This is a genomic window from Nocardiopsis sp. NPDC101807 (assembly GCF_044766605.1).
Lineage (GTDB): Bacteria > Actinomycetota > Actinomycetes > Streptosporangiales > Streptosporangiaceae > Nocardiopsis > Nocardiopsis tropica.
Window position 1 is genome coordinate 1 of sequence record NZ_JBIWMK010000011.1, and the last position, 57671, is coordinate 57671.

Here is a 57671-nt window from a genome sequence, read left to right on the forward strand (position 1 = left end):
CGTCCGCCCCTCCCGGGCCCCGGGGCCCGCGCCGTCCGCCGCTGACTGGATGCTAGTGCGTCACGTCACCCCCGGGGCGCGGGTTCGGCGGTTCCGCCCCCCCGGCGCGGCCCCCCCCCCCCCCCCCCCCCCCCCCCCCCCCCCCCCCCCCCCCCCCGCCGGCGGGGGGGGCCCCCCCCGCCCCCCCCCCGGCCCCCCGCCCCCCCCCCCCCCCCCCCCCCCCCCCCGACCGCCCCGGGTCAGGGTCGCGAACGCTGGCGGCGTATGTCGGCGACGTCCAGCGGGGGCAGCCCCGCCGCGGAGGCGAGCAGCGCCGCCCACGCGTCGGCGTGCACGGACAGGTCGTCGGACCCGGGGGTCCACGAGGCGCGCATCTCGACCTCGGTGGTGGAGCCCTGGTCCGACTTCGTGCCGAAACCCTCGGTGGTCGCCCGGGTCACGGTGCCGCTCAGGGTGTGGTGCGTGGCCGCACTCTCCTCCAGGGCGTCGGTGAGCCAGCTCCACGCGACCGGTCCGAGGAGCGGATCGGTCGCGATGTCCGACTCCAGTTCGGAGTTGACCTGACAGACCACCCGGAAGGGGCCGGGCCAGTCACGGGTGTTCTCGGGGTCGTACAGCACGATGAGACGGCCCCAGGCGACCTCCTCGCCGTCGACCGTCACCTCGGCGGACACGGCGGCGGAGTGGGGGGCCAACCGCTGGGGGGCGGGTATCTCCCGGACGGTGATCTCGGGGCGGTGGAGGGGTGAGTGCAGGGCCTCGACCGCTCGCCGGAACGTCTCATGCGCGTCCTCGGCGCTACCGACATCGGGCATGGTGGAAACGTCAGCCTTCGTTCTCTGGTGATCACGCACCGGCGGGTGTCGTCTGAACGTGCTCCGCCGTCCCGCCGCGGGCGGGGGGAGGGGCACGCACCCGACCGTGGCACGAGTCACCGGCCGGGGGACGGAGTTGGGGCGGCGTGTCGGTGTTTTGTGATGATCTTGGGACCGGGTCGCCTTCTACCGCGCCGGTTCGGGACCTCCGACCGCCCCGGGGAGCCCGCCCCCGCCACCCCGCTCGGGCGATCCGAGTGGGAGTACCGGGGAGGGCATGGCACGATCGAGGGGTGACCCTGCAAGAATCTCCTTTCCTCCGCGCCTGCCGGCGCCTTCCCGTGAGCCACACGCCGGTGTGGTTCATGCGCCAGGCCGGGCGCTCCCTGCCCGAGTACCGACGTGTGCGCGCCGACGTCCCGATGCTCGAGGCGTGCGCGCGCCCCGACATGATCACCGAGATCACGATGCAACCGGTACGCCGGTACGACGTCGACGCCGCGATCTTCTTCAGCGACATCGTCGTGCCGCTCAAGGCCATCGGCATCGACCTCGACATCAAGCCCGGGGTCGGCCCCGTGGTCGCCGACCCGATCCGGGAGGCGACCGGGGTCAAGCGGCTCCGCGAGATCGAGCCCGACGACCTGACCTACGTGACCGAGGCGGTCGGCCTGCTGGTCGACGAGCTGGGCGACAAGCCGCTCATCGGGTTCGCGGGAGCCCCGTTCACCCTGGCCTCGTACCTCATCGAGGGCGGCCCGTCCAAGAACCACGAGCACACCAAGGCGCTCATGTACGGCGAGCCCGAGCTGTGGGACGAGCTGATGCGCCGCCTGGCCACCATCACGCTGGGCTTCCTGCGCACCCAGATCGAGGCGGGGGCCAGTGCGGTCCAGCTCTTCGACTCGTGGGTCGGGGCGCTCAGCGCCGAGGACTACCGCGCCTCCGTGCTCCCGTACACGTCGTGGATCTTCGGCCAGCTCAGCGAGTACGAGGTGCCGCGCATCCACTTCGGCGTGGGCACCGGCGAACTCCTCGGCCTGCTCAGCGAGGCGGGGGCCGACGTCGTGGGCGTGGACTGGCGGGTGCCGCTGGACAAGGCCGCCCAGCGCGTCCAGCCGGGCACCGCGCTCCAGGGCAACCTGGACCCCGCGACGCTGTTCGCGCCCTGGGAGGTCGTCGCCGAGCGGACCCGCGACATCCTCTCCCGCGGCCGCGCCGCGGACGGGCACATCTTCAACCTCGGCCACGGGGTGCTGCCGAGCACCGACCCGGACGTGCTCCAGCGCCTCACGGCGTTCGTGCACGAGGAGACCGCCGGCTAGACGACGCGTGCGCTCCCGGGCCGGACACGGCGGGAGCCCCCGGCAGCCGGGGACCGCGGCACACATCGGCGGCGCCCGCCCCCAGGGGCCGGGCGCCGCCGCGCGCGGTCAGCCGCCGCTGCCGTCCTGCGCGCCGGTCCCCTCGCCGTCGGCGCTCCGGCCGCCGGCCGTGCGCGGTGCGGCTGCGCCGGTCCCCTCCCCGGCGGCTTCGCCGTCGGCGGTCCCGGACCGGGCGGGGGACGCGGCCGACGCGGCGCTCCCGCCTCCGGCCGTCCGCTCCGGCGCACCGCCGCCGGCCGTGCGCCGTGCCGTGGCGCCGGTCCTGCGGGGCCTGCCCGGGGCCCTGCGCCCGGAGGCCGTGCCGCGCCGGCGCGAGCGGTACCACCACAGCGGGCCCGCGCCGAGCACCGCGGCCGCGACCAGGAACGGCAGCAGCCAGCCCGCGACCACGGCGACGCCCCCTCCGAGGGCCACCAGCGCGCGCCAACCGCGCTCCAGGCCGCCGAGGAAGCCGATGCCCTCCTCCGACGGCTCCTCCAGGTAGGTCTCCGGCGGGGTCAGCCGCAGGTGCACCGTCGAGTACGCGGTCTGGTTCGTCAGGGTCTCCAGGCGCGCCTGGAACGCCTCCAGCTCCGACTGCCGCGTCTGGATCTCGCTCTCCACCCGCAGGAGGTCGTCGACGTCACGGGCCTCCTCCAGGTAGCCGCGCAGCGTCTCCAGCGAGGCCTCGGAGGACGCGATGCGGCTCTCGACGTCCGCCACCTCCTCGGTGACGTCCTCCACGGACCGCTCCAGGTGGGAGCGGTCGCCCAGCTCGCCCAGGGCCTCCAGGGCCCCCTCGTAGCCGTCGTTGGGCACGCGCAGGGTCAGGTTGCCCTCGGGGGTGCCGCCGGCGGGCGTGGAGAGGCTCTCCGAGGCGATGTAGCCGCCCGCCCCGATGGTGAGCTCCTTGGCGAGCTCGGAGGCCTCCGCCACGTCGTCCACCCGGACGGTCAGGTCCGCGGTGTGGACCAGGTCGCGCTCGCCGACCTCGACGTCGGCCCCGACCGAGGAGGAGGGGGCGTCCTCCTGCCGGGCGCCCCCGTCGTCGGCGCCCGCGGCGCGGTCCCCGGCCGCGGCGGGGCCCTCCTCGGAGCCCCCGCCCGCGAAGCTGCCGGAGCTGGAGAGCCCACCGGCCCCGCAGGCCGTGAGGAGCAGGGCCGCGAGGCCCACGGAGAACGCTGCCCCGGCGACACGCCGCGCCGGGGGGACCGCTGAAGTAGCCATGAACGTTCGACGCACCCGGCTCCGCGGCCGGTTGCGGGCCTTCGGTAACGACCCCGCAACAGGGCTGCCGGACAGGCGCGGCCGGAACCGCCGGGGCGGGCGGAGGGACGGTCGGGAACGGGGGAGGCCCGGCGAACCCCGGCCGGAACCCGTGGGAGGAGGGCGGACCGGAGCGCCCCGCTCCCCACGCCGCACAGGCCGGCCCCCCGGGGCCGCTTCCCGGCGCCGGGGGGACCGAGGTCACCGGGTGCCAGGAGGTATGGCGGATCGCTGTGACCCGTGACATCTGGGAAGCTGGTGACATGCCTGAAGCACCGCACGTCGTCGTGGTCGGCGGAGGGGTCTCCGGACTCACCGCCGCGCACCGCCTCCGTGGTCTCGGCGCCACCGTCACGGTGGTCGAGTCCGCCGACCGCCCCGGGGGGAAGCTGCACGCGTCCCCGCTGGCGGGGGTGCCCATGGACGCGGGCGCCGAAGCGGTCCTCGCCCGCCGCCCCGAGGCCGTCGACCTGTTCTCGGAGCTGGGACTGGAGGACCGGGTGGTGCACCCCGGCCCGGGCGCCGCCGCCGTCTACAGCCGGGGCCGGGTCCGCTCCCTCCCCCGGGGCCAGCTCATGGGGGTGCCGGGGGACCTGCGCGCCCTCGCCCGCAGCGGGGTGCTGTCGTGGCCGGGCACCGTGCGTGCCGGACTCGACCTGGTCAGGCCGCGCACGCCCGTCCGCGGCGACGTGTCCGTCGCCGCCTACGTCGGCGCCCGCATGGGCCCCGAGGTCGTCGACCGCCTCGTCGAACCGCTCCTGGGCGGTGTGTACGCGGGCCGCGCCGACCTCCTCTCGCTGGACTCGACCCTGCCCCAGATCGCGCCGATGGCGCGCAGCGACCGCTCCCTGATGAGGGCGGTGGGCGCCAGCCTCCGCGGCCGGGGCGCCGCGCCCACCAGGCCGGGACCGGTGTTCGCCTCCCTGCGCGGGGGGGTCGCGGAGCTCGTCGCCGCGCTCGCCGAGCGCCACGCCGCGGACCTGAGGACCGGGACCCGCGCAGCCTCCCTCGAACGCCTCCCCACGGGCTGGAGGGTGCACCTGGAGGGCGGAGAGCCGGTCGCCTGCGACGCCGTCCTCCTGGCGTGCCCCGCCCCGGAGGCCTCCCGCCTGCTCACCGGGCACGCGCCCGGGGCCGCCCGCGACCTGGGCGCGGTGCGGTACGCCAGCATGGCGCTCGTGACGCTCGTCCTGCCCGCCGCCGCCTTCCCGCGGCCCCTGGCCGGGACCGGGTTCCTGGTCCCGGCGGGGGAGGGGCTCACCGTCAAGGCCGCCACGTTCTCCAGCAACAAGTGGCCCTGGCTCGCCGAGGCGCTGGCCGAGGCCAACCCCGGCGAGGACCTGGTGGCCGTGCGCTGCTCGATCGGCCGGTTCGGCGACGACGCCGTGCTGGAGCGCTCCGACGGGGAACTGGAGGCGGCGGCCCTCGCGGACCTCGCACGGGTCACCGGCATGGCCGGCAGCCCCGTGGAGAGCCGGGTCACCCGCTGGAACGACGGGCTGCCCCAGTACTCCGTCGGCCACGCCGACCTCGTCGAGCGCCTCCGGGCCGACGTGCACCGCATCCCGGGGCTGGGGGTGTGCGGCGCGGTCTACGGAGGCGTCGGCATCCCCGCCTGCATCGCCGACGCCGACCAGCAGGCCGGACGCCTGGTCGGCTCACTCTCGACCCACGGCCGCAGCGGCGGCGGACACGCCGCCGGAACGAACCAGCAAGGAGTCAACCCGTGACGGGCCAGCAGAACGAAGCCGTCGGCCAGGACGGCGCCGACCTCAACGAGCTCATCCGCTACACCATGTGGTCGGTCTTCAAGGTCGACCGCCTCGACGGCGTCGACCGGGGCGCCGCCGCCGACGAGCTGCGCACGCTCCTGGACAAGGCGGCCGAGAGCGGCGTGACCACGCGGGGCGCCTACGACGTGCAGGGCTTCCGGGCCGACGCCGACATCATGTTCTGGTGGGTGGCGGACACCCCCGAACAGCTCCAGGAGGTCTACACGGCGTTCCGCCGCACGGAGGTCGGCCGCGCCGCGAGCCCGGTGTGGTCGGTCATGGGGCTCCACCGTCCGGCCGAGTTCAACCGGGGCCACGTCCCGGCCTTCCTCGCCGGGGAGGAGCCGCGCGACAACATCTGCGTCTACCCGTTCGTGCGCTCCTACGAGTGGTACCTGCTGCCGGACGACGAGCGCCGCGCGATGCTCGCCGAGCACGGCCGTATGGCCGCCCCCTACCCGGACGTGCGCGCCAACACGGTGTCCTCGTTCGGCCTCAACGACTACGAGTGGCTGCTCGCCTTCGAGGCCGACGAGCTGTACCGCATCGTGGACCTGATGCGCCACCTGCGCGGAGCCAAGGCGCGCCTGCACACCCGCGAGGAGCTGCCGTTCTACACCGGCCGCCGCAAGGGCGTCGCGGAACTGGTCGACGCCCTGCCCTAGGCCCGCCGGCCGCCGGGGGCGGCGACGGCCCCTCCGCCCGACACGGGCGGAGGGGCCCGGGGCGGACGCGGCGTCCCACCGGCGGCCGACCGGCCCTCTCCGCCCCACCGCCCGCGCCGACGCGCCCCCGCTCCCGGCGGGGCCGTCCGCGCGGGCCCGCCGGCCGTCGGGGGTCCGGGAACGCGGAGCGCCCCGGGCGGAGGTCCTCCGCCCGGGGCGCTCCCCGTGTCTCCCCGCCTCAGCCCCGGTCGGAGGCGGACCTCCGCGTGGCCAGCACGTAGAAGGGGATCGTCACGATGAAGCCCAGCACGAGGGCGCTCATCAGGTAGATGAGCGACTGCCCGGCGGGGAGCCCCATGCCCCAGGCGGCCATGAGGGCCACGCCGAAGCCGAGCACGCCCAGGACCGCGTAGGCCTTGCGGCCGCGGGGCTTGGGGTACTCCATGCGGCTCACCATCAGCCAGGAGATGAGCAGCACCGCCGCGACCCCCGCGAGCAGGGGCGGGTCGAGCAGCACCACCGTCACCACCGCCATCGCCCCGAAGGGGCAGGGCAGCCCGGTGAAGTAGTCCGCGCCCGGGGCCTGGCAGGAGAACCGGGCCAGCCGCACGATCACGGCGAGCAGCACCGCGCCGCCCGCGGCCACCGGCAGCAGGCCGGCGTCACCGGCCTGCATGGCCCACACGACGAAGAAGAACGCCGGGGCGAACCCGAAGCTGATCACGTCGGCGAGGTTGTCCAGCTCGGCGCCCATGCCGCTGCCGCCCAGCTTGCGGGCGACCCGGCCGTCGAGCACGTCGAGGGCGGCCGCGACCATCATCAGGCCCACGACCGTGGCCATCGCGGTGCGCGGCAGCGGGCCGGCCGCCCCGGCGGCGGCGTGGGCGGTCTGCGCCACGACCAGCGCCCACACGGCGAGGAAGCCGCACAGGGCGTTTCCCAGGGTCAGGTAGTCGGCCACGCCGAGGCGCAGCAGGGGGGCCGCCTCGACGGCGCCCGCGGACCGTTCGGCCGCGGCCACGCCCTCCGCGCTCTCAGTCGGCGTCAAGACGGGTTTCTCCGGAGCGGACCTTCTGGCCGATCTCCACCGCCGGGGCGATCCCGGCCGGAAGGTAGACGTCGACCCGGGACCCGAACCGAATGAGACCGATCCTCTCGCCTTGTTCGACCTTCTGCCCCGCAGCGAGATACGGGACGATACGCCTGACCATCGCGCCGGCGATTTGAACGACCGTGATCTCACCGATCTCGGTTTCAAGGGTCCAGATGACGCGCTCATTACGCTCGCTGTCCTTGTCGAATGCGGGGCGGAAACCCCCGGGGCGGTGCTCGACGCCGGTCACCACACCGGCGAGGGGCGCACGGTTGACGTGCACGTTGAGGGGGTTCATGAACACCGCGACCCGGATCCGCCCGTCGGGCTGGAGGTCGAGGCTCTGTACGACGCCGTCGGCCGCGGACAGCACCCGCCCGGTCGCGGGCCCCCGTTCGGGGTCACGGAAGAACCAGGTCATCCCAGCCGCGAGGGCGACCACCGGGACGGCGAGCGCCGTACGGGCACGGGAGCCCCGTGCCGCCAGCACGGCGGCCCCGGCGGCTCCGAGGGCGGGGACCAGCCAGGGGCCCGACCCCTGGGCCATGCCGAACCGGGGACGTGCCGGGGGGCGGTGGGTGACTGATGAGGAAGGTGAGTCGTCGGTCATCGAGCGCTTTCGTCGCGGGTCGGTCGGGTCGCCCGCACATCGGTTGCCGCTGTGAGGGGTCGGCCCGGTGGCTGGGGGCCGGCTGGTGCGCGGAGGACCCGGCGTGGTCCGGGCCTTCGCGCCGCGCCTCGCGGGCAGCCGAGGGGGCCGACCGTTGACGCGCTGGATGCGATTATCCCCGATCCCGTCGCGGGCGGGTCGCGGGCGCACGGTGATACGCGCGCCGACCGCCCCGGACCACGCGTCCGGGACCGGGCGGGGAGGTCTAGTCGGCCGGTTCGAGGGTGAGCGCGACGGAGTTGATGCAGTACCGGGCGTCGGTGGGGGTGGCGTAGCCCTCGCCGTGGAAGACGTGGCCGAGGTGGGAGTCACAGGTGGCGCACCGCACCTCGGTCCGCACCGTCCCCAGGGACCTGTCCTCGTGCAGGGTGACGGCGTCGGAGTCGGCCGGGTCGAAGAAGCTGGGCCAGCCGCAGTGGGAGTCGAACTTCTCGTCGGAGCGGAAGAGCTCCGCCCCGCAGCCCCGGCAGCGGTAGACGCCGCTGGTCCTCGTGTCGACGTAGGCGCCGCTCCAGGGGCGCTCGGTGGCGGCCTGCCGGAGGACGGCGTACTCCTGGGCGTTGAGCCGGTCGCGCCATTCCTGGTCGCTCTGGGGAAGACGTTCGGTCCCGTCGCCGGTGTGCGGGGCCTGGTCCGATGAGTCAGCCATGTGACGACGCTACCCCGAATCGTGTCCTGTTGCTGCCACGGCGCCCTCTACCGGACGCAACGGTACATAGAGCCTCTGGTGACGGTAAATCATCCTTCATGGCTATATACGCCTAACTTCACCTCTGGCGACGTTCAGTGGTCGAGTCGACGGGTACGGCAACCACCGAGGTCAGTGGTCGTACGGTGCATGTGAGGCGGGTGACATGGCGGTTGCAGCGCAACAGGCACTCGGAGTGAGCAGGCGGCCGCTGCGTGTGGGCAGGATTCGATACGGGCTGTGGTGGCTGGACCGGACCACCGCGGGGCTGCGGGGGCGGGCCCGGGCGCTCGCCGGGGGCACGGCTGCCGCCGGCCGCGAGCTGGCGTGGGCCGCGGAGCTGAGCCTTCGCACCATGACGAGGACGGCCGAGCTGTCCAGGCCCGAGCCCTGGAGCGACCGCAAGCTCCTGGTCTCCGCCACGGTGCTCGCGGTGTGCGCGCTCGCCGTGGCGACCGTCCTGGGGGCCGGCATGGCCCGGTGGGCGATGACCGAGTCGAACTCCCTGCTCTTCGCAGCCGCCGGGGCGCCGGCGGTGGGACTCGTGTTCCTGTCGCTGGCGTACCTGGTGTTCGCCTCCAGGAGGGGCTGTCGCTGAGCCGGGTTCGCGGGAGGGGCGCCGGGACCGGCGCCCCTCCCGCCGTGTCAGGGCCGGTGCGCGGGCGGGGCGGCGGTCAGGCGTCGAAGTCGTACTGGAGCACGTACGCCGAGCCGTCCATGGTGATCTCGTTGAACTCCACGGGGCGGTGCTCGGAGGTGAGGGCGGTGCGTGCCACCTCCAGCACCGGTGTCCCGGGCGCCAGCCTCAGCTCCTGGCTCTCCTCCGGGGTGGGCATGCGCACCCGGATCTCCTCGGTGAAGTGGGCCGGGGCCTGCCCGAGCTCGGCCAGCCGGGCGTAGATCCCGCCGGGGCCGCTGTCGTGCTCACGGACGCGCCTGGCCGCGGCGGAGTCCACCAGGACCGTCAGGGGCAGGTACGAGACCGCGCGCTGGACCGGCCTCCCCTCCACGAGGTAGCGGCGCGAGCGCCGGAGCACCCCGCCCCCCTCGGCCAGCCCCAGGGCGCGGGCCACGGTCTCGTCCGCGACGGTCTCGTCCACGCACACCCCGTCGACCTCGTAGCCCCTCTCCTCGCCGTCGGTCTGCCAGATCGCCCTGCCCTGGCCCCACAGCTCCTTGGACAGGCGGCGCGCGCCGTGTCTTCGCACCGGCCGGAACAGGCGGACGTAGATGCCCGAGCCGCGTACGGCCACGGCCAGGCCCTCGTTGATCAGCACGGAGAGCGCCTGCCGGGCCGTAGCCCGGGCGACCCCGTGACGCTCCATGAGGGTGTTCTCCCCGGGAAGGCGGTCGCCGTCGGCGTACCGCCCGGAGCGGATCTGTCCGCGTAGTTCCTCGGCTATCTCCCGGTAGACCGGAGGGGACCCGTTTTCGGACGTCGGCACTACGTTCATCCTCTCGGCCGGGGGCCAAGCCGGTAAGCCCCGTCGATGCGGTGTGTCCCGTGGCGGTGATTCCGGTGGAGGACACACATCGGGTATGTCCGATTGCGGGATGGTTCATGCGTCGTTGTGGGGCGGCCGAAACCGACCGGTTACAGCCGCGTCCCCGCGAGACGCCCTAGCCCCTGACGTAACGCGCGAACAGGTTCCCCTCCGCCTCCAGCAGGTGCGCGATGCGCACGGGTGTGCTCTGTCGTGACCACGCCTCCGGCGCCCCGGGGGCTCCGGGGCCTCCCGCCACGATGCGGGGCGGTCCCGAACCCAGCAGGTGCGGGCTCAGGGTCAGGCAGAGCTCGTCCAGGAGCCCGGCGGCCACGAACTCGCCCAGCAGGTGCGGACCCCCCTCCGTCAGGATCCGGTGCATCCCGCGCGAGGCCAGCTCCCCGACCACGTGCGCCGGCGTCACCGACGCCCCGTCGACCACCACGACGTCGGCGTACCGGGCCGCCTGCCGCCGCCTCTCCTCCGGGGCGCCCCGGGTCGTGAGGACCAGTGTGCGGGCGTCCTCGGGGGCCTCCGTCAACAGCTCCTCCGGGAGGTCGAGCGAGCGGGAGACGACCGCCACGGCGGGGGTCCGGGCGCGCCCGGCGCGCAGCCCCTCCCACGCCTTCCTCGCCCGGACCGGGCCGTACCCCTCCGTGCGCGCCGTCCCCGCTCCGACCAGCACCACGTCGCACAGGCCGCGCAGCACCCCCATCAGCCTGCGGTCGGGAGCCGAGGACAGGTCGCGGCTGCGGCCCGAGGGCCCCACCGCGCCGCCGTCCGCGCTCGCCACCATGTTGGCGCGCACCCAGGGGCGGTCCAGGCGGGACGGATAGGCGTACGCGAGGGCCGGGTCGACGTCCGCGACGCCCGGTGAGGGCAGCAGCTCGCGGAACGTGACGGGAGCGGGAGCGGGGGCGCCGGCGCCGCCGGCGGGTTCGGTCGACATGGTCACCCAGCGTAGGGGGTGCGGGGACGGGCCGCCCGGGGAGGGCCGGCGCCCCGCCCTCCCCGGGCCCCCGGGTCAGGAGTTCCTGTGCGACACGCGGCGCATCAGGAGCAGCGCCCGGTCGATCACCCGGACCGGTCCGGAGGCGGCCACGAACGGCCTCCCGGACACATCCGGCTCGGCCGTGTCCAGGACGGTCTCCCACGCCGTCCCGTACTCGGTCCCCGGGACGGTGAAGTCCACCGCGTCCGCGCCGCTGTTGAGCAGGAGCAGGAAGGAGCTGTCCCGGATGCGCCGTCCGCGCGGATCGGGCTCGGTGATGGCGTCCCCGTTGAGGAACACCCCCAGCGCCTGGCCGGCCGAGTCCCAGTCGTCACCGGACATCGGCTTGCCGTCCGGCCGCAGCCACGCGATGTCGGTCAGGCCGCCCTCCCCGGCGGCGGCCTCCTCCACCGGGCCGCCGCGGAAGAAGCGGCGCCGTCGGAAGACCGGGTGGTCGCGCCGCAGGCGCGCCAGCCCGCGCACGTAGTCCAGCAGGTCGTTGTCGGGCTCCTCGTCCTCCTCCAGCCCGGCGCCCTTCCAGTCGATCCAGGCGATCTCGTTGTCCTGGCAGTAGGCGTTGTTGTTGCCGCCCTGGGTGCGGCCCACCTCGTCGCCGTGGGAGAGCATCACCACCCCCTGCGACATGTACAGGGTGGTGAGGAAGTTGCGCACCTGGCGGCGGCGCAGCGTGATGACCGCCGGGTCCTCGGTGTCCCCCTCCACCCCGTGGTTCCAGGAGCGGTTGTCGTCGGTGCCGTCGCGGTTGCCCTCGCCGTTGGCCTCGTTGTGCTTGTGGTCGTACGAGACCAGGTCGGCCAGCGTGAAGCCGTCGTGGCAGGTGATGAAGTTGATCGAGGCCACCGGGCGGCGGCCGTCGTCCTGGTAGAGGTCGCTCGACCCGGCCAGGCGCGAGGCGAGCTCGCCCATCACGGGCTCGCCCCTCCAGTAGTCGCGGACGGTGTCGCGGTACTTGCCGTTCCACTCGGTCCACAGCGGCGGGAAGTTGCCCACCTGGTATCCGCCCGGACCCACGTCCCAGGGCTCGGCGATCAGTTTGACCTGCGAGATCACCGGGTCCTGCTGGACGATGTCGAAGAACGTGCTGAGCCGGTCGACGTCGTGGAACTCCCGGGCCAGGGCCGAGGCGAGGTCGAACCGGAACCCGTCCACGTGCATCTCCAGGACCCAGTAGCGCAGCGAGTCCATGATGAGCTGCAGCGAGTGCGGGTGGCGGACGTTCAAACTGTTGCCGCACCCGGTGTAGTCGAGGTAGTAGCGCTGGTCCTCGTCGCTCACCCGGTAGTAGCTGAGGTTGTCGATGCCGCGCAGGGACAGCGTGGGGCCCATGTGGTCGCCCTCGGCGGTGTGGTTGTACACCACGTCGAGCAGGACCTCGATGCCCGCCTCGTGCAGGGACTTCACCATCGCCTTGAACTCCTGGACCTGCTGGCCGCGGGAGCCGCGGGCGGCGTACCCGCTGTGCGGGGCCAGGAAGGACAGGGTGTTGTACCCCCAGTAGTTGGTCAGCCCGCGCGCCACCATGGCGTGCTCGGGCACGAAGTGGTGGACGGGCATGAGCTCGACCGCCGTCACCCCCAGCGAGGTGAGGTAGTCGATCACCACCGGGTGCGCCAGTCCCGAGTAGGTGCCCCTCTGGTGCTCGGGTATGCCCGGGTGGCGCATCGTCAGGCCGCGCACGTGCGCCTCGTAGATCACCGTCCGGTGGTACGGGGTGCGGGGCCGGGACTCGTTGCCCCAGTCGAAGAACGGGCTCACCACCACGCACTTGGGCACGTAGGGGGCGCTGTCGTCGGTGTTCTTGCGGTCGGGGTCGGCGAAGCGGTAGCTGAACAGCGACTCGTGCCAGGTGAGATCGCCGTTCAGGGCTTTCGCATAGGGATCGGTGAGTAGTTTGTCGGGATTGCACCGCAAACCGTGCTCCGGGGCGTAGGGGCCGTGTACCCGGTACCCGTACTGTTGCCCCGGTCCGATTCCGGGCAGGTACCCGTGCCAGACGAATCCGTCGTATTCGGTCAGCGGTACGCGCGTCTCCTCGCCTTCGTCGTCGAACAGACACAGGTCCACCCGTTCGGCGGCTTCGGAGAAGAGGGAGAAATTGGTGCCGGACCCGTCGTAGGTCGCACCGAGCGGATAGGAACTACCTGGCCAGACTTCCACCATAGGATCTGTCGGTCTCTTGGTGTCGGGGCCTTCGGGCCTGGACGGGACGGCGCGAATCCGTTCCGTTCGGAAGGGTGGTCGTCCGCCACGCCGTGCCCGAAAGCGGGCGGACGTGTTTCGTGACGACTTCTTCCTTCCGCCGCTGCGGGCGAAGTATGCCGACCCCGGACGATGAGCATCGAGGGGCCGTCCCTCTTCGTGTCCTTTGCGGGAATTGTCATCCCCGGTTCGGCGGGCAGCCCCGGAATTCCCCGTGCGGCGGCCGCCGCACGGGGGGCGGGGCCGCCGGCCCCGGCGCGCGCCGGGGCCGGCGGGCCGGACGCGGTTCAGCTGCGCGGCCGGGCCCGGTCCAGGATCAGCCCGGTGTCCGTCCCCCGGGGCAGGGTGCCGAACACGTGCCCCCACTCGCCGCCCAGACGCGACACGGTGAACGCCTCCGCGACCGGGGTCGGCGCGTACCGCAGCAGGAGCGACGCCTGGAGGGTCAGGGCCATCAGCTCCACCACGGACCGGGCCCGGTACGGGAGCTCCTCCCGGTCGCCCAGGGACTGCTCCAGGCGCTTGACGGCCGCGTCGTAGTGGTCGTCCACGCCGGCGGCGGTGGCCAGCTCGGCGAAGAAGGCCTCCACCGACTCCGGGCTGCGGCCCATCGCCCGCAGCACGTCCAGCGCCGCCACGTTGCCCGAACCCTCCCAGACGGAGTTGAGGGGTGAGTCGCGGAACAGGCGGGGCATCCCCGACTCCTCCACGTACCCGTTGCCGCCCAGGCACTCCAGGGCCTCCGCGGCGTGCGCGGGCTGGCGCTTGGTCACCCAGAACTTGCCCACCGCCACCCCCAGGCGCCGGAACGCCGACTCCGACCCGTCACCGCGCACCGAGCGGTCCACCGCCCCGGCCAGGCGCGTCATCAGGGCCGTCGCCGCCTCGGACTCCAGCGCCAGGTCGGCGAGCACGTTGCGCATCAGGGGCTGGTCGACCAGGGCCGTGCCGAACGTGCGGCGGTGCTCGGCGTGGTGCAGCGCCTGCACGACCGCGGCGCGCATGCCCGAGGCCGAGCCGATCACGCAGTCCAGCCGCGTGCTGTTGACCATCTCGATGATGGTGGGCACGCCCCGGCCGGGCTCGCCGACCAGGTGGGCGACGGCCCCGTCGTACTCCAGCTCGGCCGAGGCGTTGGACCTGTTGCCCAGCTTGTCCTTGAGCCGCTGGATGTACAGCCCGTTGCGGCTGCCGTCCTCCAGCACCCGGGGCACGAGGAAGCAGGTGAGCCCCTCCGGGGCCTGTGCGAGGGTGAGGAAGAAGTCGCTCATCGGCGCCGACGTGAACCACTTGTGCCCGGTGAGCAGGTGGTGCCCGCCGGAGGAGGGCACCGCGCGCGTGGTGTTGGCGCGCACGTCCGATCCGCCCTGCTTCTCCGTCATCGACATGCCCGCGAGCAGCCCGTGCTTGGTGTGCGGTGCCCGCAGCCCGAAGTCGTACGTGCGGGCCGTGAGCAGCGGCTCGTACCGCCGCGCCAGTTCCGGGGCGTGGCGCAGCGCGGGCACCACGGCGTAGGTCATCGAGACGGGGCAGCCGTGGCCGCTCTCCGCCTGGGACCACAGGAAGAACTTGGCCGCGCGGGCCACGTGCGCGCCCGCCCGGTCCTCCGCCCAGGGGGCGGCGTGCATGCCGTGCTCGACCGCCTGGTCCATCAGCACGTGGTAGGCGGGCTGGTAGTCGACCTCGTCCACGCGGTGCCCGTAGCGGTCGTGCGTGCGCAGCACCGGGGGATAGGCGTTGGCGGACTCGCCCCAGGCGCGCACCCGCTCCGATCCGGCGGCGTCGCCGACCGCGCGCACGTCGGCCTCGGCCCACTCGGCGCCCTCGCGCCGCAGTCCTTCGAGGAGGGCGGGGTCCTCCCCGGCGCTGTAGTCGCCGAGCGGGGCCGCCTGGTTGAACACCTCGTGTGTCGGGGGCATCGGCCTACCGTCCTTCTGGCTCGGTGTTCGGAGGGTGCCGGAATCCTATCCGTGCCCGGGACGCCGAACGGAACAGGATTCGGTAACGCTGTGGAAACACGTTTCCCCGTTCCCTGCCTGATCAGACCGGGCGCCGCGGGCCGCGGGGCATGGGAGCCCTCCCACGCGTCAGGGCCAGAGCAGACCGCGTTCCCAGGACCCGTCCGGCCCCGTACGGGAGTAGAGCAGGCGCGTGTGGCGCCGGTCCGGGTCGGCCTGCCAGAACTCGACCTCGGCGGGGGAGACCACGTACAGGCCCCAGTCCCCGGGGACCAGCCCCGGCTCGCGCCCCAGGAGCTCCCGGCTCCGGTCCGCGGCCCTGTCCACCTCGGAGGGGTCGGCCAGCGGCCGGCTCTGTCCGCCGTGCAGTCCGGCCACCCGCGATTCCAGGGGACGTGCGAGGAAGTCGGCCGCGCACTGCTCCGGGGAGGCGAGCTCCACCGAGCCGCGCACCCGTACCTGGCGTCCCTGCGGCACCCAGTGGAAGAGCAGGGCCGCGGCGGGGTTCGCGGCCAGCTCCCGCCCCTTGCGGGAGGTCGTCGTGGTGGCGAACCACCATCCCCGCGGCGTGAAGTCCTTCATGATCACCACCCGCGCCGACGGGGCGCCCGCCTGGTCCGCGCTGGCCAACGTCATCGCGTGCGGTTCGGGCACCCCGTCCCGCAGCGCCGCGGTGAACCACTCCAGGAACAGCTCCGCCGGGTCGTCGGGCGCCGCGGCGGGGTCGAACCCCGGCAGCGGGCCCGCGAACACCGGGAGCCCCCTCAGCAGGTCCCTGACGCCGTCCTCCGCCGGCGCCCCCTGCGGCTCCGGCGCCCCCTCGTCCCCGGGCACGGCCACCTCCACGACTCGTACGGCCGGCGGCGTCCGGACGGAGCACCGCCGGTCCTGATTCTTCTCTCCCGCGCCGTCCGGCACAAGGGACGCCGCCGCCTGTGGACGACCGCGCCCGAGGGCGTCGCCCCCGGTCAGGGGCCGGGACGGCCGGGAGCGGTGACGGGTCGGCGGAGGGCGGGGCCGGGCGGGACGGCGCCGGCGGGGGCGGGCCCGGCACAGGGCCCGCCCCAGCCGCCTCTCAGACGCGGACCACCGCGCGCCGGGCCGCGACCGCGGAGTCGTACCGGTCCAGGACCACCCGGGCCAGCTCCGGCACGTCACCCAGGGCCTCGGAGACCACGGAGGCCCCCGCGGACAGCGACTGCGAGCGGATGCGGTCGGCGAAGAAGCCCGGGGCCAGCAGGTAGGTGGCGACCGCGACCCGCCGCGCACCCCGGCCGAGCAGGGCGGCGACCGCCTCGCCCGGTGAGGGGCGGGACGCCGAGGCGAAGGCCGCCACCACCTCGCGCCACGGCCCGCGCTCCGCCAGCCGTTCCGCCAGCGCCCCCACGGTCGCGTTGGCCCCCGGGTCGGAGGACCCCGCCGAGGCCAGCACCAGCGCCGTCCCCGGGCCGGCGTCCGCCCCCGCCTCGGTCAGGCGCCGCTCCACGGCGTCCAGCAGCAGGGGGTGCGGCCCCAGCGTGTCGGCGTAGTGCACCCGCAGCCACGGGCTGCGCCCGCGCGCGGCGGCGAGCGCCCTCGGCAGGTCCACCTTGCTGTGGTAGGCCGCGGTCAGCAGCACCGGCAGGACCACGGCCTCGCCGGCGCCCCCCGAGGCCAGCTCGCCGAGGGCCTCGTCCGCCCCCGGCGCCACGTGGTCCAGGTAGGCCGCCCGCACGTCCAGCCCCGGGCGCAGCGCGCGCACCCGGTCCAGGACCGCGGCGACCGTCTCGGCCGACCGCGGGTCCCGGCTGCCGTGCGCCACCGCCAGCAGGGGCGCCGGCGGGCGCCACCCCGGCGTCCCGGCGCTCATACGTGGATCCCGCACTCGGTCTTGCCCGTCCCGGCCCAGCGGCCGCTGCGCGGGTCCTCGCCCGGCTCGACGCGGCGCGTGCACGGCTCGCAGCCGATCGAGGGGTAGCCGTCGTACTGGAGGGGGTTCACCATCACCCCGTTCTCGGCCATGTAGGAGTCGACCTCCTCCTGGGTCCAGCGGGCGATCGGGTTCACCTTGGTCATCCGGCGCCGCTTGTCCCACTGCACGACGGGGGTGTCGCGGCGGGTCACCGAGTCCTCGCGGCGCAGGCCGGTCAGCCACGCGGCGTAGGGGGCCAGCGCCCGCTGGAGGGGCTCCACCTTGCGCAGGTGGCAGCAGATGCCGGGGTCCCGGCCGTGCAGGCGCGGCCCCAGGGCCAGGTCCTGCTCGGCCACCGTGCGGACGGGTTCGACGTTGATCAGGTTGATGTCGTACACGGAGGAGACGGCGTCGCGGGTGCCCAGGGTCTCGGGGAAGTGGTACCCGGTGTCCAGGAAGATCACGTCGATGCCGGGCGCGGCCTTCGAGGCCAGGTCGACCATGAGCGCGTCCGCCATGGACGAGGTCATGCAGAGCTGGTCCCCGAAGGTCTCCGCGGCCCAGGCGATGATCTCCTGGGCGGAGGCCTCCTCCAGCTCGCGCGCGGCGCGCACGGCGAGCTCGGGGCCGCCCGCGGCGGTGATGGTGGAGTTCATGAGTTCCCTTCCGTCGGTCTGGAGGGGGCGTCCGCGCCGGAGAACGACGCGGAGCGCAACCCGACGTACTTGACGCGGAACACGCGGGCGCAGGACAGGCAGGCCCAGGGGTAGCCCTCGCCCTTGACGGCGGCTCCCTCCTCCGGCACCAGGTCCTCGTCACCGCAATAGGGGCAGTAGTGGGGCGCGGCCCTCTCGGACATGGCGCACCTCTTCCTTCGTCGTGTTCCACGGGTCCTGCTCGGGCACGGCCGGGGCGGCCCGCGGGGCGGGGGCCCGCCCCGGCCGGGCCGCTCCGGTCGCTACTTCAGGTCGGCGTCGTCCGCCCGGCCGACCCAGGACGCGAAGGACTCGCCGTCCTTCTTCTGGTCCTGGAACCGGCGCAGCACCCGCTCGACGTAGTCGGGCAGGTCGTCGGCGGTGGTCTTCAGGCCGCGGATCTTCTTGCCGAAGGAACGGGTCATGCCCATGCCGCCGCCCAGGTGGATCTGGTAGCCCTCCACCTGCTCGCCGTCGGCGTTCATCACCAGCTGGCCCTTGAGGCCGATGTCGGCCACCTGGATGCGGGCGCACGAGTTGGGGCAGCCGTTGAGGTTGATGGTCAGGGGCTCGCCGAAGTCCGGCAGCCGCTTCTCGAGCTCGTCGATCAGGGTCGAGGCGCGGGCCTTGGTCTCCACGATCGCGAGCTTGCAGAACTCGATCCCGGTGCACGCCATCGTCTGGCGACGGAACACGCTCGGCTCGACCTGGAGGTCCTCCGCGCCCAGGGCGGCGCGGATCGAGTCGATCCGCTCCTCCTCGACGTCCAGGATCACCAGCTTCTGGTCGGCGGTCGTGCGGATGCGGTCCGAACCGTGCTCCTCGGCGATCTCGGCGATGCGCAGCAGGGAGGTGCCGGAGACCCGTCCCACCCTGGGCGCGAAACCGACGTAGAACCGCCCGTCGTTCTGGCGGTGCACGCCCACGTGGTCGCGTTCCAGCCCGGGGTCCAGCTCCGGTGCGGGGCCGTCCTGGAGCGCGTACCCCAGGTACTCCTCCTCCAGCACCTGGCGGAACTTCTCCGCGCCCCAGTCCTTGATGAGGAACTTGATCCGGGCGCGGGTGCGCAGGCGCCGGTAGCCGTAGTCGCGGAAGATCGAGCAGACGCCCGCCCACACCTCGCTGACCTGGTCGGGTCGGACGAACGCCCCGAGGCGCTGGGCGAACATCGGGTTGGTGGACAGGCCGCCGCCGACGAAGAGGTCGTAGCCGGCCTCGCCCGCCGCGTCGCGCACCCCCACGAACGCGACGTCGTTGATCTCGTGGTTGACGCAGTGGGAGCTGCACCCCGACAGCGAGGTCTTGAACTTGCGGGGCAGGTTGGAGTACAGCGGGCTGCCGATGTGCTCGTCGTAGATCTGGCGGATCTGCGGCGTGGGGTCGATGACCTCGTGCTCGGCGACGCCCGCCAGCGGACAGCCCATGATCACCCGGGGGGTGTCGCCGCAGGCCTCCGTGGTGGAGAGGCCGACCGACTCCAGCTTCTCCCAGATCGCGGGCACGTCCTCGACCCGGATCCAGTGGAACTGGACGTTCTGGCGGTCGGTGATGTCGGCGGTGTCCCTGCCGTGGTCGCGGGAGATCTCTCCGATGGCGCGCAGCTGCGCCGCGGAGAGCTGGCCGCCGTCGATCCGCACGCGCAGCATGAAGTAGCTGTCGTCCAGCTCCTCCGGCTCCAGGACGGCGGTCTTGCCGCCGTCGATGCCCGGCGCCCGCTGCGTGTACAGCCCGAACCAGCGGAAACGCCCGCGCAGGTCGGCCGGGTCGATCGAGTCGAACCCGCGCTTGGAGTAGATGTTGATGATCCGATCGCGGACGTTGAGCCCGTCGTCGTTCTTCTTGTTCTCCTCGTTCTTGTTCAGCGGCTCGCGGTAGCCGAGGGCCCACTGGCCCTCGCCACGGCGGCGTCGCGGCGTGGCCGCGGTCGCTGTCCTGCCGGGCTGCGCGGAAGAGGGAGGCATCGCGGGTGTCTCCGATGGGGTCGCGGGGTGCTCACAGTCCCGGCGCCCGCACCACCGGCCCGTGGGCGCCGCACGTCGTCGTGTCGGGCGTCACGGGTGGAATCCGCGTGTGGGGAAGCGAAGAAGAGGGAGAGCGCCGGGGCCGCGCGCACCCCTGGGATGCGTCAAAAGGCGGCGAGATTAACCGACGCTGCAACAGATGGCACTGCGGACCCGAAGAAAGTCCACGTGGCGGCGCACGCAGAGCATGGGGTCCAGGGCAGCGATCATGCAATGAGAATGTCACGGGCTTCCGGACTTTGTCCAGACGCTCCGAAAGGCCCCCGACGTGAGTCACGTCACTCGCCGCGTCGCCCGGCGGGGCCAGCGCCCGCTAACGTTCTCCCCGTGGTGGGTTTCTGGGAGGCGCTGTGGCACGCCGTCGACGCGTGGCTGAGACGGCACCCCCGCGCGCACGGCGGAATGCTGCTCGTCCTGCGCACCGTGCGGGCGTTCGCCAGGGACCGGGTGGTCGGCCTCGCGGCCGAGTCGGCGTTCTTCACCCTCATCTCGCTGCCCGCGCTGCTGCTGTGCCTGCTGGGGGCGCTGGGGCCGCTGGCCGCGGTGCTGGGCGACGACATGGTGGAGGAGATCCGGGTCTGGATCCTGGACCTGGCCGCGCGCGTGCTCACCCCGGGCACGGTGGACAGCGTCGTCAGGCCGCTCGTCGACGACTTCCTCGGCGGCGCCCAGGGAGGGCTGCTCTCGGTGACCTTCGCGGTGTCGCTGTGGTCGGGGTCGCGGGCGATGAACGTCTTCATCCGCTCCATCACCATCTCCTACGGGCTGGACGAGCTCCGGGGCTGGATACGCCAGAGGGTCCTCGCGTTCGTCGCCTACCTCGGGGGGCTGCTGTTCGCGGTCCTGGTCCTGCCGGTCCTGGTGGCCGGGCCCGACCTCGTGCACGCGCTCCTGCCCGTCACCGTGGGGCGCCTCAACCTCCTCTACTGGCCGACCGTGGTGCTCCTCGCCATCGCGGCGGTCACGCTGCTGTACGCGCTGAGCGTGCCGGTGCGCACCCCGCTGTGGCGCCACCTGCCCGGCGCGCTGCTGGCCGCGCTGGTGCTGATCGGCGGGTCGGCCGCCCTGCGCGCCTACCTGGACGCCTCCCTGGGCCAGGTGACCATCTACGGTTCGCTGGCGGCGCCGATCGCCATTCTGGCCTGGCTGTACGTGATGGCCGTCGCCGTCCTGGTCGGGTCCTCGTTCAACTCCGAGATCGACGCCATGTGGCCGACCGTCCGTACCGCCGCGGCCAGGGCCGAGCTCGCGAACCGCCGGTTCGAGCGGGCGGACCGCCTCGTCCAGCGGCGTGAGCAGGCGGTCATCGACACGATCGCGGAGGGCAACGGCCGTTGAGGCCCGCCGGCACGTCCCCGAAGGTCGCTCCGTCCCGGTACCGTCGCAGGAACCGTCCGGGGTAGGGCCGCGAACCCGCGGCCCCGGCCCGGACGCCGCACCACGAGAGGTCACCCCCATGGCCGTCCCCCCGGCCCCCGCCGGTCCCCGACCCCGTACCGTCGCACCGGAGCGGGGGTGCGGCGGATGAGGGCGTCGTCCCTGCTCGCCGTCTGCGCGGTCGCGGGCCCTGCGGCCTGCCTCATGATCCTCCCGGTGACGTGGTTCACGGGAAACCCCGTGCCGGTGGCGGCCGGGGTCTTCCTCGCGCTCTTCCTCCTGTGGGCGGTCGCCTGCTGCACGGAGGTCGCCCACCTGGAGACGACGCCCTCGGAGAGGATCCGCTGGGCGGAGGGAGCGCACTTCTTCTCCGTGACGACCCGGTTCAACCTCGTCTCCTCCGTCCTCCTCACCCTGCTCGCCCTGGCGTTCGCCCTCTTCCACTCGGCCTGGGCGCTGATGCCCCTGCTGGCGGTCTCCTGCGGGGCCGCCGCCCTCGCCCGGGCCCACCTGAGGAGGGAAGGGGCGGCGCGGCGCGAGGCCGCGGCGGAACCGGTGCTCACCGGGCCGAAGGTGATCGGCCTGCGCGGCCCGGAACAGGTGCCGCAGGGGTGGGTCCCGGTGGTGGTCCACCGGCCGCGGGCGGGCATGCGGGACATGCTCGTCGACTACCGGGTCCACGTGGACGGCGACAGGGTGGGGACGGTGGCTCCCGGGGAGAGCCTCGTCGTGGGACTTCCCCCGGGGCCGCACAGCGCCCGGTGCGCGTACGCCGGGTTCTCCAGTGCCCCGGTGTCCTTCGTGGCCGCCCCGGGCGTCCCGGTCCACCTCGTGGGCGAGCCGGGCGGAACGGCCGCCGCCGCGGCCGCCGACCAGCGGAAGCGGCCCCAGGAGTACATCAGGCTCTCCAGGGTCCCCGGTTGACCGGCGCACCGTCCCGGCGGGGCCGGCGCGCGGTCCCGGGACCGCGGCGGCGGTGCCGGTCGGGGGCCGTGCGAGCCCCGCGGCGGACCGAACCACGGGGCCCTGGCCGGATCCGGCCATTTTCGGTGTGAACCTCACGACGGGTCGGAGGGTCCACAACAGGGGCGGGACAGCGCGGGAAGTCCGGTCCGCATCCCGTGTCGGGGTGATCGTGCAGGTCGGGGGAGGGGCAACGGAAACACTGTCGGAAGTTCCGCGGCGGATACCGGGTCCACCTGCCCATGGCCGGAATAGGTCCGGAGGGCGACCATCAGTATCATCTCCAGCAGCATCGACTACGCGTGTGCCGGCACCACCGCTTGGTGACCACCCAGGCCGCGACCGACCGTCACCGCTGACCGAGGTCTCCCGTAACCCGTACACGAACAGGTCCACGTTTCCCATGCCTTCGGAGGCACCATGAGCCGGGCGTCCCGACCGGGGCAGTCCCGGCCCACCGCCGTCATCGTCATCGCGCCCGACGAACACAGCGCCGAGATCGTCATCGAGGGGCAGCGCCAGGTCGTCACCGGCCGCGCCCCGAAGGAGACCCGGCGCGCGGCCCTGGACGTCGCCACCGGCTACGCCGCCAGAATCGGGCAGCCGGTCCTGGTCGACGCCCGTGACGCCAACGGTGTCTGGCGCCTGGTCGCCACGCCCGACGGGGTGGTCCAGGCCGCCGAGCCTCCCGCGCCCGTCGCCTCCCCGGTCCCGCCCACGCCCCCCGCGCCTTCCGCGAACCCGGCCCGGCCCGCCGGCTCCGGGCGCAGGCGCGGCCTGGTCATCGCCGGTGCCGCGGCCCTGGCCCTCGTCCTGCTCGTGGGCGCGGGCGTGGTCGTGACGCGCTTCCTCCCGGGCGGTGGCGCCGACCCCGCGGAGCAGGCGACCGACGACGTCACCCTCAACCACCCCGCGCCGCCCCACTTCTCCGAGACCGTCGACTTCAGCGAGGCGCTCGCCACGGGGAGCCAGCCCGGGGTCAGCCGCGACGGCGGGCTCCTCGCCTACGTCGACCCCGAGGACCGGCTCAACCTGTTCGACGCCGACGGCTCACGCCTCTGGGCGGTCGATCTGCCGATGGGCTCCGGGGAACTCCTGGGCTCGCCCAGGTTCGTGGAGTACGGGGGCGGTCCCGCGATCGTGGCGGAGACGGCGGGAACCCTCTGGTTCTGGCCCGCGGACGGCGGGGACCCCGTCGACATCCCGATCCCGGAGAACGCCTCCGCCCAGTACGTGGGCAGTTCGGTGCTCGTGCGCAGCGAGGAGGAGGCCTACGTCCCGGTCGCGGACGCGCTGGAGCCCGTGGAGGTCCCCGGGAGCGCCGCCCCGATGCTGGCCGAGGGGGAGAACGTCCTCGCCGCCGTCCTCAGCGGGCCCTGGACGTGGGTCTCCCCGGACGGCGACCCGGTCGAGGTCGACGCCGAGCGCCCGGACGAGGCCGGTGAGATGGAGTCGGTGGTCACCGCCCTGCGCGACTACGTCATCGTGCGCTGGGAGCCCCGGGAGGGCGACGAGACGATCCTGGCCTTCCACGACAGCGAGGACGGCAGCGTGATCGGTACCGCGGCCGTCGATCCCGCCCTCCTGGAGGACGTCCGCCACCGCTCCGGCCCCGTCGGGACCGACGTGGTCGCCTACGGGCCCATGGTCCTCGACCCGGCGACCGGCGAGTCCGCGGTGGTCCCCGGTTTCACACCCGAGATAGCGGTCGGCGCACGGGTCTTCGGCCGGCTCGACGGCGCCCTCGTCGCCGTCGACGCCTCCGGAGAGCCGTCCGCGGCCCCCGAAGGCTCGGTCCAGCCCAACGGCCTGCTCGGCGAGCGGGCCGTGGTGGTCCACGACGACCACCTCTATGCCATCCCCCCTGAGTAGATCTCTCCCCCTGAGCAGATCACTCGCAGAGAAGAGAAAGGAGTGGGATGTCCCCCAAGAAGCGCGTGCTGACCGTGACCGCGGCCGGTCTGTTCATGGCCGGTTTCTCTGTCAGTCCGGCGTTCGCCGTGACCGGTGACGAGACCACCCCCGACGTCGCCCCTGTGGTGACCGGGGCAACGGCCGAGTCCCCTGTCCTCCCCGTCCTCGACGAGGTCGTCCTGGAGGACGCGCCGATCACCGTGCCGGACCTGTTCCCGGCCGACTTCCCCCCTTCCCCGGAGAACCCGGGCGATGGTGAGAACCCGGGCAACCCCGACCCGCCGGTCGACCCGGACCCCGGTGACCCGGGTGACGGCGAGGACCCCGGAGACGGTGAGACGCCCGGACCCGACCCGGACCCGGACCCGGATCCTGACCCCGATCCGGACCCGGACCCGGACCCGGACCCGGACCCGGATCCCGACCCCGATCCGGATCCCGATCCGGATCCCGACCCGGACCCGGACCCGGACCCCGACCCGGACCCGGGCGAGGGCACCGACCCCGGTGACGACGACGGCGACGAGAGCCAGGCCCCCGGCGGCACCACCCCCGGTGGTACCACCACGCCCGAGGCCCCGGCCCCCGTCAACAGCGGCGCCGACGAGACCCTCGCCCAGACCGGCGTCGACATGCAGGGCTTTGTGCTCGGTGGCGCCGTCGTGACGGGCATCGGCGTTCTGGCCCTCTGGGCCGGCGCGCGGCGCCCGGCCCCGGTCGCCTAGCGGTACCCGCGTCCCACGGCCCCGGCCGTGGACGCACCAGGGCCCCCGGTCGTGTCCCACGACCGGGGGCCCTGCCCGTGTTCCGGCCCGGGGGCTCCCCCGCCCCGGCGCACGGGTCTCTCACCCGCGCGGACGCAGTGCCGCCGCCAGCAGGAATGCGGTGACGCCCGCGCCGGAGATCACCCACAGGGCCGTCCCCAGGCTGAACGAGTCGGCCAGGAGCCCGATCAGGGGCGGGAACCCGAGGAACCCCGCGCGTCCCAGCCAGCCGACGACGGTCACGCCGTCGCCGGTGCGCACCCCCGGCACGTTCCCGGCCGCGGCCAGGGTGAGCGGGAACAGCGTGGCCACGCCCAGGCCCATCACGCCGAAACCGATCACGGTGGTCACGGGGTGGGGGAGGAGCAGGGCGAACGCGATCCCCCCGCCCGCCAGCAGTCCGCTGGCGCGTCCCACCGCCACCGCGCCGAACCGGTCGGTCACCCGGTCGCCGGCGAGCCTTCCCAGCGTCATCATCGCCTGGCAGGCCACGAACGGCAGGGCGGCGAAGAACAGCGACGCGTCCAGCTCCGAGGTCATGTACACCGCGCCCCAGGACGCGGCCGAGTCCTCGATGCCTCCGGCGAACATCAGCAGCACGCCGAGCCCGACCAGGAGGACCACCGCGCGGCCGGGGACGCGCAGTCGGCTCCCGTCCTCGCCGCTGGTCCCGTCCTCGCGCTCACTGCTGTCCGGTCCGGGCAGCAGCATCTGGCTCACCACGAGGTTCACCACCAGCAGCACGGCGGACACGGTGCCGAGGTGCCACAGGAGGGGTACCCCGAGCCCGGCCATCGCCGCGCCCAGCAGCCCTCCCGCGACCGCCGCCAGGCTCCACACCGCGTGGAAGGTGTTGATGATGCTGCGGCGGTAGCGCCGCTGGACGCGCAGCCCGTGCGAGTTCTGCGCGGAGTCGGTCCAGGCGTCCGCGCTGCCCAGGACGAAGAGCGCGGCCGCGAGCATCCACCAGTTCTGCGCCAGGGCGATGAATGGAAGCGCTCCCAGTGAGACCAGGCTGGTCCCGACGGCCGCCCGTCCGCTGCCGAACCAGTGGATCAGCGGCCCCGCCAGCATGCCGGTGAGGATGGCCCCGGTGGGCATGGCCGCGATCGCCAGGCCCAGCTCGGCGTTGCTCAGCTCCAGCCGGTCCTTGATCACCGGCAGCCACGGCACCGCGTTGGTATAGGTGAATCCGTTGACGAAGAAGAGGGTGGAGACCGCGACCCGGGCCCGGCGGGCCTCCGGGGGCGGTGCTGCGGTCTTCTCGGCGGACGTGCTCAAGGCGGCTCCCACGTGGACGGTTCCGTGCGCGCAGATGCTATCCAGTCCGCTCATGGGACGACAGACGTTTTCGGCCACCGCGTCGGGCGGGCTTGCCATAGGACGCGGACCCGATTTACATAGGGGGTCCGCTCCGCATCCGAGAGGTTTCCGACCCGGACCGCTCGGCCCACCGAGACCCGGGGCCCCTGACCCGGCCCGCCCCGAGGCCCGCTCCCGCGCAGGGCCCCCAGCCTGCTGTCCGCCGTCTCCCCCACGCCGGGAACCGCCACACGCGGGCCCGGACGGAACCGGAAGATCTCATGATCAACACGAGCGCGCTGCGAGAAAAACCCACTCTCACCGGGGAACGCGTCCATCTGGTACCCCTGGGACCGGAGCACACCGACGCCTATTTCACCGCAGGCCTCGACGCGGAGGTCCGCAGACTCACCGGCACCCACCGCCACCTCACCTACGCGGAGGCCAGGGAGTGGTGCGCGACCCGCGCGGGCAGCACCGACCGGCTGGACCTGGCCATCCTCGCGCCCGGGGACGGGCGCTACCTGGGAGAGCTGTCCGTCTACGCCGTGGCCGCGGAGAACGAGAGCGCCGGCTACCGCATCGCCCTGTCCGCCATCGAGTTCACCGGCCAGGGCCTGGGCCGGGAGGCCACCCAGCTCGTCCTGGAGTACGCCTTCGAGCGCATCGGCCTGCACCGGGTGTGGCTCCACGTCTACGCCTTCAACATGCGCGCCATCGCCGTCTACCGCTCCTGCGGCTTCTCCGTCGAGGGGCGGATGCGCGACTCGCTGCTCTGGGAGGGGCGCCGCCACGACGAGCTGCTGATGGGGGTGCTCAGGAGCGGGTTCCGGCGGACCTGAGCCATGCGGTTTTTGCCCGGTGCCGGGGTTGGGACCGCGGGGTCGGGGGGTATGCCGGTAGCACTTTCCAGCGGCTCATCCACACAGCCGAGAGGAGCGGTGCCGGGGCCCCGGTCCCGGCGCCGGTGAGGACATGAACCCGGTACCCGTTTCACTGCCCTTCGCCGACCGGTCCGAGGCGGGGCGCCGCCTCGCAGAGCGGGTGCGCCCCCTCGTGGTCGACGATCCCCTCGTCCTGGCCCTGCCGCGCGGCGGGGTCCCGGTGGGGGCGGAGCTCGCCCGGCGGCTCGACGCCGACTTCGACGTCCTCATGGTCCGCAAGATCGGGCTGCCCGGCCGGCCGGAGACGGGGGTGGGGGCCGTCGCCGAGAACGGGCAGGTGTTCTTCGACGACCGCGCCCTGGCGCGGATGCGGGTGCCCCGCCAGGCCCTCTCCGAGACCGTCGCGGCCGAGCGAGACGAGCTCGACCGCCGGCGCAGGGTCTACCGGGGCGAGCGCGCGGCACCGCGCATCGCCGGACGCGACTGCGTGGTCGTGGACGACGGCGTCGCGACGGGCGGCACCGCCCGCGCCGCGCTGCGGACGGTGCGCCGGGCCGGACCGTCCCGGCTGATCCTGGCCGTGCCGGTCGCGGCGCCCGAGGCGGTCGAGGCGCTGCGGGAGGACGTCGACGAGATGGTCGTGCTCGGCGCGCCCGACAACTTCCACTCGGTGGGCGAGTGGTACCGCGACTTCGGCCAGCTCTCCGACGGGAACGTCACCGCGATCCTCGACGAGCACGGCCGCGTCCGTCCGCCGGGCGAGGAGGCCCGCGGCGTGCGGGTGCCCGCCGGCCGGGTCCACCTCGACGGCGATCTCACCGTGCCCGCCGCCCTGCGCGGCGCGGTGGTCCTGGCCGCGGGGGAGGGGAGGGCCGACCCGCGCCGGAGGGTGGTCTCGTCGGCCCTGCAGCGGGCCGGGTACGCGACCCTGGTCCTTGACCTGCTGACCGCGGAGGAACAGGCGTCGGGTCGGGCCGACGCCGACGTCGGCGCGCTGGGCGATCGGCTGGGCGCGGCCGTCGGCTGGCTCCGCCGCGCGACCGACGCGGCGGACCGGCCCCTGGGCGTGCTGGGGTCGGGGAGCGCTGCGCCGGCGGCGCTGGTCACCGCGGCGGAGCGCCCCCGGGAGGTGGCCGCCGTGGTGGTCCACGGCGGACGGATCGACCTGGCCGAGCCGCGCCTGTCCGACGTCCGGGCCCCGGTCCTGGTCCTGCTGGAGAGCGGGGACTCCTTCGTCCGCGAACTGGGGGAGTGGGCCCGGGGGCGGATGGGTGGGACGACCGACCTGAGGGTCGTGCCGGGCGTCGAACAGCTGCTCCCCGGCGCGCAGGAGTGGCGACAGGTCGCGGTGGAGGCCCTGGACTGGTTCGACCGCCACGTCGGGGGCGGGGCGGGGTGAGCCGGGGCCGGCGCCGTGGGCCGCGTCCCCGCCGGGCACGAGAAAACCCGCGGCGCCCTCGACGTTGCTCGTCGGGGCGCCGCGGGTTGATCGGGGGCCGGGGCCACCGGGGGAGATCCGCTGTGCCGTGGTCCGTGGACCTCGGTCAGGCAGCGTTGGCGCGGCGCATACGGCGACGGCGCTCGGAGGCGCGCTCGTCCTCGTTCAGACCGCCCCAGGTACCGTACTTCTCCGGACGCGAGATCGCGTAGTCCAGGCAGTCGGTTCGCACAGGGCAGGCCGCACAGATCTCCTTGGCCTTGCGCTCCCTGATCTCCCGCTCCGGCTGGCGTTCGCCGTCCGGGCCGAAGAAGAGCACAAGGTCCTCGCCCCGGCACGCGGCGGCATCCTGCCACCCCCAGCTCGGGCGGGGGCGCAGCGCGGCCTGCCGACGTACCTGAGACATGCTTGAACCACCTCTACTGAAATCACTAGTAAGCTGTCGGAAAAAGCTTCAGTCACCAAAAGATTGGTCATGCGGCGTGAGCCACCCCGCACGACGCAAACGCCGGACGGTGCAGACGATGTTCCCCGGTGTGGCTGAGACCACGAGAAGCACGGACCACGCGGCAGGACGTGCTGCTGACGGAGTGCTCTCACGCGAACGGCTGCGGAGGCGGTGACGGCCTCCGTCCGAGCCGGTACGTAATCATGCCATCCCCGCTCCCGATCCTGCACGGGGGGTGGGGAAATTACTCGCCCAACCGTTACCGAAACCTGATGTCTACTGACCGGTCTTCGGTCGTTTGTCCGAGTTTGTCGTAAATCACAAGATCTACGGTCTTGAGCAGGACACAGCACATCGTATGGTGCGATGTCCCTCCTGCCTAGGGGGTTCTCCTGATGCGCCGATCACATTGTGGTCTGCTCGGAGCTCCGAGATATGGCGTGGCCGTATGTCATCACGCTGTGTCGCGCCAGCCGGGGACGCCACGCCCGCCGGCGCGCCCCAGGTGAACCGGGTCGACGCCTTCCCCTGCCCTCCCCGCCCCCGCGCGAAGCGCCCCGCCGCACCCGTCGCGGGGGTCCGGCGGCCCGTTCCCGCGCCCCCTAGGGGAAGGACCAGGGGAGCCGCCCGGAACGGCTCGTGGTGCGGCGGCGTCCCAGACGGTAGAAAGCAACGGGTGCGGGGACTCTTCCTCCAGGAGGTCGCGCACCCGCGACCGGGACCCCATCGAAGGAGACGAAACACCGTGGCCCTCTTGCGGCTCATCCTGAACGTCATCTGGCTCTTCGTCGCCGGCTTCTGGCTGGCCGTCGGCTACGTGATCGCCGGAGTCATCTGCTGCATCCTGATCGTCACCATCCCGTTCGGGATCGCCTCCTTCCGCATGGCCAGCTACGCGATCTGGCCCTTCGGCCGCGAACTGGTGCGCAGGCCGGGGTCGGGCGGGGGCAGCACCTTCCTCAACGTCATCTGGCTGATCGTCGCGGGCTGGTGGCTGACCATCGGCCACATCGCCACCGCGATCGGCCTCGCCGTCACTATCATCGGGATTCCGATGGCGTGGGCCTCGCTGAAGATGATCCCCGTGGCGCTCGCGCCGTTCGGCAACGAGATCGTGCACAGTGGCCGCCCTAGGGAACCCTGGCAGTTCTGACGCCGTTGAGTTCCCGACGGACACGGGAGAACCAGGACCCTCGTCCGCGCATCCCCCCGGTACCACCCCCGCGTGTCCGTCGCCTCCCGTGCGGGCACCACGCAGCACCCCGAGAATGGAGTCCATGTGCAAGCCCAACGGCCGGGAGTGTGGGCGCTCCTGAACAAATGGCTCACCGCCCGCAGGGCGCGAGCCGAGCGCCTCGCCCAGTTGGAGGCTCAGAAGGAGCACTCCGAGCCCGAACCCCAGTCCCCGGACCAGGGACCGGCCGAACAGGACGACGTGGGCGCGGGGGACATCCTGAAGTCGGTCAGCGACGTCGCCTGGCGCTTCCTCCTCATCGGCGTCGTGGCCGGACTGCTCCTCTACGGGCTCGTCTACCTGTCGGTCGTCACCCTGCCGATGATCCTCGCGGTGTTCATCACCGCGCTGCTCATGCCGCTCGCCAACCTGCTGCGCCGCAAGGGCCTGGGCCGGGGCTCGTCGACGACGATCTCGATCCTCGTCGGGCTCATCGTCTTCGGCGGTGTCATCTCGATGATCGTCACGCCCGCCGTGCAGGGGTTCGGCCCCCTGGTCGACAGCGTCACCAGCGCGGTCAGCGAGCTCCAGGACATCCAGGTGCCCTTCGGGCTCGACCCGGCGCTGTTCACCGACATGATCGACGACGCCTGGGTGCAGATCCAGGCCATGATCAGCGAGAACCAGGACCAGCTGCTCAGCGGCGCCTGGACCGCGGGCGCGGCCGTGATCTCGGTTCTCGTCGGCATCGTCCTGATCATCGCCCTGACCGTGTACTTCGTGCACTCGGGCGACCAGCTCATGGACTGGTTCCTCACCCTGTTCCCGCCGCGGTCCCGTCCGGGCCTGCGCCACGCGGGGGACGTCGCCTACGGCGTCATGGGACGGTACGTGCGCGGTGTGGCCGCGGTCGGCTTCTTCGACGCCGTCGGCATCGGCATCGCCCTGGTCTTCCTGATCGACATCAACCTGGCCATCCCGCTGATCGTGCTGACCTTCGTCGGCGCCTTCCTGCCGATCATCGGCGCCTTCCTGACCGGCCTGCTCGCCGCACTGGTCGCGTTCGTCACCGAGGGCTGGATCGTCGCGCTCTTCGTCGTCGGCGCCGTGGTCCTCGTGCAGCAGCTGGAGAGCAACGTCTTCGCGCCGCGCATCTACGGGGCCTCGCTCGACCTGCCCTCGCCCGTCGTGCTGATCGCGATCTCCGTCGGCGCCGTGGTCGGGGGCATTCCCGGCATGTTCCTGGCCACGCCGGTGGCCGCCGTCCTGGCGGCCCTGCTGCGCAACCGCCCGCCGGGCAAGCCCGGGGACCCCGACGAGGAGTCCTCGGAGGGCCCCGACGGGGAGCCGCCCGTCGCGGCGGCGGTCGTCGTGGCCAAGGTCCCCAAGGACAAGGAGCCGGAGGGCGCGCACCCCGCCCCCGAGGGGGAGCAGGGCACCGGAGGAGCGGCGGGGCGCGCGCAGGGGTGACCGGCGCCGCCGGGCCGCGGGGAATGCGGCGCGCCCCCGCACCCGTTGACCGGGTGGCGGGGGCGCGGCCGTGTCCGGGGGCTTCCCGGAAAACGGATCGCCGCACCCCCCGCCCGTGCCGTTAGGCTGGGTCGGTCGGCCCGAAGGCCACCACCCCCCACCCACGCGGAGGAGCCGCCGCTCCCGTGCACCGCGGGTGCGCGTCCGGCCGTACCGAACCGTCCCACCACCTCGTAGGAAGCCCCACCATGCTGATCGCCACCGACCTCGAACTGCGTGTCGGTCCTCGACTCCTGTTGGAGCCGACCACCTTCCGCGTCGCCGCCGGGGACCGGATCGGACTGGTCGGCCGCAACGGTGCGGGCAAGACGACCATGACCAAGGTGCTGGCGGGCGAGGGCCTGCCCACCGGCGGCACGGTCACCTCCTCCGGCACCATCGGCTACCTGCCGCAGGACCCCCGCACCGACGACCCCGACGTCATCGCCCGCGACCGCGTGCTGTCCGCGCGCGGGATCGACGAGGCCCTGCGCGGTATGCGCGAGGCCGAGAAGAAGATGGCGAGCACCGACACCAAGACCCGGAACAAGGGCGTGCGCGCCTACTCCCGGTGGGAGGAGCGCCTCCACGTGCTGGGCGGGTACGCCGCCGAGTCCGAGGCCGCCGCCATCGCCTCCAGCCTGGGCCTGCCCGACAAGGTGCTCTCCCAGCCGCTGCACACCCTCTCCGGCGGTCAGCGCCGCCGTATCGAGCTGGCGCGCATCCTGTTCAGCGGCGCCGACACGCTGCTGCTGGACGAGCCCACCAACCACCTGGACGCCGACTCCATCGTCTGGCTGCGCGACTTCCTCAAGTCGCACCAGGGCGGGCTCATCGTGATCAGCCACGACGTGGACCTGGTCGAGCACGTGGTGAACAAGGTGTTCTACCTCGACGCCAACCGCAGCGTCATCGACATCTACAACATGGGCTGGAAGCTGTACCTGGAGCAGCGCGAGGCCGACGAGCGGCGGCGCAGGCGCGAGCTGGCCAACGCGGAGAAGCAGGCCGACACCCTGCGCAAGCAGGCGGACAGGTTCCGGGCCAAGGCGTCCAAGGCGCGCGCCGCGCAGCAGATGCTCAACCGGGCCGACCGGCTCCTCGACGGCGTGCAGGGCGTCCGCAAGTCCGACAAGGTCGCCAAGCTGCGCTTCCCCGACCCGGCTCCCAGCGGCCGCACGCCGCTGATGGCGGAGGGGCTGTCCAAGTCCTACGGCTCGCTGGAGATCTTCACCGGCGTGGACCTGGCGATCGACCGGGGCAGCCGCGTGGTGATCCTGGGGCTCAACGGCGCCGGCAAGACCACGCTGCTGCGGCTGCTCGGCGGCGTCGAGGAGCCCGACCGGGGGTCCGTGGTCCCGGGGCACGGGCTCAAGCTCGGCTACTACGCCCAGGAGCACGAGACCCTGGACGTGGGCCGCAGCGTGCTGGAGAACATGATGAGCGCGGCCCCGGAGCTCCCGGAGGTGGAGGCGCGCCGCACGCTGGGCTCGTTCCTGTTCACCGGTGACGACGTCGACAAGCCGGCGGGCGTGCTCTCCGGAGGTGAGAAGACCAGGCTGGCCCTGGCCACCCTGGTCGTCTCCAGCGCCAACGTGCTGCTGCTCGACGAGCCCACCAACAACCTGGACCCGGCCAGCCGCGAGGAGATCCTGGCGGCCCTGCGCAACTACAAGGGCGCGATCGTGCTGGTGACACACGACGAGGGCGCGGTCGACGCCCTCCAGCCCGAGCGCGTCATCCTGCTGCCCGACGGCGTCGAGGACGTGTGGAACGCCGATTTCGAGGACCTGATCTCGCTGGCGTGAGCCGGGGGCCGTGCGGGCCCCGGTGACGGAGGTGGACGCCCAGCGTGCTGGGAGGTTCACCTCCGTCCTTTTCGGACGACGTTTGCGGCGCTCCGAAACCCGGCCATGGGAGGGGGCGCCCGGCGCGGCGCACGGTGAATGTGGCGGGGCGTGAGCGCGATGCCGGATCATGGCAGGGATTCCAGAAGCGTTGACCGGACGACCCGGAGGAGTGGACTGTGGACGATGCGCTGAGGAAGGGCACCCGCGTGGCGGGAACGGACCGCTCCGAGCTCGCGGCCCAGCTCAGGCGGCGCTACGACTCGGGGGAGAGCATCCGCATGCTGGCGGCCGCCACCGGGCGTTCCTACGGTTTCGTCCACCGGCTGCTCAGCGAGGCCGGAGCCGAGCTGCGCGGCCGTGGCGGGGCGACCCGCAAGGCCTGAGGCCCCGCCCGCGCGACCGGTGGTTACCGATGGGTAATATCGAGGGTGACACCGAGCACGACGGAGGAACCCATGGCACAGGCGTCGAACGGGCCCGGGCGGCCGCCCGCGGAAGCGGAGCTGACCCGGGCCGGGCTCGGACTGGCCGTGGAGGGGCCGGTCGCCCGCATCACCATCAGCCGCCCCGAGCGGCGCAACGCGATGACCGGACGCACCTGGACCACGTTGGCCCACATCGGCCAGACCCTCCCGGCCGATGTCCGAATCGTGGTGATCGCCGGCGAGGGCGACATCTTCTCGGCCGGGATCGACCTCGGCATGTTCACCCCCGAGGGCGTGGACGGCGAGCGCTCCATGGTCGGCGGTATCCTCGACGGCTCCTCCACCGAGGCCGACGTCGAGGAGTACATCGCCGGCCTCCAGGAGGGCTTCCTCTGGCTGCGCCGCCCCGACCTGGTCACCGTCGCCGCGGTCCGGGGCCACGCCATCGGCGCGGGCTTCCAGCTGGCGCTCTCCTGCGACCTGCGCATCCTCGCCGACGACGCCAAGTTCTGCATGAAGGAGCCCGCGCTCGGCCTCGTCCCCGACCTCACCGGGACCAAGCCGCTCGTGGACATCGTCGGCGTCCACCGCGCCGTCGAGATCTGCCTGACCGCCCGCCGCGTCGGCGCACAGGAGGCCCGCGAGCTCGGACTGGCCGAGCTGGTCGTGCCCGCCGACGAACTCCCCGGCGCCGTGGACGACGTCGTCGCCGCGCTGCTCGCCACGAACGCCGAGGCGGCCGCCGCCACCAAGGCCCTCCTCCAGCAGGCCGCGGGCAACACGCTCGAGGAACAGGCCGAGGCCGAACGCCGCGCGCAGGTCGCCCGCCTGACCGCCCTCGCCGGGTCGATGGCGGCCGACAACCGCTGACCCGCCGGGCACGGCGCCGCCCCGCGCCGGCGCCGTGCCGCCCCCGGAGGGATGGGGGAGACCCGTATCACCGGTGAAAAACCCCCATCCCGTCCCCGTTTCCGGACGATGTCTAGTACGCTTCTGCAAGCGGTCGTCCAGTAATGCCGCGCGCATCCGAGCGCGCCGAGGCCGCACAAGACGCGGAGAGCGTGTCGACCCCGTCGGCGCCACTCTTGCCAGAAGAGTTGTTCGTGCCCACTCAGTGGGATGCACCGAGCACAGGAGCCCCGAGAATCGAAGGGGTCCGCTTCCGCGTGTGATCAGGCGCGTTTGTGTGATTTCTTCGCTGGGTCCGCTGTGACCGTGTGGAGCCTTCCTCGAAACGCCGCCAAACGATGAGGAAGGTACACGTCACTTGACGACGGACACTGCCGTAATGCCCGCTTTCGACTCCCTGGGTCTGCCCCAGGACATCGTCGACGAGCTGGCCAAGAACGGTGTGACCAACCCGTTCCCGATCCAGGCCGCCACCATTCCCGACGCCATCGAGGGCCGCGACGTCCTCGGCTGCGGTCGTACCGGATCGGGCAAGACCCTGGCCTTCGGCCTGCCGGTCCTGATGCGCGCCGCGGAGCGCCGCGCCGCCGCCAACCGTCCCCGGGCCCTGATCCTGGTGCCCACCCGCGAACTCGCCCACCAGGTGCGCGACGCCCTTCGCGGTTACTCCCGCGTCGTGGGCGTGCGCGTCGGCGACGTCGTCGGCGGCAGCTCCTACACCCGCCAGATCAACGAACTGCGCCGCGGCGTCGAGGTCCTCGTCGCCACCCCGGGCCGCCTCACCGACCTCATCGACCAGGGCGCCTGCGACCTGGGCGACGTCGAGGTCTCGGTGCTGGACGAGGCCGACCAGATGTGCGACATGGGCTTCATGCCGCAGGTCAGCGAGCTCCTCGACCAGGTGCGCCCCGACGGCCAGACGCTGCTGTTCTCGGCCACGCTCGACGGCGACGTCGACAAGCTGGTCCGCAAGTACATGAACGACCCGCAGACCCACTCCGTGGACCCGCCGGTCTCCCAGGTCACCGCCATGGAGCACCACCTGCTCAAGGTGCTGCCCCGTGACAAGAACAAGATCATCACCCAGATCGCCGCGCGCGACGGCCGCACGATCCTGTTCGTGCGCAGCAAGTACCGCGCCGACGCCATCAGCGAGCAGCTGGCGGCGGCGGGCGTGCCCTGCGCGTCCCTGCACGGCGGCAAGACGCAGAGCGTGCGCACCCGCACCCTCGCCAAGTTCCGCGAGGGCAAGATCCAGGCGCTGGTCGCCACCGACGTCGCCGCCCGCGGCATCCACGTCGACGGCATCGACATGGTCGTCAACATCGACCTGCCCACCGGGCACAAGGACTACCTGCACCGCGGAGGCCGCACGGCCCGCGCCGGAGCCTCCGGCCTGGTCGTCTCCCTGGTCGCGCCCAACCAGCGCCGCATGGCCCGCCGCCTGCTCAGCGACGCCGGCGTCGACGCCAAGCAGCACCTGGTCAACCCGGGCGACGAGCTGCTCACCGAGGTGACCGGGGCCAAGGAGCCCTCCTGGGAGCCGTGGATCGAGCCGCCGGAGCCCGTGCGCGAGCGTCGTGGCCGCGGCGGCCCCCGCCGTGGAGGCTACGGCGGTGGCGGCGGCTACCGGGGCGGCTACCGCGGTGACCGCAGCGGCGGTGGCGGCGGCTACCGCGGCGGCAGCGGCGGTGGCGGCGGCTACCGGGGCGACCGTCCCCGCACCGACCGCGGCGAGGGCGGCGGTTTCCGTGAGGGCGAGCGCCCCCGCGGCGAGGGCGGCGGCTACCGCGGCGGCGAGCGCCGCGAGTACGCCCCGCGCTCCGAGGGCGGCTACCGCGGTGACAACCGCGGCGGTGGCGGCTACCGCGGCGGCGACAACCGCGGCGGCTACCGCGGTGACCGCAGCGGCGGTGGCGGCGGCTACCGCGGCGGTGGCGGCGGCTACCGGGGCGACCGTCCCCGCACCGACCGCTACGACTCCGCCCCGCAGCACTAGGGTGTGAACGGACCCGGGCCCGGCAGGATCTCCTGCCGGGCCCGGGCCTTTTCCGGGGTTGCCCACCTCTCTCGGACAGCGGCGCCCCGCGCGGGCCCGGGCCCCGGGGCGCCGCGGCCGGGGGAGGGCCGCCGCGCCCGGACGGACACGGGGCGGGCCCGGCGGCGGGTCCGCCGGGGGACGGTGACCCATTACGGTCCTTTACCGCCCCTTCGCGTGTCCGAATCGCCCGGTACCGCGGGGGGCGTGGACAGTTGCGGGACAGCCCCGATGTCGCACTCGGGACCACCACGCCGCCTGAAGGGGAATGCGTGAACGTCCTCAACGTCCTTCTCGTCACCGTCAACGACTTCTTCTGGAGCTACCTCCTCATCCCGCTCCTGGTCGTTCTCGCCGTCTACTTCACGGTGCGGTCGGGTTTCGTGCAGCTGCGCCTGCTCCCCGAGATGTTCCGGGTGCTGCGGAGCAGCCCGGGGACCGCGCCCGACGGCGGCAGGGAGATCTCCTCCTTCCAGGCCTTCGCGATCTCCGCCGCCTCCCGGGTGGGGACCGGGAACATCGTCGGCGTGGCCACCGCGATCATGCTCGGCGGACCGGGGGCGGTCTTCTGGATGTGGGCCATGGCCTGCGTGCTGGGGGCCGCGGCGTTCGTGGAGTCGACGCTGGCCCAGCTGTACAAGGTGCGCACCAGCACGGGGTTCCGGGGCGGACCCGCGTACTACATGCTGCACGGGCTGGGCCAGAGGTGGATGGGCGTCCTCTTCGCGGTCCTCATCACCGTCACCTTCAGCCTCGTCTTCAACTCCGTGCAGGCCAACAGCATCACGGGCGCCATCTCCACCTCCATGCAGGAGCTGGGCGCGCCCACGGGCTGGTTCCTGAGCGTCCTGGTCGGGCTGGCGCTGGTCGGGCTGACCGCCGCCGTCGTCTTCGGCGGGGTGCGGCGCGTCGCGACGGTCGCCCAGGCGCTCGTCCCCCTCATGGCGATCCTCTACATCCTCCTCGGCCTGGCCGTGGTGGTCCTCAACATCGGCGAGCTGCCCCGGGTCGTCGCCGACATCTTCGCCTCCGCGTTCGGGCTGCGCGAGTTCGCGGCCGGCGGCGTGGGCGCCGCGCTCGTGCAGGGCATGCGGCGGGGCATGTTCTCCAACGAGGCGGGCCTGGGGTCCGCTCCCAACGCCGGAGCCACCGCGTCGGTCTCCCACCCCGCCAAGCAGGGGCTCGTGCAGACCCTCGGCGTGTACTTCGACACCTGGCTGGTGTGCTCGGTGACCGCGTTCATCGTCCTCGTGTACAACCCCGACTTCGCCACCGTGACCGGGGCCGAGGTCACCCAGCGGGCGCTCCAGTCCTCCCTGGGGAACTGGTCCGTGCACGCCCTCACGGTGATCCTGTTCCTGCTGGCCTTCACGTCCGTGCTGGGCAACTACTACTACGGCGAGTCCAACCTGCGGTTCCTGGACGCCGACCCGCAGCACATGACCTACTTCCGCTACGCGGTGCTGGCCGCGGTGTTCATCGGATCCGTCGCGCCGCTGACGCTGGTGTGGAACCTCGCCGACATCTCCATGGGCGTCATGGCGACCGTCAACCTCGTGGCCCTGGCGCCGCTGTCGGCCGTCGCCTTCCGGCTGCTGGGCGACTACAGCCGCCAGCTGCGCAACGGGCTCGACCCGCAGTTCACGCTGTCCAAGATGCCCGACCTGCGGAACGTGGAGTGCTGGGGGCCCGCGTCGGGCTCCCTGCCCGACGACGTCCAGCGCGGGGAGGGGGAGGCCCCCGGCGACCCTGCCTCGGCGCTGGCGGAGCGGGACGCGGACACGCGGGACGGCGGGGCGGGCGGAGCCCACGCGGACCCCGGTGAGGAGGAGGGCCCCTCCGACGACGGCCGCGGGGAGGGCTCCGAGGGGCGCTAGCCGCGTCCTCCCGGGCCGCCGCCCGACCGTTCGCCGGCCTCGGGCACCCGCCGCACGGGTCCTCGGGCGTTCCGCGCGTGTCCCCGCCTCCCGGCCTCCCGCTCTCCGCGGGCACCCGTCGCGACCCCTTCCCGCGGAACGGGACGGGCCGCCGGGCTGACCCGTTCCCGCCACCGGGGGGCCGTTGTCCACAGGAAACGCCGGGTCGTCCCGGGCGAAAACGATTTTCGGTACTATGCGTGAAGATCCCGCACGACCACCACGGAGACCGACGTGCCCGACCGGACCACACCGGCCACCGACCCCGGCCCGCCCCCGAGCAGTTCGCTCGGCGACTCCCTCGCCGGGGGGTGGGCGGACCGCGGCGAGGAGCTCCCCCCGGAGGACTGGGGACGCGCGCGGGGCCGCCGCAGGACCGGGACGGTCTGGCTGTTCGCCCTGTTCATCACCGCGATGGCGCTGGGGCACGCCTGGATCTCCGACGAGCTGACCAGCCAGGCCTTCCTCGCGTGGGCCACCATCTTCACCGCGATCAGCTTCCAGGCACTGCCCTTCCTGGTGTTCGGGGTGGCGCTGTCCGCCGCGCTCACCGCGTTCGTGCCGCCCTCGGCCTACCAGCGGTTCATCCCGTCCAAGCCCAGCCGCGCCGTGCCGGTCGCGGGGGCCTCCGGGGCCCTGCTGCCCGGCTGCGAGTGCGCCTCGGTGCCCATCGCCGGAAGCCTCATCAAGGGCGGGGTCGCCCCGGCCGCCGCGCTCACCTTCCTGCTGGCGGCGCCCTCCATCAACCCGGTCGTCATGATCGCCACGGCGGTGGCCTTCGCCGGGCAGCCCGAGATGATCCTCGCCCGGTTCACGGCCTCCCTGCTGGCGGCCGTGGTCATCGGATGGATCTGGGTGCGCTTCGGCCGCGCCGACTGGCTGCGCCTGCCCACGCACAACCACGCACCCGGGGCCTCGCGGTGGCAGGTCTTCCGCGAGTCGATGCTGCACGACATGATGCACGCGGGCGGCTACCTGGTGGTCGGGGGCCTCGCCGCCGCCACCCTCAACATCATGGTGCCCCGCGAGTGGCTGCTGGCGGTCGCCGGCATGCCGGTGGTCTCGGTCCTCGTGCTCGCCCTCCTCGCCATCCTGCTGTCCATCTGCTCCGAGGCCGACGCGTTCGTCGCCGTCAGCCTCACCGACTTCTCCCCCACGGCCAAACTCGCGTTCATGGTGATCGGGCCGATCGTCGACCTCAAGCTCCTCGCGATGCAGGCGGGTGTGTTCGGCTGGCGCTTCGTGGCCCGCTTCGCCCCGCTGTGCCTGCTGGTCGGCCTGCTCAGCACGTTCCTGATCGGAGGACTGATCCTGTGAACCGCATCGCCCAGGGGCTCACCCTGGTCCTGCTCGGCGCGGCCGCGCTGACCAGCACGATCCCGACCGACCTCTACCTCAACTGGGTCAAGGCGGGCTTCGGCCCCTTCCTCATCGCCGCAGGCGTGGCCATGGTCCTGCTCGGCGTGCTCGTCATCGCCGCCGAGCTGCGCGGCGAGGACGAGGCGGAGGAGGAGCACGTGCACGGAGCGGACGCCGAGGCCGTCGCCGCCGGGAACACGGTGTCGGCGCAGGAGAGCGCGTCCGCCGTGGAGAGGGACTACGAGGAGGCGTACGGGCGCCGACGCGGCCACCAGGGGCACGACCACTCCCGGGCGCCCGGCGTCGCGTGGCTGCTCCTGTTGCCGGTGCTCGCCGTGTTCGTCGTCGCCCCGCCCGCGCTGGGCTCCTACACGGTGGAGGCCACCTCCGGCTCCTCCGGACCGCCCCCGGAGGACCGGCGCTCGGGCGCCTTCGACGACGGGGTCGAGGAGGCCGCTCCGGGCGAGGTCGTCTCCATGGACATCCGCCAGTTCGTGATGCGGGCCTGGATCGACGAGGACCGCCTGCTGGTCGGCCAGGAGGTCGAGCTCACCGGGTTCGCGGTCCCGGAGAAGGACGGCGACGGGTGGTACCTCGCCCGACTCCAGATGGCCTGCTGCGCCGCCGACGCCGTCGTGAACAAGGTGTACATCTCCAACGAGCCCGCGCCGGAGGCGGACACCTGGTGGACGGTGCGCGGTACCTGGGTGGAGCCCGAGGGCGAGCTCTCCGAGGTGAGCCAGCACGAGTTGACGGTCCTGGAGCTCCAGGAGGTCACCGACCCGCCGGACCCCTACGAGTAGCCCCCGAGGGGTGTCCGGTTCCTCCCTGAGTCGGATGGTGACCCCGCTCCTGCTCACTCTTCGCCACACCGTTCACCATTCGCCGGATTGTGGTCGCGCTGGGTGACAATGGGCGGGTGTCAGAGCGGAGCGACGGAAACCGGGGAGGGTGGGGCCGACTGCGCCCCCGGTCGATCCGTGCCAGGGTCACCACCGGGGCCGTGGTCACCCTGATCCTGATCACCGGCCTGTCGCTCTCCCTCAGCAGCTTCCTCATACGGGAGATCTCGCTGACCCAGGCCAGGGACCAGGCGGACGACGAGGCCCGCCAGGTCTCCGAGCGGATCGCCACCGAGCGCTACCAGGGTGCCATCCCCGACGGTGAGACGGTCCTGCGCGTGCAGGTCGTCGACTGGGAGACGGGCGAGGTGGTCGCCGCCACCGACGCGATGGAGGGCAAGCCCCCGGTGACGGACAAGCGTCCGGAGGCGGGGGACTTCCGCCTCCAGACCACCGTCTGCGGCGACATCGCGGGCCCCGAGCCCAGGGACTGCCTGCTCGTGGTCGGGTACGGCCTCTCCGACTCCGTCTACGGCGAGGTACTGGTCCTGGCGGCGGCGAGGTCGCCCAGCATCCTGGGCACGTCCCTGATCGAGGCGGTCCTGGTGGGGACCTCCGTGGCCTTCCTCGTGATCACCGCGACCGTCATCTGGTTCTGGGTCGGGCGTGCGCTGCGGCCCGTGGAGAGGATCAGCGCCCAGCTCGACAAGCTCTCCGTCACCGACCTGAACCGCAGGCTCCCCGTCCCCGGGACGCACGACGAGATCGCCCACCTGGCCCGTACGGCCAACGCGAGCCTGGCACGGCTCGACGAGGCGGTCACCCGGCAGAGGCGGTTCGTCTCCGACGCCTCGCACGAGCTGCGCAACCCCATCGCCGGGATGCGCGCCAAGCTGGAGGTCGAGCTCTCCGACCCCGACCCCGACGCCCGCTCGCGCGAACTGCTGCTCACCGGTCTGCTCTCGGACACCGAGAGGCTGGAGAACATCGTCTCCGACCTGCTCGAACTCGCCCGCCTGGACAAGGACGTGGCCCGCGAACGGGAGGAGGTGGACCTGGCGGCGCTCATCAGGGAGGAGTTCGTCGACGAGCGGCGACACCCCGCGCTGCGGGTGCACTCCTCCGGGCCCGTCCGGGCGACCGTCAACCGGCTCCGCCTGGTCCGCGTCCTCACCAACCTCGTGGCCAACGCCGAGCGCCACGCGAGCTCCAGGATCGACATCGTCGTCGAGCGGGACGGCGACGCGGCCGTGGTGGAGGTCCACGACGACGGGACGGGGATCCCCTCCATGGACCGCGAACGGATCTTCGAGCGGTTCGCGCGGCTCAAGGAGTCGCGCGAGCGCGACCCGGGCGGGAGCGGGCTCGGGCTCCCCATCTCGCGGGAGATCGTCCAGTCCCACGGAGGCAGCCTCGTGGCCGGGGACAGCGACCTGCTGGGCGGTGCGGTCTTCACCCTCCGCATCCCCGACACGGCCGAGTAGTCGGGACAGGGACATGCCACCCGGAAGCGGACTGACCGCACTGCCCGCGGACGGGGACGGGCCGGGGCGCCCCAACTCCTTCCTCCTCGGGTTCGTCGGCGCCCTGGGCGTCCTCACCGCCTGGCTCCTCGTCGAGGCGCTGATCGGGGTCCGCGCGGTCCTGGTGTACATCCTCGTCGCGCTGTTCCTCGCGGTCGGGCTCAACCCCGTGATCGAGGGGCTGCGCGACCGCGCGCGCATGCCGCGCTGGGGGGCCATCCTCACCGTGTGCCTGGCGATGGTGCTCTTCGCCGCCGTGTTCGTCTGGGCGATCGTGCCCCCGATCACCGAGCAGGTGGCGAGCTTCGCCGCGAACCTCCCGGACACGGTGGACGGCCTCCAGCGCACGCCGTTCTTCGCGGACCTGGAGCAGCGCTACGACGTCCTGGAACGGGTCGAGGGCCTGGTCACGGCCCCCGATTTCGGGCAGCAGCTCTTCGGAGGGCTGGTCGGCGTCGGACAGGTCGTGTTCAACACCCTGTTCGCCACGTTCACGGTGTTCGTCCTGACGCTGTTCTTCATGGCGTCGCTGCCCGGGATCCTGGACGTGTCCTACCGGTTCGTGCCCCGCTCCAACCGCGACGGGGTGCGCCGGATCGGCGACGAGATCGTCCGGCGCATCGGCGCGTTCATCGCGGGCCAGCTGGTGGTGGCGGCCTTCGGCGGGGTGGTGGCGTTCTTCTTCCTGTGGGCGATCGGCTCGGCCTACGCCCTCACCCTGGCGCTCGTGGTGGCGGTGACCGCGCTCATCCCGTTGGTGGGCACCACCATCGGCGCGCTGGCCGCCTCCGCGGCGGTGGCCCTCGGGAGCCCGCTGCTGGGGCTGGTCACGCTGGTGTTCTTCCTGGTCTACCAACAGATCGAGAGCTACGTGATCTCACCGCGGGTGATGCGCCACGCGGTGGACGTGGCGCCGACCGCGAACATCACCGCGGCGCTGGTCGGCGGGACGCTGATGGGGCTCGTCGGCGCGCTCCTGGCGATCCCCACGGTGGCGGCGCTCACGATCATCCTGAAACAGGTGGTGTTCCCGCGACTGGAGCGCCGCTGACGCGGTGCGGAATAGGCTTCCGGCATGGGCGAGGGGACGGGTGGCGGAGGCGGGCGCGGGGCGCGGGCGTCGCGGTTCCTGCTGCTCGCGGCCTGGGCGGCGGCGGTGGTCCTCGCCCTGCTCCACGTGCCGGGGGCGGACGTCCTGCGCGGCCGGGTGGAGGGGGCGGGCGCGGCCGGCCCCGCGGTCTACCTGGTCCTCTACGTCGTCGCCGTCTTCGCGCTGGTGCCCCGGCCGGCTCTGAACGCCCTGGCGGGCCTGGTGTTCGGGTTCTCCCTCGGACTCGCGCTGGCCCTGGCGGGCGGTGTGTGCGCGGCCCTGGCCCAGTTCGCGGTGGCGCGGCACGTGGCGGGCGACGCGGTGGCGCGGCGGCTGCCTCCGGGCCTTCGCGCCCGGCTGGACGCCCTGGTGGGCGGTCACGCCTTCGTGGCGGTGCTCCAGCTGCGGCTGCTGCCGGTGGTGCCCTACCAGGCGGTCAACTACGGTCTCGGGCTGACCCGGGCGGGCGTGTGGCCCTTCGCGGCGGGCACGTTCGCGGGCGCGGTCCCCGCGACGGCGGCGCTGGTGCTCCTCGGGAGCGGGGGAGCCGACCTGGGCGTGCCGGTGGCCGTGGCCGGGGTGCTGCTCACGGTGGTGATCGGCGCGGCGTGGTGGCTGCGCGCACGGTCCGCGGCGCGGACCCGGGGGTGACGGGGGCGGGCCGGGGGCCGCCCCCCGCACCCCCCCCAAACCGCCGGCCGCGCCGGCGGAGCGGGCCCCCTCGTCGGGGGGGGGGGGGGGCCGCGGGGGGGGGGGGGGGGGGGGGGGGGGGGGGGCCGGGGGGGGGCGGGGGGGCGCGGGGGGGGGGGGGGGGGGGCCGGGGGGCCCCCCCCCCCCCCCCCCGCCCTATCCGCCGGCGGCGCCGTCGAAGAGGGCCACTTCGTCGGGGGCGGGGCGTTCCAGCTCGAAGGGGAGGATCTCACCGCCGTCGCTGTCGGTGACCATCGGCTCCTGGAGGACCTCGGGTTCCTCCCCGGCCCTGTTCCGTACCACCATGACGCCGGAGTACCCGCTGTGGTCGTCCTCGGTGGCCACGAACGGGACCAGGCCCGGGCCGGTCCACTCGTTGGCGTGCAGGGTGTCGACCAGGTTCTGCCGGGTCAGGTCGGGCCCGACCTCCATCAGCAGCTGGGCGAACAGCGTCGCCTGCACCATGCCGTACACGGTCGTGTCGGTGAACGGCGTGCCCTCGTTGTACTCCTCGTGGATCTCCAGGTAGAACTCGGTCCACGGGTCCTCGCGCTGGGCCGCCATCGGCAGGAACGCGGTGATGATGAGCCCGTCCGTGAAGGACTCGGGCGGGACGTCCTCGGCGGCGGTGCCCTCCGCGTACTCCTCGATGAGCCCGGTGACGATCTCCACGTCCCCGCCGAAGCTGGGGGCGACCCACTGCGGGGTGTACCCGATCGAGGCGGCCTCCAGGATGGCCATGCCCAGGAACGCGGGGATGCAGTAGCAGACGGCGAGGTCGGCGCCGGACGCCTTCAGCTCGGCGACCTGCCCGGCGAGTTCGGGGACGCCGGGGTCGTAGGACTCCCAGGCCACGATCTCCTCGGTGAGGTACTGCTCGATCCCGGCGTGGGAGGAGGGGCCGACGTCGTCGTTCTGGTACAGCAGGCCCACGTCGTCACCGGGGAAGTTCTCCGCGATGAAGCTGCCCTGGACCTTGGCCTCCTTGGAGTAGTCGACCTGGAACCCGTAGCTGTAGGGGTAGACCTCCGGCTGGTCCCAGGCGAGGGCGCCGGACGAGACGAAGAGGTCGGGGACCCCCTCCTCGTTGAGGTCGTCGATCACCGCCTCGTGGGTCGGCGTCCCCAGACCGCCGAGCATCGCGAAGATCTCCTGGTCCTCGATGAGGGTCTCGGTGGCCTCCATCGTCTGAGCGGGGTCGAACGCGTCGTCCTGGACCTGGTACTCGATCCGGCGCCCGTGGATGCCGCCGTTGTCGTTGATGTAGTCGAACACCGCGCGGGCGCCCGTGGACACGTGGCGGAACCCGGGGGAGGCCGGTCCGGTGAGGGGCTGGTGCGTGCCGATGACGACGGCATCGTCACTGACCCCCCGGGTGTCGGCCTCGACGGCCGCGGCTTCCTCCTCCGCGGTCCGTCCGCCGGAGCAGGAGGAGACGAGAACCGCGACGGCGAGTGCCGAGGCGATGGTGCTCAGTGGTCGCATGAATGGTGTCCTGGACTAGGTCGCGCCTGATCAGACTGGGTGGATGGCCCCTGGGGGAGTAGTGGGCGGGTGGGGGAGAGGAAACGGGGGGAACCCTACTGGCGGGTACGTTACTTGCGAGTAAACACCATACGCATGTCGCACGCCACTGCAACCGATCGGGGGTGCGCGCACGCGGACGCGGGGGCCGGGGCCGGGCGCGGGTCCGTAGGGGATCGCGGCCGGGGCCGGGTTCCGGCGCGGCTCCGGAGGGGGCGGGCGCGCACGGTCCGTGGCGCGGATCACCGCTCGGCGGGCGCGGGGAGGGGGTTCACGGCGGTGCCCTCGCCGGACGGGCACGGGAACGCGCTGCCGTGCCGGTCCGGGGCGTCCTTCCCGGCCCCTTCTCCGGGCGGACGCGGTCGCGGGGCCCTCGCGCGGGGCCGGGGCCCGTGCCCTCCTGCCCCGCCCGGGACGCCGGGCCGTGAGGCCGTCGGCGCCGGGCCGTGAGGGGCCGCCCCCGAAGGGCGCGGCGCCCACCTCGGCCGGAGGGCCGCCTCCACCGGCCGCCCCCGCGTGCCCCGCCGGGGCCGGGGTCAGCCCTCGGGCCGGTCGGAGGTCCGTCCGCGGGAGGGGCCGGCCGCGGCCCGGGGGACGCCGTCGCCGGGGGCGGCGCCGCTTCCGGCCGCGGCGGCGACGGCCTCGACCGAGCTGACCGAGCCCGCGGGTCGGGGAGCGCCCCGCAGGATCTCGCGCGCCAGCCGCGCGACGGCGTCGGAGGCCTGGTGCACCGCGCTGTCGCGCCGCCAGACCAGGAGGTGCCGCAGTTGTATGGGTGCGCCCTCCAGCGGACGTATCACCACGCCCTCGCCGGTGTCGAAGTCGGACTGGCAGGGGGCGACCGCCCGGCGGTCGGCGATGAGGTCGCGGATCTCCGACCGGTCGTAGAGCCGGTAGGGCACCTCGGGGGTGAAGCCGGCGCGCTGGCAGGCCAGGTAGAAGCACTCGGGCCACCCGGTGCCGTCCGGAGGGGTCAGCGCCCACGGGGACGCGGCCAGGTCGTCCAGCCGGATCAGTGTCTGGTGCGCGCGCGGGTGGTCCGCCCACAGGGCCACGTGCAGCGGTTCCACCGAGAGCATCGCCCAGGCCAGCGGGCCGTCCGTGGACAGGTCGCGGTCCACGTAGTCGATGGTGGTCCCCAGGTCCAGGCGCCCGGCGCGGACCAGGTCGGTGACCAGTTTGGGGGAGTACTCGGTGCGCACGTGCACGGGGACGTTCGGGAAGACCTCCGGGAGCCGCGCCGACAGCTCGATGGTCAGCGGCCCGACGCCGCCCACGCGGAGGGTGGTGGGGGAGGCCCCGCGGGCGGTGATGTCGTGCAGCAGGTCGTCCATGGAGAGCAGGACCGAGCGCGCGCGGACCAGGACGAACTCCCCGAGCTCGGTCGGGCGGACCCCGGAGCGCCCGCGGTGGAAGAGCGGTCCGCCGACCTCCCGCTCGATCCGCTGGAGCTGCGTCGTGAGGGCGGGCTGGGACGTGGAGAGCGCCGCGGCCGCCTTGGTCACGCTGCCGGTGTCGGCCAGGAGGCAGATGGTGCGCAGGTGGCGGAGTTCGAGGTCCATGCGTGGAATCTAGGACGGGGAGGGTGCCCGTGTACAGACGTGCTGTCGCGGAGGCCGCTGCGCGTCGGGCCGTCCAGGGGATCGGGGGTCCGATTCCCCTTTGTCGAGAGGCGGACGCCCCGGTCCTCGTGCGTGTTCGCGCCTTGGGATAGGGTGCCGCTCGTCACCATATAGTTGGACGTCCTACTACATCCAGTTGTTGGATGGGGCCGGCGCGGAACCGTGGGAGAGGCTCATGGCGGTCGAACGCACGCTGTACACACCCGAGGCGGAACAGCTCCTCGAGCTGACCGGGGAGATCGTCGACAAGGAGCTCGCCCCACGTGCCTCCCGGGACGAGGAGGAGGGGGTCTTCCCCCGCGAGGTTTTCCGGGTCCTGGGCGGGGCGGGCCTGCTCGGGCTCCCCTACCCCGGCGAGTACGGCGGCGGAGACCAGCCCTACGGGGTCTACCTCCAGGTGGTGGAGGAACTGGCCCGCGGCTGGCTCGCGGTGGGGCTGGGCGTCAGCGTCCACACCCTGTCCTGCTACCCGCTCGCGGCCTTCGGCAGCCAGGAGCAGAAGGCCGCCCTCCTCCCCGCCATGCTCGGCGGCGACCTCCTCGGCGCCTACTGCCTCTCCGAGACCGCGTCCGGGTCCGACGCCGCCGCCATGACCACACGTGCCGAGCCGGCGGAGGACGGGTACCGGCTCAACGGCGCCAAGGCGTGGATCACCCACGGCGGCGAGGCCGACTACTACTCCCTCTTCGCCCGCACCGGCGCGCCGGACTCCGGGGCTCGGGGGATCAGCTGCTTCCACGTCCCGGACGGGACCCCGGGGCTGGGCTCGGCGCCGCCCGAACGCAAGATGGGCATGTGCTCCTCCCCGACGGCCGGGGTCCTCCTCGACGACGTCGTGATCGGGGCCGACTCACTGGTCGGCGAGGAGGGCCAGGGGTTCGGCATCGCCCTGTCCGCGCTCGACTCCGGCCGCCTGGGCATCGCCGCCTGCGCCGTGGGCGTCGCCCAGGCCGCCCTCGACGCCGCCGTGGCCTACTCCCGGGAGCGCCGCCAGTTCGGCAGCGCGATCGGCGACTTCCAGGGCATCGGTTTCATGCTCGCGGACATGGCCACGCAGATCGCCGCCTCCCGGGCCCTGTACCTGTCCGCGGCCGCGCTGCGCGACGCCGGGCGGCCCTTCGGCCGGCAGGCGGCCATGGCCAAGCTGATGGCCACCGATACCGCGATGCGGGTCACCACCGACGCGGTCCAGGTCTTCGGGGGCTACGGCTACACCCGCGACTTCCCCGTCGAGCGCTACATGCGCGAGGCCAAGGTGCTCCAGATCGTGGAGGGCACCAACCAGGTCCAGCGCCTCGTGATCAGCCGCCACCTGGCCAGGGAGGGGAGCTGACCGGACGGCGGGTTCGGCGCCGGCGCCGCCGCACCGGGGCGAGGGGCCCCGGCCCCGGCACCGAACCCGGCCACGGTCCGGGGCGCGGCCCGTGCGAGCTCCCGGCCGGCCCGGCGCCCGCGCCGACCACCGCGAGCGGCCGTGGGCCCTCCCGCGCGGGACGGCGGCGGAGGCGGGCCCCGGGCCCCCGCCCGAGCGCGGTCGGCGCGGCGGAGGCGGCCCGGCGGGCGCGAGCGCGGGACGACCCGCGGACCACGGCCTAGGAGCGGAGCAGCCCCGCCGTGTCCCCGGCGGTGCGCACCACGGGCTCCAGAGGGCCCGGGGCCAGCGCGGCCAGGGCCGATCGGTACCCCTCGGCGCACTCCAGGTCGGTCAGGGCGGCGCACTCCGGGCCGCCGCCGCCCTCCCAGGAGAGCAGCGCCGCGTCGTCGTGGGGAGGGCTCACCAGGACCCTGCGCAGACCGCCCGACAGGCCCAGCCCGGTCGCCTTGAGGAGGGCCTCCTTGCGCGCCCAGTACCGGAAGAAGGCGCCGACCCGGTCCTCGGGCGCCAGGCGCTCCCAGGCCGCGTGCTCGGGCGCGGCCAGCGTGTAGCCCGCCAGCCCCGCCAGGTCGCGGGCCTCGGAGACCCGCTCGACGTCGACCCCCACGGGCACGCCCTCGGAGACGGCGAGGACGACCCACTCGCCCGAGTGGCTGACGGAGACCTCCCACCCCTGGGCGGGCCCGGAGGGGTGCGGCTTGCCGTGCGGAGCGGCGTCCCCGGGACCCGCGCCGGTGCGCTCCTTCTCCTCGCACGAACGGCAGCGCAGGTCGAAGGCGACCTTCTCGGGCGGGCAGCCGGCCCGGTCCGCCAGGACCAGGCGGGCCATCGAACGGCCCAGCAGGTGCCGGTCGCGGTCGGCCTGGTGGCGGAAGCGGGCGTTGCGCGCCCGTTCCTCCTCGTCCAGCAGGCGCAGCAGGCGGTCGTCGGCGGTGGAGGTGTGGGCCCACCAGACCTCGTGGGCCGGGGGCGCGGGGTCGAACTTCATGCTCCTCATTGTCACCCGACTTTCCCCGCGTTGGGGGGTGTGAGGTCAACCCAAACCGGGAATTCGGTTAATGGCAGGTCAGCCCGTCCCCTGGGGAGGCCCGAATGTCCGTCTTCGTGTTGTTCGGAGCAGGTGCGCTCATCGGCCTGGTCGCGCTGACGGCGGTCGTCGTCGTCACCCTCCTGACCGAGAAGCCCGAGGCGGAGCAACCCGTGGCCCGGGACCGGTCCGTACTCTAGAGCGGCGCGGGACCACGCCCGTGCGATGGCACGGGTGAAGGTGGGTCCACATGGCCGAGGAAAGCCGTCCGGCGTTCGCCGCCGAGCGACGGGAGCGCATTCTCGAACTCGTGCGCGCCAACGGCACCATGTCCCTGCGCGACATCGCCGCCAAGGTCCGCGCCTCGGAGGTCACCATCCGCCGCGACGTGCGCGCGCTGGAGGCCGAGGGGGTCGTGGACCGCCGGCGCGGCGGGGTCGCCCTGCCCGGCCGGATCGGCCACGAGCAGAGCTACTCCGGCAAGAGCGGCCAGTGCGCCGCGGAGAAGGCCGCGATCGCGGTCGCCGCCGCGCGGCTGGTCCGCCCCGGCGACGCCGTCAGCATCGGCCCCGGCAGCACCGCGGAGGCCTTCGCCAAGGAGCTCCTCACCCGCCACGACCTGACCGTGGTCACCAACTCCCTGCGCGTCGCCGACGTCCTCGCCGAGGCCGCGCGGGTCGAGGTGGTGGTGACCGGCGGCACCCTGCACGGGCCGATACGGGCGCTGGTCGGGGCTTCGGCGGAGGTGAGCCTGTCCGGGCTCCGCGTCAACCGGGCCTTCCTCTCCGGCAACGGGGTCAGCGCGGACCGGGGGCTGAGCACCCCCAACCCCGCGGTGGCCAGTGTGGACCGCGCGCTGGCGGCCTGCGCGGACGAGACCATCGTCCTGGCCGACCACACCAAGATCGGCGCCGACACCATGGTGCCCACCGTCGCCCCGGAGGAGATCGCCCACCTCGTCACCGACAGCAGCGCCGACCCCGAGGTGCTGATGACCCTGGAGGAGCTGGGAGCACTCGTCCACGTCGCCGTGGTCGCCGACGAACGGGGCGAGTGAGGCCGCCCCGCCGCGACCGGTCGGAAGGACCGCGTACCCTACCGTTCACGCCCATTGCGCGATCGGCGCCCGGTGCGTGATCCTGGGCCCACCCCAGTCCGCCCTCCCGACCGACCGCCGCCCACACGCAGGAGCCGCCGCGCATGCCCTCACAGCCGACGCCGCCGCACGTCCCGTCCGAACCGGTGCGCGTCACCCCCGAGCCGGTGGCCCTCCCCGAGCCATGGGCGGACTCGCGCCTGACGGTCGTCGTCCCCACCTACGACGAGGCGGCCAACCTCCCCGTGCTGGTCGGGCAGCTCATGAGCCTGGACCTGCCCCGCCTCAGGGTCGTGGTCGTGGACGACAACTCCCCGGACGGCACCGGCGAGGTCGCGGACAAGCTCGCCGTCGAGTTCCCCGGACGGGTCGGCGTCCTGCACCGCACCGCCAAGGACGGCCTCGGCCGCGCCTACGTGGAGGGCATGAACCGCGCCCTGGAGGAGGGCGCCGACTACGTCGTGCAGATGGACGCCGACCTCAGCCACCCGGTGGGCTACGTCCCGCAGCTCCTGGGCACCCTGCACTCCACCAACGCCGGGGTGGTCATCGGCAGCCGCTACGTGCCGGGCGGGAGCCTGTCCGAGCAGTGGGGGGTGCGGCGGCGCCTCCTCAGCGGCTGGGCCAACGCCTACGTCAAGACCGTGCTGTCCATCCCCGTGCGCGACGTCACCGCCGGGTTCAAGATCTGGCGTGCCTCGGCGCTGCGCGTCCTCGACCTGTCCAGCATCGAGAGCACCGGCTACGCCTTCCAGGTGGAGATGCACTACCGGGCCCACCGCAGGGGCCAGAAGATGATGGAGATCCCCATCCACTTCGAGGACCGCGTCGCCGGCGAGAGCAAGCTCGACGGCGCCGTCGCCCTGGAGGCGGCCCTGCGCCCGCTGCGCCTGCGGAGGGCCGAGAGGTCCCGGCGGCGCTAGGGCGCCTTCCGCGGACACCCGCCTCGCTGCTCGTCGCCCCGGCACGCCCCTCGCGGCGTTCTCCTCCGTCGACAGGGCCCCACCCCGACCCCTTCTCCGGCCTTGCGACGAACGCACCGGATACGCCGCTCGCGACGGACGGCATCCACGGAACACGCCCCGGCCCCGGCCCGCCTTTCTTCACATACGCCCGCTCGTCTGAGAGCATCGGTGGAAACGTGGGAAGGGGGAGAACACAGTGACCGAAGAGCCCTATGACGTGGACACCGACATGGGTGACGACCCCGAGGAGAGCGAGGCCGCCGAGCTCGAACGGCGTATCGAACCGGATTACGACATCCAGGAGTACGACTTCGAGGACGACGACAGCCGGGGCGAGCGGGGGATCAGCGAGGCGGTCCGGGACGAGCGCAACGACGTGTACCCGCGGCAGAGCTGGGGCGGGGAGACCCGGAGCGCCGAGGAGGAGGCCGTCAACGAGATCGACGACGGATACTCCCCCGACATCGGCGAGGGCGCGGCGGTGAGGAGCCCCCACCCCGGTGAGGCCGACGCCCACCGGGCCGACGCGCACGGCGCGGACGAGCGCGACCGCACCGCGGACCCGGCCGGTTACGTGCCCGACGCGGAGGACCCCAAGGACACCGGGGCGCCGGACGCCTGATCCGGGACCCGCGGCGGGGGCCGGGCACGGCCGCCGACGGGAACCGGCGTCCCCGCCGCCGCACCCCTCGCGGCCCCGGCGGCCCCTCCGGCCGCCGGGGCCGCGCTCTGCTGCGGCCGGGTGGTCGGGGGCCCCGCCCACGGCGATCCCCTCCGGGCCGCGGGCGCCGCCGCGGCCGGTCCCCGGACCCGTGTCCCCCGGAAGGTCGGCGCGTCCCGCGTCGGGGCCCGGGTCCCGCGCACCGCGCCCCTCAGGAGGACGGCGCGCCCGGCCCCCGGCCGTCCGAGATCTCCCCGGCCGTCGAACCCGGGCACGAGCGCAGCGGCGGCCCCGCCACACCGCAGAACCGCAGCGGCTGGTCGTCGGCGCGCGGGGCCACCGCACTGGCCTCTTCGGCCATCGCACCGCGTTCGGCCGCCTCCGCGGCCTCGGGCATCCGCCCGCGCGGCAGCGCCAGCGCGCACAGGGAGGCCAGGACGCACAGGCCCGCGAGTATCAGCATCGCCGGGCCGAACCCCTGGGCGATCTCGGCCGACGCGGCGCCGGACCCGGACCCCTGGCTCCCGGAACCGCCGATCCCCGCCAGGACCGGGACGGCGGCCACACCGATGAGCTGGGCGGCGCGCGCGAACGTGTTGTTCACCCCCGACGCCAGCCCCGCGTGCCGCTCGGACGCCGACGCGAGCACCGTCGCCGTCAGCGGCGCCACCGTCGTCGAGAGCCCCAGCGCCACCAGGAGGATCCCGGGGAGCACCCCCGTCAGGTAGGGCGCGTCCTGGCCCAGCCGGGACAGCAGCACGAACCCCGCGGTCAGCAGCAGCGGGCCCGCCACCAGCTGGGGCCGCGGGCCGATCCGGGCGGCGAGCTTGCCCGACCGCGCGGAGAGGGCGAGCATCAGGAGCGTGATCGGCAGCGACGCGGCCCCCGCCGCGACCGGCGAGTACCCGCCCACCTCCTGGAGGTGGATGACCAGCAGGAACAGGAGGGGGCCCAGCGATCCGTAGATCAGCACCGTCGCCGCGTTCGTCACGCTGAACGAGGTGGAGGAGAAGATCCCCAGGGGCAGCATGGGGTTCGCGGTGCGCGCCTCCACCGCGAGGAAAGCGCCCAGGGACAGCACGCCGACCACCACGCCGGTCCACACGGCCGGGGTGCCGCCGACCGCGCCCCACTGGATCAGCGCGTAGGTGATCCCGCCCAGGGCCACGACCCCCAGCAGCGCGCCCGGGTAGTCCAGCTTCCGGGGGGCCCGGGTGTCGCGCGACTCCGGCACCTTGAACCAGGCGATCGCCAGCACCGCCGCGGCGAGCGGCAGGTTGATGAGGAAGATGAGGCGCCAGTCGCCGATCTGCACCAGCCAGCCGCCCACGAACGGCCCCACCGCGGAGGCCACCCCGGTCAGCCCGGACCACGCCCCGATCGCCCGAGCACGGTCCTGCTCGCGAAAGCCCGCCTGGAGGATGGCCAGGCTCCCCGGGGTGAGCAGGGCGCCTCCCACGCCCTGCACCACGCGTCCGGCGATCAGCCACTCCAGGGTGGGCGCGAACGTGCACAGCGCCGACGCCAGGGCGAACACGGCCACGCCGGCCATGAACAGGCGGACCCTGCCGAACCGGTCCGACAGGGAGCCGCTGAGCAGGATGAGCGCGGAGAGCGTCACCATGTAGCCGTTGACGATCCACTGCAGCCCGGACAGCCCCGTGTCGAGGTCCTCTTGGACGGCGGGCAGCGCCACCGTCACCACCGTCGAGTCGAGGAAGGCCATTCCCGAGCCGAGCACGGTGGCGGTCAGCATCCACCGGGCGGCCGGCGTCCCCCAGGCCACCGCGCCGCTCGTCCCCGGTACCGCAGCAGATCCGGTCACAGCACACACCCCCCGGTCCACAGTACGGCGCGGACCCCCGCCCGAAGGCGGGGGTCCGCGTCTCTTGTCCCCGAGTTGTGCAGGATGTGACCTGCGCCTACTCGCTGGCGAGCGCTCCCGTGATGGAGGCCCCCGCGGCCCGGCGGGCGGGCAGCACCGAGGCCAGCAGGCCCGCGAGCACGGCCACGGCGATGAACACCGCGATCTGCCCGGCCGGAACGGTGAGCACCATGTCGGGCAGGGTCGCCGCGCCCGCCGCCCAGCCGAACACCACGCCCAGCACGATGCCGATACCGGCGCCGATCAGGCACAGCAGGACCGCCTCGACGCCCAGCATGCGGCGCAGCTGCCCCTTGGCCAGGCCCAGCGCGCGCAGCAGGGCCGACTCGCGGGTGCGCTCCAGCACCGACAGCGCCATCGTGTTGGAGATGCCGAACACCGCGATGACGATCGCCAGGCCCAGCATCGCCGCGATGGTGTAGAAGGCGATGTCCATCATGTCCGAGAACTGGTTCTTCATCTCGGCCACCGACATGACCTGCATGGTCGGGTGGTCGTCCACCGCCGTGTAGACGGCGTCGCGCACCTCGGAGGCGTCGGCGCCCTCGGCCGCGCGGACGTAGACCATCTCGCTGTCGGCGGTGTCGGGGAACAGCGTGGCGAAGTCCTCCGGGGAGACGACCGCGCCCCACAGGGTCTGGGCGTCGGCCAGGATCGCGGCGACCTCCAGGTCGACCTCGCCGTCCGGGGACGGCAGGGTGAGGGTGTCGCCCACGCCCAGGCCGTCGGCCAGCCCCTCGGAGAGCAGCACCTCGCCGGGGCCGAAACCGGAGATCTCGCCCTCGACGGTCTCGCCGGTGATGTCGACGCCGAGCTCGGCGCCGTCGTAGGTGCTGACGGAGAGCGAACCCACGGGGGAGGCGTCGTAGCCCTCGACCGTGCCTCCGCGCTGGGCGATCACCTTGTCCAGGAGGGGGCTCTCCGCGAGGGCGTGCTCGACCTCGGCGGGGACGAGGGGCATGCCGGTCCCCCCGGACGCGTCGGCTCCCTCCTCCGGGGAGGCCGCGCCGTCCTCGGCGTCCGCCGGGTCCTCGGGCGACGCGCCGTCGGCCCCGCCCTCCTGTCCCTCCTGCTCGCTCCCGGGCGGGGGCTGCACGGTGTCCTCGGTCGGGACGCCGTCCGTCCCGGCGCCGTCCTGTGCGTCCTCGGCGGGGGCCTCTTCGGCGGCGGTGTCGCCGCCGGAGGCGCCGTCCATCGAGTACTGAGCGCTGACCTGGTAGTCCACCGGGAACTGCTCGTCGAGCATCCGGGTCATGGTGGACTCCAGCGAGGCGCTGACCACCGAGTAGCCCGTGATGAGCGTGGCGCCCACCGTCAGGGCGATCATTGCGGTGGCCGCCCTGCGCGGGCTGCGGGTGGAGTTGTCCACCGCCAGCATGCTCGGCACGCCGACCCTGCGCAGCGGGACGCCGACCAGTCGGACGATGCCGCGCACCAGGAGCGGTCCCAGCACCACCACGCCCACGAAGGCGATCAGGGCGGCCGCCGTCACGACGACCGGTCCCAGCTGGTTCGGGCCGGACACCTGCGTCAGGGCCACCAGCGCGGCCGAGACCAGGAAGGCCAGGACGCCGAACACGACGCGCATCCAGCCGGTGCCCTTCTCCAGGCCGCCCGCGGTCGCGCTGGTGCGCAGCGCGGCCAGCGGCGGGACCCGGGTGGCGCGCGTGGCCGGGACCAGGGCGGAGCAGACGGTCACCACGGTGCCGACCGCCAGGCCCACGATCACGGCGAGCGGCGTGATCACCACGGGGACCGAGCCGCCCATGCCCAGCAGCGGGCCGCCGAACGCCGCACCGGCCATGCCGATGCCGACGCCCGCCAGGACGCCGAGGACGGAGGCGATCAGCCCCACCGCCACCGACTCCAGCAGGACGGACCGGAACACCTGGCCCCGCTTGGCGCCGACGCACCGCAGGAGGGCCATCTCCCGCTGGCGCTGGGCGATGAGGATGGCGAAGGTGTTGTAGATGACGATCCCCGCCACGAACATGGCGATGAACGCGAACAGCAGCAGCGCGGTCCGCATCATCGCCGTGTCGCCGCCGGCGGACTCGGCCATCTCCAGGCCGAAGGCCTCACCCGTCCGCACGTCCGCGCCGTCCCCCAGCAGGGCCGCGACGGCCTCGGCCGCCTGCTCGTCGGTGTGGCCCTCCGCGGCGAGCACGTCGATCTCGGTGTAGCCGGTGGCGCCTGTCATCTCCCCGACGGTGCCGGGGGCGAAGACGAGCGCGCCGCCGTAGCTGTAGCCCGGGTCGACGCCGAAGTCGACCAGGCCGGTCACGGTGAACTCGCGCTCCTCCTGCGCGGGGTCGAGCACGGTCACCGTGTCGCCGACCTCGAATCCGGCCTGCTCGGCGGTGGAACTGGCCAGGGCCAGCTCGTCGGGGCCCTCGGGCAGCCCGCCTTCGGCCGCGGAGAAGCGGCTGGTCTCCCCGACGGAGATGGCGGCGGGCGGCATGAAGCCGAACGCGCGGCCGTCACGGTCCAGGAGCACGGCCTGTCCGCTGACGATGCCGTCGGCCCCGGCCACCTCGGGCAGGGCGCGGACGCCGTCCAGCTGGGCCTCGGTCAGCGGTTCCGGCTCCGAGGGCTCCGCCGGGTCCGCCGGCTCCTCGGCGGCGGGGACCGCGATCGCGTCGACGCTGGTCGCGGAACCCATGACGGACTTCTCGTAGTTGGCGTTCAGGGTGTCGGCGAACACCATCGTGCCGGAGACGAACATGACGCCGAGCAGGATGGCCATCACCGTGGTGGCGTACCGGGACTTGTGCATCCGCAGCCCGGCGAGCGTGGTGCGCAGCATGGATCAGACCTCTTCCAGCTTCAGCAGCCGCGCGGAGACCAGTTCGGCGGTGGGCTCGACGACCTCGTCCACCAGGCGGCCGTCGCGGAGGAAGACCACGCGGTCGGCGTAGGAGGCCGCGACGGGGTCGTGGGTGACCATGACGATGGTCTGGTGCAGGTCGCGGGCGGAGCCGCGCAGGAAGGCCAGGACCTCCGAGCCCGAACGCGAGTCCAGGTTGCCGGTGGGCTCGTCGGCGTAGACGACCTCGGGGGCGTTGAGCAGGGCGCGGGCGACGGCCACGCGCTGCTGCTGCCCTCCGGAGAGCTTCGCGGGCAGGTGGTGGAGCCGGTCGCGCAGGCCGACCACGTCGACGATGTGCTCGAAGCGCTCCTTGTCGACCGCGCGCCTGGCGATCTGGGAGGGCAGCAGGATGTTCTGCTCGGCCGTGAGCATCGGCAGCAGGTTGAACGACTGGAAGATGAACCCGATCCGGTCGCGGCGCAGCAGGGTCAGCTCGGCGTCGCGCAGACCGGTGATCTCGGTGCGGCCCAGGTGCACGGTGCCGGACGTCGCCACGTCCAGCCCGGCCAGGCAGTGCATCAGCGTGGACTTGCCGGAGCCGGAGGGGCCCATGATCGCGGTGAACGCGCCCCGGTGGAACTCCACGTCGACCCCGGCCAGGGCGTGGACCTTGCTGTCGCCGGTGTCGTAGGTCTTGGT

At 73.5% G+C, this 57671-nt stretch carries 48 protein-coding genes and 1 pseudogene (1 of these 49 running past the window's edge); 27 read left to right on the plus strand and 22 right to left on the minus strand.

What is annotated here, in order from left to right; translation table 11 throughout:
• Positions 1–239 precede the first annotated feature (239 nt).
• Entirely contained in the window at positions 240–815 is a 576-nt protein-coding gene (locus tag ACIRPH_RS27930; protein WP_402919590.1) for a DUF3000 domain-containing protein, read from the minus strand.
• Between the two features lie 299 nt (positions 816–1114).
• Here ACIRPH_RS27930 and hemE point away from each other — a divergent pair, with 299 nt between their 5' ends.
• On the plus strand, positions 1115–2140 hold the full coding sequence (hemE, locus tag ACIRPH_RS27935) for a uroporphyrinogen decarboxylase (protein ID WP_402919953.1): 1026 nt from the start codon (positions 1115–1117) through the stop codon (positions 2138–2140).
• A gap of 108 nt (positions 2141–2248) precedes the next feature.
• On the opposite strand, the gene ACIRPH_RS27940 is transcribed toward hemE, so the two are convergent.
• Complete coding sequence (locus ACIRPH_RS27940) at positions 2249–3406, minus strand: DUF4349 domain-containing protein (protein WP_402919592.1); 1158 nt, start codon at positions 3404–3406, stop codon at positions 2249–2251.
• 230 nt (positions 3407–3636) lie between these two features.
• Between ACIRPH_RS27940 and hemG the strand changes: the two are divergent.
• Together hemG and hemQ are read left to right on the plus strand one after the other, a co-directional pair.
• Positions 3637–5175: pseudogene (gene hemG, locus ACIRPH_RS27945) on the plus strand (protoporphyrinogen oxidase); the annotation flags it as partial.
• Positions 5172–5882 carry a hydrogen peroxide-dependent heme synthase gene (hemQ, locus tag ACIRPH_RS27950; protein WP_402919594.1) on the plus strand — a complete coding sequence of 237 codons (711 nt, stop codon included), beginning with the start codon at positions 5172–5174 and terminating at the stop codon, positions 5880–5882. The pseudogene hemG and the gene hemQ, both read left to right, overlap by 4 nt.
• 238 nt (positions 5883–6120) lie before the next feature.
• Here hemQ and ACIRPH_RS27955 read toward each other — a convergent pair whose 3' ends face one another.
• From ACIRPH_RS27955 to msrB, 3 genes are all read right to left on the minus strand, one after another.
• Complete coding sequence (locus ACIRPH_RS27955; protein WP_402919596.1) at positions 6121–6930, minus strand: CDP-alcohol phosphatidyltransferase family protein; 810 nt, start codon at positions 6928–6930, stop codon at positions 6121–6123.
• Positions 6917–7585, minus strand: a complete 669-nt coding sequence (locus tag ACIRPH_RS27960; protein ID WP_402919597.1) for a phosphatidylserine decarboxylase — start codon at positions 7583–7585, stop codon at positions 6917–6919. Before ACIRPH_RS27960 ends, ACIRPH_RS27955 begins: the two co-directional genes overlap by 14 nt.
• A 265-nt stretch (positions 7586–7850) precedes the next feature.
• Positions 7851–8294, minus strand: coding sequence for a peptide-methionine (R)-S-oxide reductase MsrB (gene msrB / locus ACIRPH_RS27965; RefSeq protein ID WP_402919598.1), 444 nt, complete (start codon positions 8292–8294; stop codon positions 7851–7853).
• Positions 8295–8499: 205 nt separating this feature from the next.
• Between msrB and ACIRPH_RS27970 the strand changes: the two genes are divergently transcribed.
• On the plus strand, positions 8500–8931 hold the full coding sequence (locus ACIRPH_RS27970) for a hypothetical protein (RefSeq protein WP_402919600.1): 432 nt from the start codon (positions 8500–8502) through the stop codon (positions 8929–8931).
• A gap of 76 nt (positions 8932–9007) precedes the next feature.
• Here the strand turns inward: ACIRPH_RS27970 and ACIRPH_RS27975 are convergent, their stop codons facing one another.
• From ACIRPH_RS27975 to ACIRPH_RS28015, 9 genes are all read right to left on the minus strand, one after another.
• Positions 9008–9787, minus strand: a complete 780-nt coding sequence (locus tag ACIRPH_RS27975) for a GntR family transcriptional regulator (protein ID WP_402919602.1) — start codon at positions 9785–9787, stop codon at positions 9008–9010.
• A gap of 166 nt (positions 9788–9953) precedes the next feature.
• On the minus strand, positions 9954–10766 hold the full coding sequence (locus ACIRPH_RS27980) for a pyrimidine reductase family protein (protein ID WP_402919604.1): 813 nt from the start codon (positions 10764–10766) through the stop codon (positions 9954–9956).
• A 75-nt stretch (positions 10767–10841) separates the two neighbouring features.
• Positions 10842–12989, minus strand: a complete 2148-nt coding sequence (glgX, locus tag ACIRPH_RS27985) for a glycogen debranching protein GlgX (protein WP_402919606.1) — start codon at positions 12987–12989, stop codon at positions 10842–10844.
• 326 nt (positions 12990–13315) lie between these two features.
• On the minus strand, positions 13316–14947 hold the full coding sequence (locus ACIRPH_RS27990; RefSeq protein ID WP_402919608.1) for an acyl-CoA dehydrogenase family protein: 1632 nt from the start codon (positions 14945–14947) through the stop codon (positions 13316–13318).
• A 168-nt stretch (positions 14948–15115) separates the two neighbouring features.
• Complete coding sequence (locus ACIRPH_RS27995; RefSeq protein ID WP_402919610.1) at positions 15116–15820, minus strand: pyridoxal 5'-phosphate synthase; 705 nt, start codon at positions 15818–15820, stop codon at positions 15116–15118.
• Positions 15821–16061: 241 nt separating this feature from the next.
• Positions 16062–16835, minus strand: a complete 774-nt coding sequence (locus ACIRPH_RS28000) for a sirohydrochlorin chelatase (protein ID WP_402919611.1) — start codon at positions 16833–16835, stop codon at positions 16062–16064.
• The gene (locus ACIRPH_RS28005; protein ID WP_267949196.1) at positions 16832–17533 is read right to left on the minus strand and encodes a phosphoadenylyl-sulfate reductase; all 702 of its coding nucleotides are present in this window, start codon (positions 17531–17533) and stop codon (positions 16832–16834) included. Before ACIRPH_RS28005 ends, ACIRPH_RS28000 begins: the two co-directional genes overlap by 4 nt.
• A complete protein-coding gene (locus ACIRPH_RS28010; RefSeq protein WP_267949197.1) occupies positions 17530–17736 on the minus strand; it encodes a hypothetical protein in 207 nt (68 codons plus the stop codon). Before ACIRPH_RS28010 ends, ACIRPH_RS28005 begins: the two co-directional genes overlap by 4 nt.
• 99 nt (positions 17737–17835) lie before the next feature.
• Entirely contained in the window at positions 17836–19533 is a 1698-nt protein-coding gene (locus ACIRPH_RS28015) for a nitrite/sulfite reductase (protein WP_402919612.1), read from the minus strand.
• 387 nt (positions 19534–19920) lie between these two features.
• Here ACIRPH_RS28015 and ACIRPH_RS28020 point away from each other — a divergent pair, with 387 nt between their 5' ends.
• The 4 genes from ACIRPH_RS28020 to ACIRPH_RS28035 all read left to right on the plus strand — a co-directional run bounded on the left by ACIRPH_RS28020 (position 19921) and on the right by ACIRPH_RS28035 (position 24572).
• The gene (locus ACIRPH_RS28020) at positions 19921–20931 is read left to right on the plus strand and encodes a YihY/virulence factor BrkB family protein (protein WP_402919613.1); all 1011 of its coding nucleotides are present in this window, start codon (positions 19921–19923) and stop codon (positions 20929–20931) included.
• 186 nt (positions 20932–21117) lie between these two features.
• Positions 21118–21894 carry a hypothetical protein gene (locus ACIRPH_RS28025; protein ID WP_402919614.1) on the plus strand — a complete coding sequence of 259 codons (777 nt, stop codon included), beginning with the start codon at positions 21118–21120 and terminating at the stop codon, positions 21892–21894.
• Between the two features lie 459 nt (positions 21895–22353).
• A complete protein-coding gene (locus tag ACIRPH_RS28030) occupies positions 22354–23805 on the plus strand; it encodes a hypothetical protein (RefSeq protein WP_402919615.1) in 1452 nt (483 codons plus the stop codon).
• Positions 23806–23852: 47 nt separating this feature from the next.
• Positions 23853–24572: a DNA primase gene (locus tag ACIRPH_RS28035; protein WP_402919616.1), complete on the plus strand. Its 720-nt coding sequence runs from the start codon at positions 23853–23855 to the stop codon at positions 24570–24572.
• 120 nt (positions 24573–24692) lie between these two features.
• On the opposite strand, the gene ACIRPH_RS28040 is transcribed toward ACIRPH_RS28035, so the two are convergent.
• Positions 24693–25946, minus strand: coding sequence for an MFS transporter (locus ACIRPH_RS28040; RefSeq protein WP_402919617.1), 1254 nt, complete (start codon positions 25944–25946; stop codon positions 24693–24695).
• 248 nt (positions 25947–26194) lie between these two features.
• Here ACIRPH_RS28040 and ACIRPH_RS28045 point away from each other — a divergent pair, with 248 nt between their 5' ends.
• The gene (locus ACIRPH_RS28045; protein WP_402919618.1) at positions 26195–26755 is read left to right on the plus strand and encodes a GNAT family N-acetyltransferase; all 561 of its coding nucleotides are present in this window, start codon (positions 26195–26197) and stop codon (positions 26753–26755) included.
• A gap of 133 nt (positions 26756–26888) precedes the next feature.
• Positions 26889–28196, plus strand: a complete 1308-nt coding sequence (locus ACIRPH_RS28050) for a phosphoribosyltransferase family protein (protein ID WP_402919619.1) — start codon at positions 26889–26891, stop codon at positions 28194–28196.
• Between the two features lie 145 nt (positions 28197–28341).
• Here the strand turns inward: ACIRPH_RS28050 and ACIRPH_RS28055 are convergent, their stop codons facing one another.
• Complete coding sequence (locus ACIRPH_RS28055) at positions 28342–28641, minus strand: WhiB family transcriptional regulator (protein WP_017588640.1); 300 nt, start codon at positions 28639–28641, stop codon at positions 28342–28344.
• A gap of 787 nt (positions 28642–29428) precedes the next feature.
• Here ACIRPH_RS28055 and ACIRPH_RS28060 point away from each other — a divergent pair.
• From ACIRPH_RS28060 to ACIRPH_RS28115, 12 genes are all read left to right on the plus strand, one after another.
• The gene (locus tag ACIRPH_RS28060) at positions 29429–29836 is read left to right on the plus strand and encodes a YccF domain-containing protein (protein ID WP_402919955.1); all 408 of its coding nucleotides are present in this window, start codon (positions 29429–29431) and stop codon (positions 29834–29836) included.
• Between the two features lie 147 nt (positions 29837–29983).
• The gene (locus ACIRPH_RS28065) at positions 29984–31327 is read left to right on the plus strand and encodes an AI-2E family transporter (RefSeq protein ID WP_402919957.1); all 1344 of its coding nucleotides are present in this window, start codon (positions 29984–29986) and stop codon (positions 31325–31327) included.
• Positions 31328–31575: 248 nt separating this feature from the next.
• A complete protein-coding gene (locus tag ACIRPH_RS28070; RefSeq protein WP_402919620.1) occupies positions 31576–33174 on the plus strand; it encodes an ABC-F family ATP-binding cassette domain-containing protein in 1599 nt (532 codons plus the stop codon).
• 218 nt (positions 33175–33392) lie between these two features.
• Positions 33393–33599, plus strand: a complete 207-nt coding sequence (locus tag ACIRPH_RS28075; protein WP_402919621.1) for a helix-turn-helix domain-containing protein — start codon at positions 33393–33395, stop codon at positions 33597–33599.
• Between the two features lie 72 nt (positions 33600–33671).
• The gene (locus ACIRPH_RS28080; protein WP_402919622.1) at positions 33672–34511 is read left to right on the plus strand and encodes an enoyl-CoA hydratase/isomerase family protein; all 840 of its coding nucleotides are present in this window, start codon (positions 33672–33674) and stop codon (positions 34509–34511) included.
• Positions 34512–34929: 418 nt separating this feature from the next.
• Positions 34930–36549, plus strand: a complete 1620-nt coding sequence (locus tag ACIRPH_RS28085; protein ID WP_402919623.1) for a DEAD/DEAH box helicase — start codon at positions 34930–34932, stop codon at positions 36547–36549.
• Between the two features lie 311 nt (positions 36550–36860).
• Positions 36861–38465 (plus strand): amino acid carrier protein, encoded by a 1605-nt coding sequence (locus tag ACIRPH_RS28090; protein WP_402919624.1) that lies wholly within the window; start codon positions 36861–36863, stop codon positions 38463–38465.
• Positions 38466–38738: 273 nt separating this feature from the next.
• Complete coding sequence (locus tag ACIRPH_RS28095; protein ID WP_402919626.1) at positions 38739–39821, plus strand: permease; 1083 nt, start codon at positions 38739–38741, stop codon at positions 39819–39821.
• Positions 39818–40666: a TIGR03943 family putative permease subunit gene (locus tag ACIRPH_RS28100; protein WP_402919628.1), complete on the plus strand. Its 849-nt coding sequence runs from the start codon at positions 39818–39820 to the stop codon at positions 40664–40666. The genes ACIRPH_RS28095 and ACIRPH_RS28100 overlap by 4 nt, the downstream gene beginning before the upstream one ends.
• Positions 40667–40782: 116 nt before the next feature.
• Positions 40783–42189, plus strand: a complete 1407-nt coding sequence (locus tag ACIRPH_RS28105; RefSeq protein WP_402919630.1) for a sensor histidine kinase — start codon at positions 40783–40785, stop codon at positions 42187–42189.
• A 13-nt stretch (positions 42190–42202) separates the two neighbouring features.
• On the plus strand, positions 42203–43279 hold the full coding sequence (locus ACIRPH_RS28110; RefSeq protein ID WP_402919632.1) for an AI-2E family transporter: 1077 nt from the start codon (positions 42203–42205) through the stop codon (positions 43277–43279).
• Between the two features lie 24 nt (positions 43280–43303).
• On the plus strand, positions 43304–43969 hold the full coding sequence (locus ACIRPH_RS28115) for a TVP38/TMEM64 family protein (RefSeq protein ID WP_402919634.1): 666 nt from the start codon (positions 43304–43306) through the stop codon (positions 43967–43969).
• A gap of 195 nt (positions 43970–44164) precedes the next feature.
• Here ACIRPH_RS28115 and ACIRPH_RS28120 read toward each other — a convergent pair whose 3' ends face one another.
• Both ACIRPH_RS28120 and ACIRPH_RS28125 read right to left on the minus strand, forming a co-directional pair.
• The gene (locus ACIRPH_RS28120) at positions 44165–45493 is read right to left on the minus strand and encodes an ABC transporter substrate-binding protein (protein ID WP_402919636.1); all 1329 of its coding nucleotides are present in this window, start codon (positions 45491–45493) and stop codon (positions 44165–44167) included.
• Positions 45494–46068: 575 nt separating this feature from the next.
• Complete coding sequence (locus ACIRPH_RS28125) at positions 46069–47094, minus strand: LysR family transcriptional regulator (RefSeq protein ID WP_402919638.1); 1026 nt, start codon at positions 47092–47094, stop codon at positions 46069–46071.
• Positions 47095–47329: 235 nt separating this feature from the next.
• On the opposite strand from ACIRPH_RS28125, the gene ACIRPH_RS28130 reads away from it, so the two are divergent.
• Positions 47330–48487 (plus strand): acyl-CoA dehydrogenase family protein, encoded by a 1158-nt coding sequence (locus tag ACIRPH_RS28130; RefSeq protein WP_402919640.1) that lies wholly within the window; start codon positions 47330–47332, stop codon positions 48485–48487.
• 259 nt (positions 48488–48746) lie between these two features.
• On the opposite strand, the gene ACIRPH_RS28135 is transcribed toward ACIRPH_RS28130, so the two are convergent.
• Positions 48747–49526: a 4'-phosphopantetheinyl transferase family protein gene (locus ACIRPH_RS28135; protein ID WP_402919642.1), complete on the minus strand. Its 780-nt coding sequence runs from the start codon at positions 49524–49526 to the stop codon at positions 48747–48749.
• A gap of 95 nt (positions 49527–49621) precedes the next feature.
• Here ACIRPH_RS28135 and ACIRPH_RS28140 point away from each other — a divergent pair, with 95 nt between their 5' ends.
• The 4 genes from ACIRPH_RS28140 (at position 49622) to ACIRPH_RS28155 (ending at position 52239) form a co-directional block, all read left to right on the plus strand.
• Positions 49622–49756, plus strand: a complete 135-nt coding sequence (locus ACIRPH_RS28140; protein WP_402919644.1) for a hypothetical protein — start codon at positions 49622–49624, stop codon at positions 49754–49756.
• Between the two features lie 50 nt (positions 49757–49806).
• Positions 49807–50613, plus strand: a complete 807-nt coding sequence (locus ACIRPH_RS28145) for a DeoR/GlpR family DNA-binding transcription regulator (RefSeq protein WP_402919646.1) — start codon at positions 49807–49809, stop codon at positions 50611–50613.
• Positions 50614–50756: 143 nt separating this feature from the next.
• Entirely contained in the window at positions 50757–51575 is an 819-nt protein-coding gene (locus ACIRPH_RS28150; RefSeq protein ID WP_402919648.1) for a polyprenol monophosphomannose synthase, read from the plus strand.
• 238 nt (positions 51576–51813) lie between these two features.
• Positions 51814–52239, plus strand: a complete 426-nt coding sequence (locus ACIRPH_RS28155) for a hypothetical protein (RefSeq protein WP_402919650.1) — start codon at positions 51814–51816, stop codon at positions 52237–52239.
• A 250-nt stretch (positions 52240–52489) separates the two neighbouring features.
• On the opposite strand, the gene ACIRPH_RS28160 is transcribed toward ACIRPH_RS28155, so the two are convergent.
• From ACIRPH_RS28160 to ACIRPH_RS28170, 3 genes are all read right to left on the minus strand, one after another.
• Positions 52490–54034: an MFS transporter gene (locus ACIRPH_RS28160; RefSeq protein ID WP_402919959.1), complete on the minus strand. Its 1545-nt coding sequence runs from the start codon at positions 54032–54034 to the stop codon at positions 52490–52492.
• 166 nt (positions 54035–54200) lie between these two features.
• Entirely contained in the window at positions 54201–56969 is a 2769-nt protein-coding gene (locus ACIRPH_RS28165; RefSeq protein WP_402919651.1) for an FtsX-like permease family protein, read from the minus strand.
• A gap of 3 nt (positions 56970–56972) precedes the next feature.
• Positions 56973–57671 carry the 3' portion of an ABC transporter ATP-binding protein gene (locus ACIRPH_RS28170; RefSeq protein ID WP_402919653.1) on the minus strand. 69 nt of this gene lie beyond the right edge of the window, so the window shows 699 of its 768 coding nt (coding positions 70–768); the start codon falls outside the window, past its right edge; its stop codon occupies positions 56973–56975.

Bases quoted from the DNA above. Each gene is read 5' to 3' on its own strand.
- ACIRPH_RS27930 (WP_402919590.1), bottom strand. From the start codon at position 815: ATGCCCGATGTCGGTAGCGCCGAGGACGCGCATGAGACGTTCCGGCGA.
- ACIRPH_RS27940 (WP_402919592.1), bottom strand. From the start codon at position 3,406: ATGGCTACTTCAGCGGTCCCCCCGGCGCGGCGTGTCGCCGGGGCAGCG.
- ACIRPH_RS27960 (WP_402919597.1), bottom strand. From the start codon at position 7,585: ATGACCGACGACTCACCTTCCTCATCAGTCACCCACCGCCCCCCGGCA.
- msrB (WP_402919598.1), bottom strand. From the start codon at position 8,294: ATGGCTGACTCATCGGACCAGGCCCCGCACACCGGCGACGGGACCGAA.
- ACIRPH_RS27970 (WP_402919600.1), top strand. From the start codon at position 8,500: ATGGCGGTTGCAGCGCAACAGGCACTCGGAGTGAGCAGGCGGCCGCTG.
- ACIRPH_RS27975 (WP_402919602.1), bottom strand. From the start codon at position 9,787: ATGAACGTAGTGCCGACGTCCGAAAACGGGTCCCCTCCGGTCTACCGG.
- ACIRPH_RS27980 (WP_402919604.1), bottom strand. From the start codon at position 10,766: ATGTCGACCGAACCCGCCGGCGGCGCCGGCGCCCCCGCTCCCGCTCCC.
- glgX (WP_402919606.1), bottom strand. From the start codon at position 12,989: ATGGTGGAAGTCTGGCCAGGTAGTTCCTATCCGCTCGGTGCGACCTAC.
- ACIRPH_RS27990 (WP_402919608.1), bottom strand. From the start codon at position 14,947: ATGCCCCCGACACACGAGGTGTTCAACCAGGCGGCCCCGCTCGGCGAC.
- ACIRPH_RS28000 (WP_402919611.1), bottom strand. From the start codon at position 16,835: ATGAGCGCCGGGACGCCGGGGTGGCGCCCGCCGGCGCCCCTGCTGGCG.
- ACIRPH_RS28005 (WP_267949196.1), bottom strand. From the start codon at position 17,533: ATGAACTCCACCATCACCGCCGCGGGCGGCCCCGAGCTCGCCGTGCGC.
- ACIRPH_RS28010 (WP_267949197.1), bottom strand. From the start codon at position 17,736: ATGTCCGAGAGGGCCGCGCCCCACTACTGCCCCTATTGCGGTGACGAG.
- ACIRPH_RS28015 (WP_402919612.1), bottom strand. From the start codon at position 19,533: ATGCCTCCCTCTTCCGCGCAGCCCGGCAGGACAGCGACCGCGGCCACG.
- ACIRPH_RS28025 (WP_402919614.1), top strand. From the start codon at position 21,118: ATGAGGGCGTCGTCCCTGCTCGCCGTCTGCGCGGTCGCGGGCCCTGCG.
- ACIRPH_RS28030 (WP_402919615.1), top strand. From the start codon at position 22,354: ATGAGCCGGGCGTCCCGACCGGGGCAGTCCCGGCCCACCGCCGTCATC.
- ACIRPH_RS28035 (WP_402919616.1), top strand. From the start codon at position 23,853: ATGTCCCCCAAGAAGCGCGTGCTGACCGTGACCGCGGCCGGTCTGTTC.
- ACIRPH_RS28040 (WP_402919617.1), bottom strand. From the start codon at position 25,946: ATGAGCGGACTGGATAGCATCTGCGCGCACGGAACCGTCCACGTGGGA.
- ACIRPH_RS28045 (WP_402919618.1), top strand. From the start codon at position 26,195: ATGATCAACACGAGCGCGCTGCGAGAAAAACCCACTCTCACCGGGGAA.
- ACIRPH_RS28050 (WP_402919619.1), top strand. From the start codon at position 26,889: ATGAACCCGGTACCCGTTTCACTGCCCTTCGCCGACCGGTCCGAGGCG.
- ACIRPH_RS28055 (WP_017588640.1), bottom strand. From the start codon at position 28,641: ATGTCTCAGGTACGTCGGCAGGCCGCGCTGCGCCCCCGCCCGAGCTGG.
- ACIRPH_RS28070 (WP_402919620.1), top strand. From the start codon at position 31,576: ATGCTGATCGCCACCGACCTCGAACTGCGTGTCGGTCCTCGACTCCTG.
- ACIRPH_RS28080 (WP_402919622.1), top strand. From the start codon at position 33,672: ATGGCACAGGCGTCGAACGGGCCCGGGCGGCCGCCCGCGGAAGCGGAG.
- ACIRPH_RS28085 (WP_402919623.1), top strand. From the start codon at position 34,930: ATGCCCGCTTTCGACTCCCTGGGTCTGCCCCAGGACATCGTCGACGAG.
- ACIRPH_RS28110 (WP_402919632.1), top strand. From the start codon at position 42,203: ATGCCACCCGGAAGCGGACTGACCGCACTGCCCGCGGACGGGGACGGG.
- ACIRPH_RS28115 (WP_402919634.1), top strand. From the start codon at position 43,304: ATGGGCGAGGGGACGGGTGGCGGAGGCGGGCGCGGGGCGCGGGCGTCG.
- ACIRPH_RS28120 (WP_402919636.1), bottom strand. From the start codon at position 45,493: ATGCGACCACTGAGCACCATCGCCTCGGCACTCGCCGTCGCGGTTCTC.
- ACIRPH_RS28125 (WP_402919638.1), bottom strand. From the start codon at position 47,094: ATGGACCTCGAACTCCGCCACCTGCGCACCATCTGCCTCCTGGCCGAC.
- ACIRPH_RS28130 (WP_402919640.1), top strand. From the start codon at position 47,330: ATGGCGGTCGAACGCACGCTGTACACACCCGAGGCGGAACAGCTCCTC.
- ACIRPH_RS28135 (WP_402919642.1), bottom strand. From the start codon at position 49,526: ATGAGGAGCATGAAGTTCGACCCCGCGCCCCCGGCCCACGAGGTCTGG.
- ACIRPH_RS28140 (WP_402919644.1), top strand. From the start codon at position 49,622: ATGTCCGTCTTCGTGTTGTTCGGAGCAGGTGCGCTCATCGGCCTGGTC.
- ACIRPH_RS28145 (WP_402919646.1), top strand. From the start codon at position 49,807: ATGGCCGAGGAAAGCCGTCCGGCGTTCGCCGCCGAGCGACGGGAGCGC.
- ACIRPH_RS28150 (WP_402919648.1), top strand. From the start codon at position 50,757: ATGCCCTCACAGCCGACGCCGCCGCACGTCCCGTCCGAACCGGTGCGC.
- ACIRPH_RS28160 (WP_402919959.1), bottom strand. From the start codon at position 54,034: ATGCTGACCGCCACCGTGCTCGGCTCGGGAATGGCCTTCCTCGACTCG.
- ACIRPH_RS28165 (WP_402919651.1), bottom strand. From the start codon at position 56,969: ATGCTGCGCACCACGCTCGCCGGGCTGCGGATGCACAAGTCCCGGTAC.